This window comes from Cryobacterium sp. M25 (assembly GCF_002929635.1).
Classification (GTDB): Bacteria; Actinomycetota; Actinomycetes; order Actinomycetales; family Microbacteriaceae; genus Cryobacterium; species Cryobacterium sandaracinum.
The window spans coordinates 1-55,874 of record NZ_PJJU01000037.1 but is presented as its reverse complement, the minus strand read 5'-3'; the positions used below and the strand labels follow the sequence as shown (position 1 = coordinate 55,874).

44 protein-coding genes are annotated in these 55,874 nt (G+C 67.6%); 20 read left to right on the top strand and 24 right to left on the bottom strand.

Annotated features, from left to right (window positions below):
• Positions 1 to 510: 510 nt before the first annotated feature.
• Together CXY81_RS03555 and CXY81_RS03550 are read right to left on the bottom strand one after the other, a co-directional pair.
• Positions 511 to 2,190: an MFS transporter gene (locus tag CXY81_RS03555; RefSeq protein ID WP_233193962.1), complete on the bottom strand. Its 1,680-nt coding sequence runs from the start codon at positions 2,188 to 2,190 to the stop codon at positions 511 to 513.
• Positions 2,187 to 2,993, bottom strand: coding sequence for a tryptophan-rich sensory protein (locus CXY81_RS03550; protein WP_104193990.1), 807 nt, complete (start codon positions 2,991 to 2,993; stop codon positions 2,187 to 2,189). Before CXY81_RS03550 ends, CXY81_RS03555 begins: the two co-directional genes overlap by 4 nt.
• Positions 2,994 to 3,078: 85 nt before the next feature.
• Between CXY81_RS03550 and CXY81_RS03545 the strand changes: the two genes are divergently transcribed.
• On the top strand, positions 3,079 to 3,465 hold the full coding sequence (locus CXY81_RS03545) for a VOC family protein (RefSeq protein WP_104193989.1): 387 nt from the start codon (positions 3,079 to 3,081) through the stop codon (positions 3,463 to 3,465).
• A gap of 25 nt (positions 3,466 to 3,490) precedes the next feature.
• Here the strand turns inward: CXY81_RS03545 and CXY81_RS03540 are convergent, their stop codons facing one another.
• Positions 3,491 to 4,189 carry an HAD-IA family hydrolase gene (locus CXY81_RS03540; protein ID WP_104099248.1) on the bottom strand — a complete coding sequence of 233 codons (699 nt, stop codon included), beginning with the start codon at positions 4,187 to 4,189 and terminating at the stop codon, positions 3,491 to 3,493.
• A 68-nt stretch (positions 4,190 to 4,257) separates the two neighbouring features.
• Between CXY81_RS03540 and CXY81_RS03535 the strand changes: the two genes are divergently transcribed.
• Together CXY81_RS03535 and CXY81_RS03530 are read left to right on the top strand one after the other, a co-directional pair.
• Positions 4,258 to 6,426, top strand: a complete 2,169-nt coding sequence (locus tag CXY81_RS03535) for a S9 family peptidase (protein ID WP_104193988.1) — start codon at positions 4,258 to 4,260, stop codon at positions 6,424 to 6,426.
• Positions 6,427 to 6,518: 92 nt separating this feature from the next.
• A complete protein-coding gene (locus CXY81_RS03530; RefSeq protein WP_146067611.1) occupies positions 6,519 to 9,704 on the top strand; it encodes a DEAD/DEAH box helicase in 3,186 nt (1,061 codons plus the stop codon).
• Here CXY81_RS03530 and CXY81_RS03525 read toward each other — a convergent pair.
• Positions 9,701 to 10,225 carry a flavodoxin domain-containing protein gene (locus tag CXY81_RS03525; RefSeq protein ID WP_104193986.1) on the bottom strand — a complete coding sequence of 175 codons (525 nt, stop codon included), beginning with the start codon at positions 10,223 to 10,225 and terminating at the stop codon, positions 9,701 to 9,703. The two genes, CXY81_RS03530 and CXY81_RS03525, sit on opposite strands and share 4 nt — an antisense overlap.
• A 149-nt stretch (positions 10,226 to 10,374) precedes the next feature.
• Between CXY81_RS03525 and CXY81_RS03520 the strand changes: the two genes are divergently transcribed.
• Both CXY81_RS03520 and CXY81_RS03515 read left to right on the top strand, forming a co-directional pair.
• A complete protein-coding gene (locus CXY81_RS03520; protein ID WP_146067610.1) occupies positions 10,375 to 12,678 on the top strand; it encodes a bifunctional diguanylate cyclase/phosphodiesterase in 2,304 nt (767 codons plus the stop codon).
• Positions 12,639 to 14,984 carry a bifunctional diguanylate cyclase/phosphodiesterase gene (locus tag CXY81_RS03515; RefSeq protein ID WP_158251993.1) on the top strand — a complete coding sequence of 782 codons (2,346 nt, stop codon included), beginning with the start codon at positions 12,639 to 12,641 and terminating at the stop codon, positions 14,982 to 14,984. The genes CXY81_RS03520 and CXY81_RS03515 overlap by 40 nt, the downstream gene beginning before the upstream one ends.
• Before the next feature lie 538 nt (positions 14,985 to 15,522).
• On the opposite strand, the gene CXY81_RS03510 is transcribed toward CXY81_RS03515, so the two are convergent.
• Positions 15,523 to 15,831, bottom strand: a complete 309-nt coding sequence (locus tag CXY81_RS03510; RefSeq protein ID WP_104193983.1) for a hypothetical protein — start codon at positions 15,829 to 15,831, stop codon at positions 15,523 to 15,525.
• A gap of 140 nt (positions 15,832 to 15,971) precedes the next feature.
• Between CXY81_RS03510 and CXY81_RS03505 the strand changes: the two genes are divergently transcribed.
• Positions 15,972 to 18,815 carry a cation-translocating P-type ATPase gene (locus tag CXY81_RS03505; protein ID WP_104193982.1) on the top strand — a complete coding sequence of 948 codons (2,844 nt, stop codon included), beginning with the start codon at positions 15,972 to 15,974 and terminating at the stop codon, positions 18,813 to 18,815.
• A 63-nt stretch (positions 18,816 to 18,878) separates the two neighbouring features.
• The gene (locus CXY81_RS03500) at positions 18,879 to 19,379 is read left to right on the top strand and encodes a DUF6328 family protein (protein WP_104193981.1); all 501 of its coding nucleotides are present in this window, start codon (positions 18,879 to 18,881) and stop codon (positions 19,377 to 19,379) included.
• A gap of 80 nt (positions 19,380 to 19,459) precedes the next feature.
• On the opposite strand, the gene CXY81_RS03495 is transcribed toward CXY81_RS03500, so the two are convergent.
• The gene (locus CXY81_RS03495; protein WP_104193980.1) at positions 19,460 to 20,113 is read right to left on the bottom strand and encodes a thermonuclease family protein; all 654 of its coding nucleotides are present in this window, start codon (positions 20,111 to 20,113) and stop codon (positions 19,460 to 19,462) included.
• Between the two features lie 228 nt (positions 20,114 to 20,341).
• Positions 20,342 to 21,289 carry a DarT ssDNA thymidine ADP-ribosyltransferase family protein gene (locus CXY81_RS03490; protein WP_104193979.1) on the bottom strand — a complete coding sequence of 316 codons (948 nt, stop codon included), beginning with the start codon at positions 21,287 to 21,289 and terminating at the stop codon, positions 20,342 to 20,344.
• Between the two features lie 191 nt (positions 21,290 to 21,480).
• Here CXY81_RS03490 and CXY81_RS03485 point away from each other — a divergent pair, with 191 nt between their 5' ends.
• On the top strand, positions 21,481 to 23,763 hold the full coding sequence (locus CXY81_RS03485; protein WP_104169655.1) for an FdhF/YdeP family oxidoreductase: 2,283 nt from the start codon (positions 21,481 to 21,483) through the stop codon (positions 23,761 to 23,763).
• Positions 23,764 to 24,038: 275 nt separating this feature from the next.
• Here the strand turns inward: CXY81_RS03485 and CXY81_RS16850 are convergent, their stop codons facing one another.
• The gene (locus tag CXY81_RS16850) at positions 24,039 to 24,320 is read right to left on the bottom strand and encodes a TIGR00366 family protein (protein ID WP_233193961.1); all 282 of its coding nucleotides are present in this window, start codon (positions 24,318 to 24,320) and stop codon (positions 24,039 to 24,041) included.
• Between the two features lie 666 nt (positions 24,321 to 24,986).
• Here CXY81_RS16850 and CXY81_RS03475 point away from each other — a divergent pair.
• A complete protein-coding gene (locus tag CXY81_RS03475) occupies positions 24,987 to 26,081 on the top strand; it encodes an S-(hydroxymethyl)mycothiol dehydrogenase (RefSeq protein WP_104193978.1) in 1,095 nt (364 codons plus the stop codon).
• Positions 26,081 to 26,710 (top strand): MBL fold metallo-hydrolase, encoded by a 630-nt coding sequence (locus CXY81_RS03470; RefSeq protein WP_104169653.1) that lies wholly within the window; start codon positions 26,081 to 26,083, stop codon positions 26,708 to 26,710. Before CXY81_RS03475 ends, CXY81_RS03470 begins: the two co-directional genes overlap by 1 nt.
• A 486-nt stretch (positions 26,711 to 27,196) precedes the next feature.
• Here the strand turns inward: CXY81_RS03470 and CXY81_RS03465 are convergent, their stop codons facing one another.
• Positions 27,197 to 32,050 carry an NAD-glutamate dehydrogenase gene (locus CXY81_RS03465; protein ID WP_104193977.1) on the bottom strand — a complete coding sequence of 1,618 codons (4,854 nt, stop codon included), beginning with the start codon at positions 32,048 to 32,050 and terminating at the stop codon, positions 27,197 to 27,199.
• A gap of 176 nt (positions 32,051 to 32,226) precedes the next feature.
• Here CXY81_RS03465 and CXY81_RS03460 point away from each other — a divergent pair, with 176 nt between their 5' ends.
• From CXY81_RS03460 to CXY81_RS03455, 3 genes are all read left to right on the top strand, one after another.
• Positions 32,227 to 33,207 carry an NAD(P)H-quinone oxidoreductase gene (locus tag CXY81_RS03460; protein WP_104193976.1) on the top strand — a complete coding sequence of 327 codons (981 nt, stop codon included), beginning with the start codon at positions 32,227 to 32,229 and terminating at the stop codon, positions 33,205 to 33,207.
• Between the two features lie 61 nt (positions 33,208 to 33,268).
• A complete protein-coding gene (locus CXY81_RS17195) occupies positions 33,269 to 33,397 on the top strand; it encodes a hypothetical protein (RefSeq protein WP_255408677.1) in 129 nt (42 codons plus the stop codon).
• Positions 33,398 to 33,743: 346 nt separating this feature from the next.
• Positions 33,744 to 33,944 (top strand): hypothetical protein, encoded by a 201-nt coding sequence (locus tag CXY81_RS03455; RefSeq protein ID WP_104193975.1) that lies wholly within the window; start codon positions 33,744 to 33,746, stop codon positions 33,942 to 33,944.
• Between the two features lie 43 nt (positions 33,945 to 33,987).
• Here the strand turns inward: CXY81_RS03455 and CXY81_RS03450 are convergent, their stop codons facing one another.
• Positions 33,988 to 34,734: an endonuclease/exonuclease/phosphatase family protein gene (locus tag CXY81_RS03450; protein ID WP_104169649.1), complete on the bottom strand. Its 747-nt coding sequence runs from the start codon at positions 34,732 to 34,734 to the stop codon at positions 33,988 to 33,990.
• 118 nt (positions 34,735 to 34,852) lie between these two features.
• Here CXY81_RS03450 and CXY81_RS03445 point away from each other — a divergent pair, with 118 nt between their 5' ends.
• Together CXY81_RS03445 and heR are read left to right on the top strand one after the other, a co-directional pair.
• Positions 34,853 to 35,443, top strand: coding sequence for an MOSC domain-containing protein (locus CXY81_RS03445; RefSeq protein WP_233193960.1), 591 nt, complete (start codon positions 34,853 to 34,855; stop codon positions 35,441 to 35,443).
• A gap of 66 nt (positions 35,444 to 35,509) precedes the next feature.
• Positions 35,510 to 36,310, top strand: coding sequence for a heliorhodopsin HeR (gene heR, locus CXY81_RS03440; protein WP_104193974.1), 801 nt, complete (start codon positions 35,510 to 35,512; stop codon positions 36,308 to 36,310).
• Between the two features lie 173 nt (positions 36,311 to 36,483).
• Here heR and CXY81_RS03435 read toward each other — a convergent pair whose 3' ends face one another.
• On the bottom strand, positions 36,484 to 37,350 hold the full coding sequence (locus tag CXY81_RS03435; RefSeq protein ID WP_158251992.1) for an alpha/beta fold hydrolase: 867 nt from the start codon (positions 37,348 to 37,350) through the stop codon (positions 36,484 to 36,486).
• Positions 37,351 to 37,791: 441 nt separating this feature from the next.
• On the opposite strand from CXY81_RS03435, the gene CXY81_RS03430 reads away from it, so the two are divergent.
• On the top strand, positions 37,792 to 38,802 hold the full coding sequence (locus CXY81_RS03430) for a diacylglycerol kinase family protein (protein WP_104193972.1): 1,011 nt from the start codon (positions 37,792 to 37,794) through the stop codon (positions 38,800 to 38,802).
• A gap of 156 nt (positions 38,803 to 38,958) precedes the next feature.
• Here CXY81_RS03430 and CXY81_RS16585 read toward each other — a convergent pair whose 3' ends face one another.
• From CXY81_RS16585 to CXY81_RS03415, 3 genes are all read right to left on the bottom strand, one after another.
• Entirely contained in the window at positions 38,959 to 40,941 is a 1,983-nt protein-coding gene (locus tag CXY81_RS16585; protein ID WP_199182945.1) for a DUF2207 domain-containing protein, read from the bottom strand.
• A gap of 215 nt (positions 40,942 to 41,156) precedes the next feature.
• The gene (locus CXY81_RS03420; RefSeq protein ID WP_233193959.1) at positions 41,157 to 42,098 is read right to left on the bottom strand and encodes a hypothetical protein; all 942 of its coding nucleotides are present in this window, start codon (positions 42,096 to 42,098) and stop codon (positions 41,157 to 41,159) included.
• 353 nt (positions 42,099 to 42,451) lie between these two features.
• On the bottom strand, positions 42,452 to 42,682 hold the full coding sequence (locus CXY81_RS03415) for a hypothetical protein (protein WP_104169643.1): 231 nt from the start codon (positions 42,680 to 42,682) through the stop codon (positions 42,452 to 42,454).
• A gap of 291 nt (positions 42,683 to 42,973) precedes the next feature.
• Between CXY81_RS03415 and CXY81_RS03410 the strand changes: the two genes are divergently transcribed.
• The gene (locus CXY81_RS03410; RefSeq protein ID WP_104099292.1) at positions 42,974 to 44,359 is read left to right on the top strand and encodes an LLM class flavin-dependent oxidoreductase; all 1,386 of its coding nucleotides are present in this window, start codon (positions 42,974 to 42,976) and stop codon (positions 44,357 to 44,359) included.
• Between the two features lie 22 nt (positions 44,360 to 44,381).
• On the opposite strand, the gene CXY81_RS16295 is transcribed toward CXY81_RS03410, so the two are convergent.
• Positions 44,382 to 44,534: a hypothetical protein gene (locus CXY81_RS16295; protein WP_158251991.1), complete on the bottom strand. Its 153-nt coding sequence runs from the start codon at positions 44,532 to 44,534 to the stop codon at positions 44,382 to 44,384.
• 275 nt (positions 44,535 to 44,809) lie between these two features.
• Positions 44,810 to 45,223, bottom strand: coding sequence for a DUF2256 and DUF3253 domain-containing protein (locus CXY81_RS03405; RefSeq protein WP_104193970.1), 414 nt, complete (start codon positions 45,221 to 45,223; stop codon positions 44,810 to 44,812).
• A 303-nt stretch (positions 45,224 to 45,526) separates the two neighbouring features.
• Here CXY81_RS03405 and CXY81_RS16290 point away from each other — a divergent pair, with 303 nt between their 5' ends.
• Both CXY81_RS16290 and CXY81_RS03395 read left to right on the top strand, forming a co-directional pair.
• A complete protein-coding gene (locus CXY81_RS16290) occupies positions 45,527 to 46,354 on the top strand; it encodes an alpha/beta fold hydrolase (protein ID WP_158251990.1) in 828 nt (275 codons plus the stop codon).
• Positions 46,351 to 47,070, top strand: coding sequence for a triacylglycerol lipase (locus CXY81_RS03395; RefSeq protein ID WP_199182944.1), 720 nt, complete (start codon positions 46,351 to 46,353; stop codon positions 47,068 to 47,070). Before CXY81_RS16290 ends, CXY81_RS03395 begins: the two co-directional genes overlap by 4 nt.
• Before the next feature lie 111 nt (positions 47,071 to 47,181).
• On the opposite strand, the gene CXY81_RS03390 is transcribed toward CXY81_RS03395, so the two are convergent.
• The 4 genes from CXY81_RS03390 to CXY81_RS03375 all read right to left on the bottom strand — a co-directional run bounded on the left by CXY81_RS03390 (position 47,182) and on the right by CXY81_RS03375 (position 50,788).
• Entirely contained in the window at positions 47,182 to 48,792 is a 1,611-nt protein-coding gene (locus CXY81_RS03390) for an iron ABC transporter permease (protein ID WP_104193969.1), read from the bottom strand.
• A 34-nt stretch (positions 48,793 to 48,826) separates the two neighbouring features.
• A complete protein-coding gene (locus tag CXY81_RS16580) occupies positions 48,827 to 49,438 on the bottom strand; it encodes an ABC transporter ATP-binding protein (RefSeq protein WP_199182940.1) in 612 nt (203 codons plus the stop codon).
• A 48-nt stretch (positions 49,439 to 49,486) separates the two neighbouring features.
• Entirely contained in the window at positions 49,487 to 49,903 is a 417-nt protein-coding gene (locus tag CXY81_RS03380; RefSeq protein ID WP_146067607.1) for a hypothetical protein, read from the bottom strand.
• A gap of 90 nt (positions 49,904 to 49,993) precedes the next feature.
• The gene (locus tag CXY81_RS03375) at positions 49,994 to 50,788 is read right to left on the bottom strand and encodes a hypothetical protein (protein WP_146067606.1); all 795 of its coding nucleotides are present in this window, start codon (positions 50,786 to 50,788) and stop codon (positions 49,994 to 49,996) included.
• Positions 50,789 to 51,003: 215 nt separating this feature from the next.
• On the opposite strand from CXY81_RS03375, the gene CXY81_RS03370 reads away from it, so the two are divergent.
• Entirely contained in the window at positions 51,004 to 53,061 is a 2,058-nt protein-coding gene (locus tag CXY81_RS03370) for a nuclease-related domain-containing DEAD/DEAH box helicase (RefSeq protein ID WP_233193957.1), read from the top strand.
• A gap of 48 nt (positions 53,062 to 53,109) precedes the next feature.
• On the opposite strand, the gene CXY81_RS03365 is transcribed toward CXY81_RS03370, so the two are convergent.
• The 4 genes from CXY81_RS03365 to CXY81_RS03350 form a co-directional block, all read right to left on the bottom strand.
• Positions 53,110 to 53,454 (bottom strand): nucleotidyltransferase domain-containing protein, encoded by a 345-nt coding sequence (locus CXY81_RS03365; protein WP_255408676.1) that lies wholly within the window; start codon positions 53,452 to 53,454, stop codon positions 53,110 to 53,112.
• A 229-nt stretch (positions 53,455 to 53,683) separates the two neighbouring features.
• Positions 53,684 to 53,950, bottom strand: a complete 267-nt coding sequence (locus CXY81_RS03360) for a type II toxin-antitoxin system RelE/ParE family toxin (RefSeq protein ID WP_255408675.1) — start codon at positions 53,948 to 53,950, stop codon at positions 53,684 to 53,686.
• The gene (locus tag CXY81_RS03355; protein ID WP_104171445.1) at positions 53,947 to 54,168 is read right to left on the bottom strand and encodes a DUF6290 family protein; all 222 of its coding nucleotides are present in this window, start codon (positions 54,166 to 54,168) and stop codon (positions 53,947 to 53,949) included. Before CXY81_RS03355 ends, CXY81_RS03360 begins: the two co-directional genes overlap by 4 nt.
• A gap of 886 nt (positions 54,169 to 55,054) precedes the next feature.
• Positions 55,055 to 55,874, bottom strand: an 820-nt coding sequence (locus CXY81_RS03350) for an IS4 family transposase (RefSeq protein WP_104193965.1), incomplete at its 5' end; no start/stop codon positions are given.

Below are 55,874 nucleotides of genomic sequence, written 5' to 3'. Positions count from 1 at the left end.
GCCGCCCTGCGCCGCCCCGCGCCGCCCTGCGCCGCCCCGCGCCGCGCTGCGCCGCCCCGAACCAATTCGACGGAGATTTTGGGGAAAAAGCGGGTTTACGGGCTGTTTGGAATGGTTGTGGGCAAAATCTCCGTCGAATTCGTTCGGGCTGCGCGGTGGAGTACGGGGTGGCGGGTGGGGTGACGCACGGGTGACGCACGGGGTCGCGCACGGAGTCGCGGGTGGATGCAGAGCGCACCCGTGCGGCTGCAGATCCGGCGGGTGTTGTGGCCAACTCAGGAGATCCGTCCGGCCGGGACGGACATCCGCACCGGTTCCGCACTGGTCCGTGGGAGCCGGGCAATGCGGGCGACGGATGTCCTGAGTTGGCCACACGCGCAGGCTCGGCCGGGCCTGACCCGCGACGGGTGTCCTGCGTTGGCCACCCGCGCAGGCTCGGCCGGGCCTGACCCGCGGCGGAGCCCGGGATCCCCACACCCGCGAAACCCCCTGGCCGTCAGGTACACGCAGCTAGACGGGCTCCCCCGCGGTCTCGGCCGCCGGGATGCTCTGGCCGGGGACGGCATCCTCGCGGCGCGACTCCGCGTGTGGCGCGGTGCCGGACAGCCGCAGCGTCGCCAGGAAGCCGAGCACGAGGAACCCGGCTGCGGCGTACGCCGAGTAGCGGGTGCCGTCGCTGAACGCCTCGCGGGCGGCATCCGCCAGCTCGGGGCTCCGCTCTTCGAACGACGGGATCACCGAGCCCGCACTGTCGACGACCGCGTCGACGATCTGACTCCGGGTCTCGGCAGTCAGCCCGGGCACCTCGGCCAGCTTCGCATCGAGCGACGTACCGACCGCAGTGAACAGCACGGTGCCCAGCACCGCGATGCCGAGCGCCGAGCCGATCTGCCGGGCGGTGCTGGACGTGCCGGAGCCCTGGCCGCTCTGCGCCACCGGCACATCCTTGAGCACGACGCCGGTGAGCTGGGCGGTGGCCAGCCCCACGCCGATGCCGTAGACGAACAGGAACGGCACCACGACGAGCCAGGTGGACTCGGCCGTGATGACCAGGCCGAGGCCGGCGACGCCGATGATCTCGGCGACGATCCCGAACCGCACGATCGTCTCGGGTGAGATCTTGTTGCCGAACGCCCCGGACACCCCGCTGTCCACGAACGAACCCAGCGCGAGGGCGAGCAGCACGAATCCGGTCTGCAGGGCGTCGTAGCCGAGCACATTCTGCAGCCAGAGCGGCAGTGACAGGATGATGCCGAACTCACCGAGGGAGACGATCATGGCCGCGATGTTGCCGTTGCGGAACGACGGGATCGAGAACAGGGAGAAGGCGAGCAGGGTGGTCTTGCCGGCCCGCTGGCGGTAGAGCCCCCAGTAGATGAAGGCCACGCCGGACACGACGGTGATCAGGAACACGAATGGAATGATCGACAGCGAGTACGGCCAGGTCCAGTCTCCCGCAACCGGCGCTTTGTCGGTGAGCCACCAGCCGTAGGTGCGTCCCTCGATCAGCCCGAAGACGAGCGACGCGCTGGTGATCACCGAGAGCACGGCGCCGACGACGTCGATGCGGCGCGGCTCGCCGGCATCCTTCGATTCGAGCACGAAGACGAGTACGCCGATGACAATGACGATGCCCAGTGGCACGTTGATGCCGAATGCCCAGCGCCAGGAGAAGGAGGTGGTGAGCCAGCCGCCGAGCAGGGGGCCGACGGCCACCATGCCGCCGATGGTCGAGCCCCAGATCGCGAACGCGATGCCTCGGTCACGGCCGCGGAACGTGGCGTTGATGATCGAGAGCGTGGTGGGCAGCACCATCGCACCGCCGACGCCCTGGATCAGCCGACCCAGGATCAGGAGTTCGCCCGTCTGCGCGAGCGCCGCGAAGACGGATGATGTGGCGAAGACGATTACGCCGAGAATCAGGATGCGCCGTCGACCGAACCGGTCGGCAAGCGTTCCGAACACCAGCAGCAGGGCCGCGAAGACCAGGGTGTAGCTCTCCTGCACCCACTGCACCTGGGTCGAGGTGATCGCCAGGTCGTCGACGATCGAGGGGATGGCCACGTTGATGATTGTGGAATCGACGATGATCAGGGCGACGGCGACGCTGATGAAGACGAGACCGGCCCAGCGCCGGCGCGCCGAGGTGACGCCCGCCGGGGTGACGGGCAGGGTGGCCGGATCGCTCACGCGGTGACCGATCGGGACGTGGCGGACCTGGAGGTGCGCACGCGCACGGTGATGGTGACGATCAGGATGGCGGCCACGGCGACGATCGCCGCGATCGCCGTGGGAGTGGAGAGCAGGGTGCCGGCCAGCCGGGCCACGGCCACCCAGGCCAGGCCCCAGCACAGAGACGCGGCCGGGGCGAGACGGCCGTGACCGTAGATCGCGAGGAACACGCCGACCAGCCCGGCGACGGCGATGACCAGCACCGCCCACAGGTCCGCGCTGAGGCCGAAGCCTTCGAAGCCGGAGGCGACGAGCACCGCGGTGACGTTGGCGGCGGTGGCGATGGCCACCCAGCCGAGGTACAGGCCCACGGTACCGTCGGCGACGATCGTCTCAATCAGGTTTTTGGGCCGGGTGCGGAGCGTGAGCTGGAACGCCCGGATCAGCACGACCAGCAGAAGCACGATCACGGGCACACTGAGCCAGAGCAGGTCGAACTGGATGCTCAGGATCCAGGCGGCGTTCAGCACGAGCGACGCGGCGATCGGGTAGCCCAGGGCGCGTTGGCGGTCATCCGATTTCTGCGCCGGCAGGAGCTGCCACAGGGCGTAGGCGATGAGGCCGAGGTAGATCGCGGTCCAGATGCCGAAGGCCGGCCCGTCGGGGGCGATCGGGGTGGCGTCGGCGGCGAGCGCACCGCCTGACGCGTTCTGGATCGGGGTTCCGCCGACGGCGCCGGACCCGATGAACGATCCGACGACGGCCAGGATCGCGCTCGCCAGCACCACCGTTTGACGCAGTGGATCGCTGCTCTTATTCATCTCGGTCTCCCAACAATCAGCCAGCTTAATAGTCGACGGTTTCATCCTGACCTCTTCCGCCCCCTGGAGTATGCAAAACTGCCGCATGCGCATCAACGGGGTGCACCACATCGCCATTATCGCCAGCGACTACGACGTGTCCAAGGCCTTCTACCTCGACGTTCTCGGCTGCACGCTCGAAGCGGAATACTTCCGGGCCGCGCGCCGGTCGTGGATGGGCAAGCTTGCCCTGAACGGCCACTACCTGATCGAACTGTTCTCTTTTCCCGACACCCCGCCCCGGAAGAGCGGCCCGGAAGCGCTCGGACTGCGCCACCTCGCGTTCGAGGTCGACGACGTACCGGCCGCGCGCGACGAGCTGATCGGCAAGCACGTCGAGGTTGAGGAACTGAGGGTGGACCCGAACACCGACAAAGCGATGTTCTTCTTCCGCGACCCCGACGGGCTGCCGCTGGAAATCTACGAGCGCTGAGTCCGGACGCTATTGCTCCGGGCTGCTACTGCTCGGTCACCAGGTGGAAGACCACTCCGTCATCCTGCACGGACACGCGCAGGCGGTCGAGACCGGAGACCACCAGGTCGGCCTCCAGGTCGGCGGCCCGATGGGTGCCGACGACGCCGATCGTGGCGCAGCCGGCGGCGCGGGCGGCGGCAAGGCCGGCTGGGGCATCCTCGACCACGACGCAGCGGGCCGGGTCGACGCCGAGGCGTTCGGCCGCCAGCAGGAACGGCTCGGGGAACGGCTTGCCGCGGCTGGTGTCGTCGATGGTCACCACCGTGAGCGGTGCGGGGAAGCCGGCGGCGTCCAGGCGCACCAGGCACAGCTGCCGGGCACAGGACGTGACGATCGCCCGGCGGGCCTCGGGGATGCTCGCCATGAGTTCCGCCGCGCCGGCCAAAATCCTGACGCCATCCGTGTCGGCCAGTTCGAACTCGGTCAGCCGGGTGACGGATGTCTCGACCAGCTCCTCCGCCACCAGGGTCGCGATCATCTGACGCGCCGGCACCCCGTGCTCGGGGCCGGTGAACGACGGGCCGAGGCCGACCTCGGCACCCCAGCGCAGCCAGGACCGGGTGACCGCCTGAGTGGAGTCGACCAGGGTGCCGTCCATGTCGAAGAGCACCGCCTGGAAGACCTGCCCCTGCAGGGCCTCCTCCCGGGAGGTTTCGAGCGGGGCGATTCCGGGCTGCGTCATTGTGGTTCCATTCGTCTCTGGGCTGGTACCCCTCAAGTCTGCGCCCTCACGGAACTACGCTATGACTCATGACCACTCCTCCCCGCGCGGTGCAGAAGCCGCAGCAGCGCAGTTTCCATGACGACGTGTTCACCGACAACTACGAGTGGCTGCGCGACAAGGACAGCCCCGAGGTGATCGCGCACCTCGAAGCCGAGAACACCTTCACGGATGCCCGCACCGCCCACCTGGCGCTGCTGCAGGAGCAGGTCTTCGAGGAGATCAGGGGCCGCACCCAGGAGACCGACCTCAGCGTTCCGGTGCGACAGGGCCACTGGTGGTACTACACCCGCACGGTGGAGGGGAAGGAATACGGCATCCACTGCCGTGCGCCGATCTCCGCGCCGGACGACTGGACCCCGCCGGTGCTTCCCGAGCAGATCCCCGAACAGACCAGCGGGCAGGCGAGCGGGACCGCCGGTCTCCCGGGCGAGCAGATCGTGCTCGACGACAACGCCGAGGCGGCCGGCCATGAATTCTACTCGCTCGGCAGCACCGACGTGAGCGGCGACGAGAACCGGCTGCTCTACGCCGTCGACACCGAGGGCGACGAGCGGTACACCCTGCGCGTGCGCGACATCGCGACCGGCGAGAACCTCGCGGACGAGATCCCGAACACCGGCGAGGGGGCACTGTTCGACCCGAGCGGCCGCTACATCTTCTATACGACCGTGGACGACGCCTGGCGGCCCGACACCGTGTGGCGACACGAGGTGGGAACCGCGGCCGCCGCCGACGTGTCGGTCTTCCACGAACCCGACGAGCGCTTCTGGGTGGGCATCGGCCTCACCCGCAGCCGCAGGTTCCTGCTGATCGAGGCCGGCTCGAGCGTGACCACCGAGACCCGGCTGCTCGACGCCGCCGACCCGACCGGCGAGTTCGCCCTGGTCTGGCCGCGGCTGGACGGCGTCGAGTACGACGTGGAGCACGCCGTGCTGGGCGGCGAGGACCGCCTGCTGATCGTGCACAACCACCACGCGGTCAACTTCGAGCTGGTCAGTGTCTCCGTCGCCGACCCGCGGGGTGAGAAACGGATTCTACTGCCCCACGATACGGCCGTGCGCCTCGAGAGCGTCGACGCATTCCGCGACTTCGTGGTGGCCGAATACCGGCGGGACGGACTCACCCGCGTTGCCGTGAGCGCCGAGGCAGCCGACGAGGAACTCGATTTCGTCGAGCTCGGCTTCGAGGAACCGCTGTATTCCGTGGGCACGTCGGCCAATCCCGAGTGGGACACGCCGACCATCCGTCTCGGTTACACCAGCTTCGTCACGCCGTCGACGGTCTACGACCACGTGGTCGCCACCGGCGAGCGCCGGCTGCGGAAGCAGCAGCCCGTGCTCGGCCGCTACGACCCGACCCTGTTCGAGCAGCGCCGCGAGTGGGCTACCGCCGCCGACGGCACGCGCATCCCGATCTCCCTCGTCTACCGGCGTGACCTCGTCGCTCCGGGAACTCCCGCCCCGACCCTGCTCTACGGCTACGGCTCCTACGAGATCAGCATCGACCCGTCGTTCAGCATCGCCCGGCTCAGCCTGCTCGACCGCGGCATGATCTTCGCGATCGCCCACGTGCGCGGCGGCGGCGAGCTGGGTCGACTCTGGTACGAGAACGGCAAGAAGCTGCACAAGCGCAACAGCTTCACGGACTTCATCGACAGCGCCCGGCACCTGATCGACCAGGGCTACACCAGTCCCGACCGGCTCGTCGCCGAGGGCCGCAGCGCCGGCGGCCTGCTGATGGGCGCCGTGGCGAACCTGGCCCCGGAACTGTTCGCGGGCATCCTCGCCGGGGTGCCGTTCGTGGACGCGCTGACGTCGATCCTGGACCCGTCGCTGCCGCTGACCGTGATCGAGTGGGACGAGTGGGGCGACCCGCTGCACGACCCTGAGGTGTACGCCTATATGCGCGGCTACTCCCCCGTGGAGAACGTGCGCGACACGCACTACCCGCGGATACTCGCCGTGACCAGTCTCAACGACACCCGAGTGCTCTACGTCGAGCCGGCCAAGTGGGTGGCCCGGCTGCGCGAGGTGGGAGCGGATGTTCTGCTGAAGACCGAGATGTCGGCCGGCCATGGTGGGGTGTCCGGCCGGTACAGCCGGTGGCGTGAGACGGCGTTCGACTTCGCCTGGATCATCGATGCCGCCAGGGCGCATCCGTCGAGGGAAGCGGCGGTCACCGCGGTAGTTGTGTGAGCCTCAGCAGTTTTCCGGCAAATTCTCCGTCGAATTGGTTCAACCGCGGTCACTGCGCTCCGACCGCGCTGCCCACATGAGAGCATGGAGCCATGTCTGACGCCGGGTCTCCCCCGGCGCGGGCGGACTGGAAGCGGATCGCGGGACCCGTGCCCGGCGAACCGGGTGGGACCACCGATCCGCCCGTTCCGATGGGTCTCCAATTCGAGCTGCGCGAGCAGACGCCCCGCACGGACGACCGCTGGCGTGGTGCGACGGCCCGGCCGGTCACGAACGTGCGCCCCGGGCAGGGCGAGATCCGGCTCGGGGTGCGCCCGGTCATCCGAAGCGCCCGTGGCAACTGGGTACGCACGGACGTGGCGTGGAACCAACTGGGCTTCCACCGCTCCCGCCTCAACCTCAACCGCGAGCACCACCGCTGGCTGAGCCAGATCCTGGCCCTGCACCGGGCCGTGCGCGGCGTCTACACCAGCCAGGAGACGGACTGGATCTACCTCGATGACTTCGTCAGCCCGCTGCTCTGGACCCTCTTCGACGAGGCCGAGACCCTGGGGCTGCGTCTCGTGGGCAGCACGAAGGGTGCCACGGTCAGCGTGGGCCGCGCGGCCCACGTGAGCCTCGACGCAAGCCGGAACGCCGCCGGCGCGTTCAGCAGCACAGGCGCCGCCGGCGCGTTCAGCAGCACAGGCGCCGCCGGCACCCAGGGTCTGCTCCTGACCACCCGGCTCCTGTTTGACGGCACCCCGCATCCCCCCGAGCGTTCCGGGGCGATCGGCGGCCACGGGATCTACGGCTATGCCCTCGGGCCGCGCCCGGTATTCACCCTGGCCCCGACCGTCGACGGTCCGCTCACCGCCGAGCAGCGCCGGCTGCTCGGTGCGCCCGGCACGGTTCTCGTGCCTGCCGACGAGACGGCCGAGTTCCTGAGCGACTTCTATCCGGCGCTGCGGCGCACCCTGCCGGTGATCAGCACGGATGGCTCCGTGCGCTTCCCCCAGGCCGACCCACCTCTGCTCGTGCTCACCGCCTGGTTCCGGCCGAGGCAGGCGCTGGAGCTGGCCTGGCATTGGGAGTACCGCGAGGGTTCCCTGCTGAAGAAGCTGCCCATGCTGTCGTCCACGTTCACATCCACATCCACGCCCACGCCTCCCTCGAACGGAAGCCGCGACGAGCCCTCCGAACGGGTCATCCACGAGCGGGCCAGGCGTCTCCTCGAGGAGGCCGGCCACCCCGACGCAGGCCCGGCCGCGACATCCCTCACCCTGCGCGGCATCGATGCGGCCGAGGTGGCCGAACGTGCGCTCCCGCGGCTGGAGACGCTGCCCGGCGTGCGCGTGGACATCCGCGGCACCCGGCCCGACTACCGCGAACTGACCGAGACTCCTGAGCTCACAATCAGCACGGTCGAGACGGACCAGCGGGACTGGTTCGACCTGGGCGTGATCGTCACGATCAATGGTCGGAGCGTGCCGTTCGGCCCGCTGTTTAAAGCTTTGGCGAAGGGGCAGGCGAAGCTCCTGCTGGTCGACAACAGCTACCTGTCGCTGCGGCAGCCGGCTTTCGAGCGCCTGCACGAACTGATCACCGAGGCCCGCGCCCTGCAGGAATGGGACACCGGCCTGCGCATCAGCCGCTACCAGGCTGCCCTCTGGAGCGACTTCGAGGACCTCGCCGACGACACCGAGCAGGCCGTGGCGTGGCGGGCGGCCGTGTCCGGGCTGATCGGCTTGTCCAAGGGCGCCGACAACGCCGACAACGCCGAGCACGCCGAGCACGCCCCGCCCACCCCGCTGCCGGCCGCCGTGCACGCCACCCTGCGCCCATACCAGGCGCAGGGCTTCACCTGGCTGACCTTCCTCTGGCAGCACCAGCTGGGCGGAATCCTCGCCGACGACATGGGCCTCGGCAAGACCCTGCAGACGCTCGCACTCCTGGCGCACGCGACTGCGCAGCCGGCCGGGCACGCCCACCCAGCCGGGCACGCCCACCCGGCCGGGCACGCCCACCCGGCCGACCCGGCCCAGCGGCGGCCGTTCCTGGTCGTCGCCCCGACATCCGTCGTCGCCACCTGGCGCTCCGAGGCCGCCCGCTTCACGCCCGGCCTCGACGTTCGGGTGATCACAGCCACCGAGGCGGCCGGCGGCATCCCGCTGACGGATGCCGCGGCCGGCGCCGACGTCGTCCTCACCTCCTACACGCTGTTCCGTCTCGACTTCGAGGCCTACCAGGCGCACGGCTGGGCCGGGCTGATCCTGGACGAGGCACAATTCGTGAAGAATCGTGCCACCCGGGTGCACCTGTGCGCCCGCGACCTGACGACGCCGTTCAAGCTCGCGCTCACGGGCACGCCGATGGAGAACAGCCTGCTCGAGCTGCATGCCCTGTTCGCGATCGTGGCACCGGGCCTGTTCCCCTCCCTTCGGCGGTTCACGGAGGAGTATGTGCGCCCGATCGACCGCGGCGACACCCCCGAGGTGCTCACGCGGCTGCGCCGGCGCATCCGCCCACTGTTGCTGCGTCGCACCAAGGCGGTCGTCGCCCCCGAGCTGCCGCCCAAACAGGAGCAGGTGCTTGAGATCGAGCTGAACCCCCGGCACCGCGCGCTCTACGACACGTTCCTGCAGCGGGAACGGCAGAAGCTGTTCGGCCTGATCGACGACCTCGACAAAAACCGGTTCATCGTGTTCCGCTCGCTGACCCTGCTGCGGCTGCTCAGCCTGGACCCGTCCCTGGTCGACGAGAAGTACGCCGGAGTGTCGTCCAGCAAACTCGACGCCCTCTTCGAACAGCTGGACGACGTCGTCGCCGAAGGTCACCGCGCGCTCGTCTTCAGCCAGTTCACGTCGTTCCTGAAGAAGGCGGCCGCGCGGCTCGAGGCCCGGGGCATCCCCTACTGCTACCTCGACGGGTCCACCCTGCGCCGCTCCGAGGTGATCGACCGGTTCAAGAGCGGCAGTGAGCCGGTGTTCCTGATCAGTCTGAAGGCCGGCGGGTTCGGCCTCACCCTGACCGAGGCGGACTACGTCTTCCTGCTCGACCCGTGGTGGAACCCGGCCACCGAGACGCAGGCCATCGACCGCGCCCACCGCATCGGCCAGACGAAGAACGTGATGGTCTACCGAATGGTCGCCACCGGCACCATCGAGGAGAAGGTCATGGCCCTGCAGAAACACAAGGCCGAGCTCTTCGACCAGGTGCTGGGCGACGCCCCAGCGGATGCGCCGGGGTTCAGTGGGAACCTCACGGCCGACGACATCCGCAGCCTGCTGGAGAGTTAGACGGACAGCTCCCGGGCGATCTCCGCCGCCCATTCGTCGATCGCGACCCAGTTGCGGAAGTCGCCCTCGGGCAGCAGCTCGCGCCCACTCGGGATGCGCCGCACAAGTTTGTCCCGGCGGCCGAGCACGGTCGGGTCGAGCGCACCGAAGAACACCCGCATTCCGCGCGGCTGGAGCGACTGGCCGAACTCCTCGAACTGCTTCGGCTCACTCTCCTTGAGCAGATCCCGCCCCTGGGCGTCCTTCCCCGCGGTGCCGAGCGGCCCGCTGCTGAACAGCCACACCGGATGCGCCGTGATCAGTTCCTGGTGGCGCCGCACGAACTCAGTCGCGTCCTTGCGCCACGACCCCATGTAGGCGGAACTGCCGATCACGAAGGCGTCGTACTCGTCCACCTGGTCAACGGATGCGACCGGCCGGGCCACGGCATCCTGCCCGGCCTCCCGCAGTTTGCGGGCGATGCGCTCGGCGATTCCCTCGGTGGCTCCGTACTTGCTCGAAAACCCCACCAGTGTCGTCATGATTGCCTCCAGCTCGTCGGTCGTTCACTCAATCGTAGGGCGGTGCGCCGCCGCGCCCCGTCCACGATTCCCCACCCCCAATCGAGCGGGTCGGTTGGTTCTCCGTCTCCCGCCGCTGCTAATCTGAGTTTAGATAACGTGGGGGTTCCGTGCAGTTGGATTCAGGGGCGCCCTACGGCCGCCTAGTTCGAGGTTTCTTTGCCAGGAGCGCCTCCTGGCCCGCCTGGCTGATGGCCGTGTTCCTGGGCAGCTACGTCATCGGCCTGCTGATGCCTGACGACGGATTCCACCTCTTCGTCGACGGCTGGCTGGCGTCCCTCCTGAAGTTGTCCATGGTCGTCGTGTGCTGGGCCGCCGTGATGCGCAAGCGCTCACGGAGCCGAGTGCGGATCGCGGCCAGCGGTCTGGCGCGATTCCGGCATCCCGAACTCCTGCTCACGGCCGCGGCGGTCACCATCATCGCGATCGTCGATTCCTATTCCCTGTGGATGCTGATCTGGGGCGCCGAGATGTTCCCCCGCGTGAGCGAGGTCGGCTACTTCCTGTTCTTCGCCCTCATGCTGGCCGTGCTGGTCATCATGGTGCGCCGCCAGCTGCGCGGCATGGTCTGGTCGGTGGTGCTGGACAGCGCCATCGGTGCACTCGGCGCGGCCTCGGTGCTGGCCGTGCTGCTCGGCCCGATGGCGAACTCAGTCGACGCGGCCGGGGCGAACAAGGCCATCGCCGCCGCCGTCGCCTACCCACTGTTCGACCTGCTGCTGGTTGCCGTCGTCGTCGCACTCACCACCTCGCAGGGCCCGGTTGCCGGCCGCCGCTGGATCCTCCTCATCTTCGGCCTGCTGATGTTCACGTCCACCGGTCTCGTCTTCGCGATGCTCGAAACCAGCTACGTTCTCGGCACTCCTCTGGACGCCGGCTGGGCCGTGGGTCTGGCCCTGATCGCGGTGTGGGCGGATGCCTCGTCGCGGCCCGATCTGGTTCGGAACAACTCCTCCAACGGCGTGGCGGCCCTGGCGCTGCCGGCGGTGTCGACCGCGGCCGGCCTGGGTGTGCTGCTCCTCGCCAGCCAGACGCCGGTTCCCCACATCGCGATCGGGCTGGCGGCGGCGACCCTGGCCCTCGCAGCCATTCCCCTGGTCTCCCGGCAGGTGGCCCTGCGTCGCCAGTCCAAGACCGACGAGCTGACCGGTCTGCCGAACCGGCGTGCACTGTACGCCGAGGTCTCGTCGAGACTGGCCGACGACAGGAGCCGGAACCGGGCGCTGCTGCTGCTGGACCTGGACCGCTTCAAAGAGGTCAACGACAGCCTCGGGCATGACGCCGGCGACCGGTTGCTCGTGCAGGTCGGCCGTCGTCTGCTGGAAGGACTGCGGTCCGGTGACCTGCTCGCGCGGTTGGGCGGCGACGAGTTCGCCATCCTGCTCGAGCACACCGACCAGGTGGAGGCCGAGGCGGTGGCCAACAAACTCCGGGCCACCCTGGCCCAGCCGTTCACCCTGGAAGGCATTTCCCTGCAGACCAGCGCGAGCATCGGAATCGCGCTCTACCCCGACCAGGGCGATGACCTGACCGCACTGCTGCGCAAGGCCGACATGGCGATGTACAAGGCGAAGGCGACCCACAGCGGCCACCACGTCTACCGCAGCGCGGACAACCGCCACGGTGACGCCCGGCTGCGCACCCTGCAGGAGTTGCGCCTCGCCCTGACCGAGGACCAGCTGGTTCTGCACTACCAGCCGAAGATCTGTCTGAAGACCGGGTTCGTCTCCGGCGTCGAGGCCCTCGTGCGCTGGAACCACCCCGAGCGCGGTCTGCTGTTTCCCGACCAGTTCCTGACCCTGGTCGAAGAGGCCGGTCTCATGCACGCGCTGACCCAGGAGGTTCTGCGGAAGGCGTTGGACCAGTCCGTGCTCTGGTCGGCCCAGGCCCGTACTCTGACGGTTGCGGTGAACCTGTCCGCCAGCTCACTGATCGACGCCGATCTGCCCGAACGGGTGGGCACCATGCTGTCGGCCCGCGGTCTTCTGCCCACCGCGCTGATGCTCGAGATCACCGAGGACTTCCTGATGGCCGACCGCGACCGAGCCCGGGACATCCTGACCCGGTTGCGCGCCAGTGGTATCCGGATCTCCGTCGACGACTTCGGCACCGGTTACAGTTCGCTCGCCTATCTTCGTGACCTGCCCATCGACGAGCTCAAGCTGGACCAGTCCTTCATCTTCCCGATGGCCGACGACGCCCGGGCCGCCGCGCTGGTGGCCTCCACGATCGACCTCGCGCACGGCCTCGGCCTGAAAATGGTCGCCGAGGGCGTGGAGAACAGCGTCGCCTACGACGAGTTGGTGCGCTACGGATGCGACTTCGCCCAGGGATACTTCATGTCACGCCCCATCTCCGCCGCGGCACTCGACGAGTGGCTGACCGCAAGGCAGAGCGCGGCGGCCCTGCCATGACCGGCGGCACCCGTGAGCGGTTCCGCTTCGGCGCGCTGACGCTCATGCTGGTACTGGTCATCGCCTACACCCTCGGCCTGGCCCTGAAGGGCGACGACTTCAGCCCCCTGGTCGACGGCTGGCTCGCCATGCTCTCGGTGTGGGCACCCGTGCTCGTGGGCTGCGCCGCCGTCTACCGGGTCGGGCGCGGGCAGATCGAGGTGGGCCTCGCCACCGCCGCTCTGACCATGAACGCCCTGGCGGACACCTACTACCTCGTCAGCGCGGATGCCGACGGTGCGTCACCGTTTCCCTCGCCGGCCGACATCGGCTATCTGCTGTTCTACCTGCTCCTGCTCTGGGCGCTGGCGGTGCTCGTGAACCGGCAACTGCGCGGATCGGCCTGGTCCGTCTTCCTGGACACCGCCGTGGGTTCCCTGGGTGCCGCCGCAGTGCTGGCCGTCATCCTCAGCCCCGTCTTCGATTCCGCCGCCGCGGACCCGCTCAGCCTCGGTGCCGTCATCGCGGCCGCCTATCCGGCGCTCGACCTGCTGGTGGTGGCGGCGCTCGCCGGGATCGTGGCGTCGCACGGCTTGGATGCCGGGAAGCGCTGGATGCTCCTCGTCGCCGGCCTGGTGGTCTTCGCCGGCGCCGACACCGTCTTCGCACTGCAGGGTGACCTGTACACGGTGGGCACCCCGCTCGACGCGACCTGGAACATCGGGGTCGTACTGATTGCGCTCTGGGTGGACAGCACCTCCCTCCCGCGCCCGGTTCGGGATCGCAGGGCCGCGGCCACGGCCACAACCGTGTCCGCTCTGGCCGTGCCGATGGTGTCGACGATCGCCGGACTCGGGGTTCTGATCCTCGCCAGCCAGGTCACGGTGTCAAACCTCGCCGTGGCCTTGGCCGGGGCAACCATGGCGCTGGCGGTGGTGCCGCTGGTCGGCCGGCAACGGGTTCTGAACCTACTGGCGCGAACGGACGACCTCACCGGTCTGCGCAACCGCCGCGCATTCAATGCGGACGTGCCCACCCGCCTGGCAGCGGTCGAGGGCCGGACGAGTGCCCTGCTGCTGCTGGACCTTAACCGGTTCAAGGAGGTCAACGACAGCCTCGGTCATGACGTGGGTGACCGGCTGCTGATCCAGGTCGGCATCCGTTTGAACCGGCAGCTGCGTGCCGGAGACCTCCTGGCCCGCCTCGGCGGCGACGAGTTCGCGATCCTGCTCACGGACTCCGCGCGGGAGGATGCCCTGACGGTGGCCGTCAAACTGCGTGCCGCGCTGGCCGAGCCGTTCATTCTGGACGGCATCACGCTGCAGACCAGCGCCAGTGTCGGAATCTCCCTCTATCCCGACCAGGGCAAAGACCTGACGGCGCTGCTCCGCAAGGCCGACATGGCCATGTACGAGGCGAAAACGAGCCGCGGTGGCCACCACGTATACGACAGCGACGACGACAGCCACGGCGAGACCCGGCTGCGCACCCTGGCCGAACTGCGCCTCGCTCTCACCGATGAGCAGCTGGTGCTGCACTATCAGCCCAAGGTCGACCTCGGCAGCGGGGCGGTGCGGGACGTCGAGGCCCTTGTGCGCTGGAACCACCCCGAGCGCGGCCTGCTGCTGCCCGATCAGTTCGTGCCGATCATCGAGGAGGCCGGGCTGATGCACACCCTGACGCAGGCCGTGCTGCGGCAGGCGCAGGACCAGGCCGTGCTCTGGCAGGCGCAGGGGCATCCGCTGACCATCGCCGTGAACCTGTCGGCCAGCTCACTGGTCGACACGGAACTGCCGGACCGGATCGGTGCCATGATCGCCGCCCGCGGTCTGCCCTCGTCGATCCTGGCCCTGGAGATCACCGAGGAATTCCTGCTCAATGACCGGGGCCGGGCCCGAGGCATCCTCACCCGGCTACGAGAGCAGGGCATCCGCATCTCCGTCGACGACTTCGGCACCGGCTACAGTTCGCTCGCCTACCTGCGCGATCTGCCCATCGACGAGCTCAAGCTCGACCGATCCTTCGTCTTCCCGATGGCCGGCGATGCCCGAGCCGCGACCCTGGTTTCCTCGACGATTGCGCTGGCCCACAGTCTGGGGCTGCGCATAGTGGCCGAGGGTGTGGACAGCGGCGGCGCCTACGACCAGCTGGTCGGCTTCGGCTGCGACTTCGCGCAGGGCGTCCACCTGTCGCAGCCGGTTTCCGCCGCCGAGCTGGACACCTGGCTCGCCGACCGACGAGTCGCAGATACCGCGTCGGCGCACGCGCGTGAGCTCGCACCCGCCGTGCCGCCCGGTGACCTTGTCGCGGAGCCGGCCGAGGTGTAGACCCCCCCTGCAAAGCGCGCCCTGTTCCCGTGGGGAGACCACCGGGACGCGGATTGGGGATCATCATGACGCGGCGACGTTCACCACTGGGACGGATGCTAGTGGTCCCTCTTCTCCTGATTACCACCCTGGCTGCGACGGCGTGTGCTCCCTGGGACCCCGATTTCGGCGGTGGCGCCTCGCCATCGGCCACGGGTTCGGCCACAGGTTCGGCCACCGGTTCCGCACCGGCCTCGCCTGCGCCGACGCCGATTTCCGGGGGGGGGGCTTCCCCCGGCACCGCGCCGCCGGAAGTCCTCGGTTACGGCGCGATCACCCGCTACGCTCCGGCGGGAGATTTCGAGGGCTACGTCACCTAAGGGATAGGCGTCGGACGACCGATGGACACCGTGTCGCAGACACCCGTGCGCGTCTACGAGGTCGAGAAGATCGAGCAGGGTCAGCATCTCTATGTGGTGGCCATCCAGATCGACTCCACCCTCTGGCGCTGAGCCGCCAATCCCCCGAAACAAGGACGGCAATCAAGCCTGCGCCCTGATTACGGGTTCGCCCGCTTGCTGGGGAGTGCGATCAGGGTCTGGTCCGGATTGACTTCGACTGGTGGTCGAAGCCAGTAGTCCGTTTCGGTTCGGATGATGCTCCATTGCTGGTTGTGCAGGAGCAGGTGGTGTGGGTGGCAGAGCAGCACTCCGTCGACAAGGTCGGTGTAGCCGTTGTCGTTCAGCCAGTCGTTGATGTGGTGGGCTTCGCTCCAGGCGGGATCTGTCGCAGTCGACCCAGCAGCATCCGCCGTCGCGAACCCCCATTGTGGAAGGTACGCCGGGACGGACGGGATGTCGAAAGGCACCGAAAGGCACCGAAAGGCACCGACGGGCACCGAAAGGCACCGACGGGCACCGACGCAGCGCCGGCCGCGGCCCGGTTCTACACTGGGTGGAGCCGCGGGCCAGACCGACCCGGCACTCCCGGAAACGAGGAACCCACCCGATGGACGCGTCTGCTCAATCGGAGAAATCAGCTCAATCGGAAATATCGGACCCGATCGACCGTCTCGCAGTCGATCCCGCCGTTACCGATGCCGCCGAGATCGCCCGCCGGCTCGAGACCGACGCCGCCCGGGGCCTCACCGGCGCCGAAGCCGCGCGTCGCCTCGCGGCCGAGGGCCCGAACAAGCTGCGCAGCGTGCGCCCGGTGCCGTTCTGGCGCCGGATCCTGGCCCAGTTCAACGACCCTCTGATCTACCTGCTGCTGGTCGCCACCGCGGTGTCGCTCGGCGCCTGGCTGATCGAGGGGGCACCCGGCCTGCCCGTGGACGCCATCGTGATCGCCGTGATCTTAGTGCTCAACGCCGTGCTCGGCCTGGTGCAGGAGGCGCGCGCCGACAACGCCGTGGCCGCCCTGTCCACCATGACAGCGGCATCCTCGACCGTCATGCGCGACGGCCTGCTCGCCACCGTGCCCAGCACCGAGCTGGTGCGCGGCGACCTGCTGGTTCTGGGTGAGGGCGACAGCGTGGGGGCGGATGCCCGCCTCACCGAGGCGAGTTCGCTGCGGATCGCGGAGGCCTCCCTCACCGGCGAAAGCGAGGCCGTCACCAAGAACCCGCGCACCCTTCCCGCCGCGGCCGCCCTCGGCGATCGCCTGAACATGGTCTTCAAGGGCACCGCCGTCAGCCAGGGCGTCGGCCGCTGCATCGTCACCGGAACCGGCATGAACACCGAGGTCGGCGCCATCGCCACGATGCTTGACCGCACCGAGGCGCACCCCACCCCGCTGCAAACCGAGATCGGCCACATCGGCAAGCTGCTCAGCGTCGTCGTGATCGCGATCGCCACGGTCGTGATGCTCACCATCGTGCTCGTGCAGGGCGTGTCCACGCCCGCCGACTTCGTGACCGTGTTCCTGCTCGGGGTATCCCTCGCGGTCGCAGCCGTTCCCGAGGGGCTGCCGGCAATCCTGTCGGTGATCCTCTCCATCGGGATACAACGGATGGCGCGGCAGAACGCCGTTGTCAAGAACCTGAAATCCGTGGAGACCCTGGGCTCCGCATCCGTGATCTGCTGCGATAAGACCGGCACGCTAACCCGCAACGAGATGACGATCCAGCAGTTGCTGACCGCCTCCGGCCGGGTGGACGTGACCGGGGTGGGCTACCGCCCCGAGGGCGAACTGCGCCAGGGCGACGAACCGCTCACAGACCCGGCACTCCGCTTTGAGGCCCAGCTGGTGCTGGGCGTCGGTTCCCTCGCCGGCAACGCCCAGCTGACCGAGCACGACGGCGAGTGGGAGATCCAGGGTGACCCCACGGAGGCCGCGTTCCTGGTGGCCGCGGCCAAACTCGAGGGCACCACCGGGCACATGGCCCGGTTCGAACGTCGGGGTGAGATGCCCTTCACCTCGGAACGCAAGATGATGTCCACCCTGCACCAGGAGACCGGCGACGACAGCCTGCGCATCTTCAGCAAGGGCGCGCCCGACGTGCTCCTCGAGCGCTGCGCCTACGTGCAAGTCGGCGAGACGGTCGTACCTCTGACCGCCGAGCAGCGGCCACGGATGCTTGCCGACATCCAGGCGCTCTCGGCCCAGGCCTTCCGCACCCTGGGTGTCGCCTACCGAGTCGCCGACGAGAACACGGCGCCGCTGGACGAGGCCGACGAGCAGGACCTGATCTACGCCGGGGTGGTCGGCATCATCGACCCGCCCCGCGCCGAGGTGACGTCAGCCGTCCAGGAAGCCCACCGGGCGGGCGTGCGCGTGATCATGATCACGGGCGATCACCCCGCCACGGCCGCGCGGATCGCGAGCGACCTGGGGATCGTCGAACCGGGGTCGACGACGCTGGCGGGAGCAGACCTCGACCACCTCGACGAGCCGGGGCTACGGGAGGCGGTGCGCGGCACATCCGTGTTCGCCCGCGTCTCCCCGCGGCACAAGCTGCGGATCGTCGACGCCCTGCAGGCCAACGGCGACATCGTGGCGATGACCGGCGACGGCGTCAACGACGCCCCGGCCCTGAAGTCCGCCGACATCGGCGTGGCCATGGGCATCACGGGCACCGAGGTGACCAAGGAGGCCGCGAAGATGATCCTGGTCGACGACAACTTCGCCACCATCGTCGCCGCGGTGCGGGCCGGCCGGGTCGTCCTCGACAACATCAAGAAGTTCCTGCGGTACCTGCTGTCCTCGAACATGGGCGAGGTGCTCACCGTGTTCCTCGGCGTGCTCCTCGCCGGGGTGCTGGGCCTGACCGGCGCCGGCAGCGAGACCGTGGTGCTGCCCCTGCTGGTCACCCAGATCCTCTGGATCAACCTGATCACCGACTCCGGCCCGGCCCTGGCGATGGGCGTCGACCCGGAGATCGACGACGTGATGGCCCGCCCCCCGCGCGGGATCACCGACCGTATGATCGACCTGCGCATGTGGGTGGGCATCATGTCGACCGGCCTGGTGATGGCGGTGGTCACCCTCGCCACGATCGACCTGTTCCTGCCCGGCGGGCTGCTGCCGGCGCTGGAACCCGGCACGGACGGCCTCACCGTGGCCCGCACCGCGGGGTTCACCACCCTGGTCTTCGCCCAGCTGTTCAACACACTCAACGCGCGCTCCGAGCTGACCACCGCGTTCCATCGGCTGTTCGTGAACCCATGGCTGTGGGGGGCGATCCTGCTCGCGATCCTGTTGCAGGTGGCCGTGGTCGAACTCCCGCTCCTGCAGACCGCGTTCGGCACCACCTCGATGGACCCTCTGCACTGGGCCGTCTGCGTGGGCATGGCATCCGTCGTGCTGTGGGTCGAGGAACTGCGCAAGTGGATCCTGAGGGTGCGCGCCTGACCTCTCCCGTTCCGTGCTGGACGCGTGCGATCTCGTTTCCGCAAAGCGCATTACGATCGGGGCATGAGCCTGTCAGGACCACCGGAACCCACGGCGACGGAGTCGGCATCCGCGCCCCGCCGCAACGAAACGGATGTCCAGCGCCTCGACCGCAATTGGCTTTCGCTGTTGCAGGAGCTCAGAGTCACCCAGACGGGCACCCAGATCGTGGGTGGTTTTCTGCTCGCCCTCGCCTTCCAACCGCGGTTCACCGAACTCGACCTGTACCAACTGACCGTGTATCTGATTCTTGTCGGCACGGCCACCACCACCACCGTTCTGGCGCTCGGGCCGGTCAGCCTTCACCGGCTGCTCTTCGGGAAGCATGCGATGAAGCAGATCGTGCGGGTCGCCGACGTGCTCGTGCGGGCCACACTGGTCGGTGTCGCCGTGATCCTCGCCGGCACCACCCTGCTGGTCTTCGACGTGGTGCTGGGCCGAACGGCCGGTCAGGTGGCCGGGGCCGCGGTACTACTGGTCATCGTGGCGGTCTGGCTGGTCCTGCCGCGCCGGGCGAAGCGCTGAGGACGACTGGCGGGGGACGACTGGCGGCGGACGACTGGCGGGGGACGACGCGGGGATATCGGTGGGACGGCTCCGCCGCATCAGCAGGCGCCCGACTGGCCCGCGCCTCCCGTCGTTGCGGCGTCCTCGGCCGTACGCAGCAGCGGGTAGTGCGCGTCGTTCGGCGGGATCATCAGCGACTCGGCGACGCCGCCGGCGACGAGCTCGTAGTTGACGAATCGCCCGTCCCCGGTCCAGAGATAGAACAGGCTACAGCCGTATCGGTCAGTCGGGTCCTGGTCGGCGGTGACCCAGGTGCGGCTGCCATCGGGGAGGAGTGCCCGCAACTGCTCCGCGGCCTGATCGCCGAAGCATTCGGCGCTGTCCCCCACCTCCGGCGTATCGATTCCGAGCAGTCGTACCTTGACGGCATCCGTCGTCGCCACCAGGGCGTTCGGCTGGTCCGTTCGCAGAAAGAGCGTGTCGCCATCATGCACATGCTCCACGGTCATCGGGACGGCTCCGCTCGGTCGTGCGGGGATGCCGCCGACCGCTGTCTCGACGGTGCCGTCCGCGGCGGTCGCCACCGGGCCGGTGCTCTCGCCGGAGCTCTGGCCGGAGCCTTGGCTCACCGAGCTCAGCATGCTCTCGAACTCGGTCGCCAGGAATTCTGACTGCTGGACCCAGGCGAAGCCGAGTACTCCGAGAACGAGAACACCGATCGGCACGCGCGAGCGGCCCTGTCGTCTACCCATTCCCCGAGACTAGGGCAGAGCCAGGCAGGCACACGCCACCCGCCGTGTCTGACGAGTCCGAGGCCCGGGAGCACCTCCGTCCCGAACGAATTCGACGGAGATTTTGCCGGAATCGGCCCCGAAAACTCCGAAAAAGCTGTTTTTCACGAGAATCTCCGTCGAATTGGTTCGACGCCGGACAGGGCAGGCCGGGCACGTGGCGAGAGGGCGCTCCGGACGTCTGACCGGCTAGGGCGCTGCGGTTTCCTCCACGGCGTGGAACCACGGCGGGTACACGACGACCTTGGGCTTGTGCGCCTCGGCGGCGAAAATGCTGCGCACCGCGTCGCGCACCTTGTCGTTGGCGACGCCGACGAGCGTGACCAACTCGAACGGGAACGACTCGGTGACGAGCAGTTCCGCCTCCCGGATCTTCTGTGATTCCTGATCGGCGCGCAGCGAACGCAGCATGCGGTCGGCAGTCTCGGGAGCAGAGCCGAACCTGGTCAGGGCCCCCGCGGCATCCCCGTTGGTCACCGCGACGCTCGCTGCGACGGTTTCCTCGGCGCCGGCCTGGGCGTCGAGGAGCTTCTTGACCGTGCTGACCAGAATGACGAAGTCGTACGTCGGGGAGCGGTGCGCCTCCGGCGACAGGCGCGGGTCGTTGGATTCGGTGAGGAGGCTGTCCCACAGGCGCGCATTGGGCGAGAGGAAGAACGGCACGTAGCAGGCGACGCTCGCGCTGTCGTCTCCGGCGACGAGCGCGGCACGCCGGGCCGCGCGCTGAGGTGCCGACGACAGGTCGACGACCGGCCGGGCGGTCCAGGCGTCGCTCGCGTCGGCAAGCAGGCGCCCGCTGTTCAGGATGCCGGCGAGGTTGCGGATGTGGGTGACGTGGTAGATCCGCTGCTCACCGACGTTGTCGTGGGAGGATTTCGTGCTCCTGACGGGCTTCAGAGTGCTGGCGGCCTTGGCGGTGGCCGCCTTCGCGGTAGCGGTCTTCGCGCTCAGGGTGGGGTTGGGTCCGCCCAGGGTGACGGTGCGCGGTGACGGCGAACTGCGAAGCGACGGTGCGCGGCCCGTCGACTTGCTCCGGCTGGCGCGGGTGGCCACGCCGGGCACGATTTCGGGAGCGGCCTTCGGGAAGCAGCTGGCGCAGAGGCCGCCCTCGAGTCCATGGATGCATTCGTCGCTCAAGCTAGAAAAACCTTTCGTGTGCGTGGCCCCCACACTCTTCAAGTCCGATGCTTGAAGACCACATATCAACGGTACGGTCATTTCTGACCTCGTGGTGACCGATGGCGGGATCCGTTCGGCCCATTTCGGCCTGAGGGTGGGTGAGTCGCACATGCCTTGTCGCTCCCGGCGAAGGGTGCTACTACCGACGTATGAGCAGCGTTGACGATATCGACGAGGACAAGATCGAGGTCGGCAAGCCCAGGGAATGGGCGGCGGGGGTGCCAGGCGTCACCCATGCAATGGGGCCGGCCTTCCGGCAGATGGGTGTACCCCGCAGCCTGAAGGCACTGACTGCGATGAACCAGCGGGACGGCTTCGACTGCATGAGCTGCGCCTGGCCGGATCCCGATCGGCGCAAGACGTTCGAGTTCTGCGAGAACGGCGCCAAGGCGGTGACCTGGGAGGCAACGCCGATCACGATCCCGGCCGAATTCTGGGCCGAGAACCCGATCAGAGAGCTGCTCACGAAGTCGGAGTACTGGCTCGGCATGCAAGGCCGCCTCGTGCAGCCGGTGCACAAGCCGGCCGGGTCCGAGCACTACCGGCCGATCACCTGGGACGACGCGTTCAAGCTGATCGGGGACACCCTCCGCGGACTGGACTCGCCCGACCAGGCGACGTTTTATACGAGCGGTCGCACCTCCAACGAGGCGGCCTTCCTCTACCAGCTGTTCGTGCGCGCGCTCGGCACGAACAACCTGCCGGACTGCTCGAACATGTGCCACGAGTCGACCAGCCACGCGATGGCGGAGACCGTCGGGATCGGCAAAAGCACCGTCACCTACGCCGACTTCGCCCGTGCGGACCTGATCATCATCATGGGGCAGAACCCGGGCAGCAACCATCCGCGGATGCTCACGGCGCTGGAAGAGGCGAAGGAGGCGGGCGCCGCCATCGTCGCCATCAACCCGCTCTTGGAGGCCGGGCTGATGCGCTACAAGAACCCGCAGAAGGTGCGGGGCGTCGTCGGGGCCGGAACCGTGATGGCCGACCAGTACCTGCAGATCCGGCTCGGCGGCGACATGGCCCTCATGCAGGCCCTCTCCCGACGGGTGCTCGACGCCGAGGCCGCCCGGCCCGGAACCGTGCTCGACCATGCGTTCCTGCGCGAGAACTGTGTCGGGCTGGAGGAGTTGCGCGAGCACCTCGCCCACCAGGATGACGGTGCGGTCCTGGCGGCCACGGGGTTGCGCGCGGCCGAGATCGACGAGCTGGCCGACCGGTATCTGCGGGCGGACCGGGTCATCATCACCTGGGCGATGGGCATCACCCAGCACAAGAAGGCCGTTCCGACAATCCGGGAGATCATCAATCTGCTCCTGCTGCGCGGCAACATCGGCAAGCCCGGCGCGGGGGCGTCCCCGATCCGCGGGCACAGCAATGTGCAGGGCGACCGCACCATGGGCATCTGGGAGAAGATGCCACCGGCGTTCCTGGACGCCCTGGAACGAGAATTCGGGTTCGACCCGCCCCGCGTGGACGGCCTGGACAGCGTCGACTCCATTCGCGCCATGCGCGACGGCCTGGTCACGGTCTGGATCGCCCTGGGCGGCAACCTGGTCGGCGCGATCTCCGACACCGTCGTCGCCGAGGCCGCAATCCAGAAGACGGTGCTGAGCGTGCAGATCTCCACCAAACTGAACCGGTCCCACGCTGTGGTCGGCGACCAGGCGCTCATCCTGCCGACCCTGGGCCGCACCGAGATCGACCTGCAGGCCACCGGCGCGCAGTTCGTGTCGGTTGAGGACACGGTCTCCGCGGTGCACTCGTCCACCGGCCTGCTCCCACCGGTGTCGGATCAGCTGCTCTCCGAGGTGGCCATCGTGTCGCGCCTCGCCCGGGCCGCCCTCGACGGCACCGCCTCGATCGACTGGGCCGGTTTCGAGAGCGACTACGACAGCATCCGTGACCACATCTCGCACGTCATTCCGGGCTTCGCCGACTTCAACCAGCGCATCCGCCAGCAGGAAGGTTTCTCCCTCCCCCATGCGCCGCGCGACCTGCGCACGTTCCCGACCCCCAGCGGCAAGGCCCTGCTTACGGTCAACGAACTCGAGCCCCTCGAACGGCCGCCGGGGCGTCTGCTCCTGCAGACGCTGCGCTCGCACGACCAGTTCAACACCACGATCTACAGCCCCAACGACCGCTACCGGGGCATCAAGAACGGCCGCCAGGTCATCTTCGTCAACCCGGAGGATGTCGCGGAGCTGGGTTTGATCAGCGGCATGCTCGTCGATGTGCACAGCGAGTTCAGCGACAACGTCGACCGGGTGCTGCGGCGGTTCCGGCTCGTCGCCTACCCGAGCGCCCGCGGCTGCGCCGCCGCCTACTTCCCCGAGGCCAACGTGCTGGTGCCCTTGGATTCCACCGCGGAGGGCAGCAACACCCCCGTCTCCAAGGCGGTGCTGGTGCGGCTGGAACCCTCGCGCTGACCAGATACACGCCCTGGCCAGAACGAAAGCGGGGCGCCCGATCCGCTGCGGCCCGGCGGCGGAGGGCCGCACGTCGAAATCGAAGATTGCCGTGGGATGTACACGATAGAGCAGGAGTTTCGGGCTGGTCGTCGAGGCTCACCTCGAGTCCCGCAACGAGGCGGATGTCGACGCGAGGCGGATGGCGACGCGAGGCGGATGGCGACGCCGCGGGGCGCGGACAGGTGCGTGACGCTCACGGTGAGCGCCATCATCACCGTGCGCAGCACGAGCGACTACCAGGTGAAGATCGTGGCACCGAAGTCGAGCACGCCGCTGACCTTGAGCAGCTCCGGCGGCAGGGAGGCGGCCGTGGCCTGCAGCAGAGCCGCGGACGACGACAGCCCGAGCGCCCACACCGCGCCGAGCCCCCTGAAGGCCGCGGCGCCGAGGACCCGGTAGTCCACGCGCAGGTCGCCCCTGCGGGCGATCGTCCGGGCCAGGAGCCCGGCGAAGACCAGGCTGAGCCCCCCGTTGAGAAACGACACCGACATTGACAGCAGGACCACGAAGCTCACGGCTGTCGCGGCGCACGTCGGCACCGTCGCCAGCCGGCCGATGGTGGTGCGTGCTTGCCTGAACGCAGACCGGGTCCGCAACCCGGCCGACGCAATGTGCCCCGAGCGGGGGTGTCAAACCACCGATCCGGTGCCGGAGCGAGTGCTGCCGCGCCGAGCGCATCCGTTGTCGTACTTGAAAGTTCGTAGTCAGAATTGTCAATTGTCCTAGACATCCGGGTCGCGGTCTGCCTACACTCAAAACTCGCGAATGCCTTTCTCTGGGCTGGGGAACTCGTTTTCAGAATCGAAACTGAACTCCGAATGAACGACGATAACGTGCTCCCCACACCGACCTGCGCTTTCTGCTACGACCCGATGGCGCCGGTCGGCGGCGGCTGGTGGTGCGATCACTGCCAGGAATTCGCGTAACCGGTCGCGCCTCGGCCGGTCGCGTTCTCGGCCGGTCGCGCTCTCGGCCGGTCGCGTGGCTCCGCGCGCGGCATCCGCACCCTGAACCCCTAACGAATTCGACGGAGATTTTGCCTCTACGAGCCTGTTTCGGGCCGAAACGGGTTCTCTCTGGCAAAATCTCCGTCGAATTGGTTGGATAGGGCAGGGCAGGAGGTTGGGTAGTGTGGTTGGGTTCCACCACCGCCTGTCCGGGCACCAACCCAGAGGAGTCCCATGTCGATCACCGTTAAAGGCGTCATCGCTCGATCGAAGGGCGCGCCGGTGGAGCTTGTCGACATCGTCATCCCCGACCCTGCACCCGGTGAGGTCGTCGTCGACATCGAGACCTGCGGCGTCTGCCACACCGACGTGCACTACCGTGAGGGCGGCATCAACGACGAGTTCCCATTCCTGCTCGGCCACGAGGCCGCCGGCCGGGTCAGCGTCGTCGGCGAGGGTGTCACCCACGTCGCCGTGGGCGACTTCGTCGTGCTGAACTGGCGCGCCGTCTGCGGCGACTGCCGCGCCTGCAAGCGCGCCGAGCCCTGGTACTGTTTCAACACCTTCAACGCCACCCAGAAAATGACCCTCACCGACGGCACCGAGCTCAGCCCCGCCCTCGGCATCGGCGCCTTCGCCGAAAAGACTCTTGTGCACGAGAAACAGTGCACCAGGGTCAACCCTGCCGCCGACCCCGCGGTCGTCGGACTGCTCGGCTGCGTCATCATGGCCGGCATCGGGGCCGCCATGAACACGGGCAACGTGACCAGGGGCGACTCGGTCGCCGTGATCGGATGTGGCGGCGTGGGCAACGCGGCGGTCGTCGGGGCCCGGCTCGCCGGGGCATCCGTCATCATCGCGATCGACCGCGACGCGAAGAAGCTCGCGACCGCCCAGACGCTGGGCGCCACCCACACCATCGACTCAGCCGGCCTCGACGAGGACGGCGTGGTCGCGGCCGTGCAGGCACTGACCGGCGGGTTCGGCGCGGATGTCGTGATCGACGCCGTCGGGCGTCCCGAAACCTGGCGGCAGGCGTTCTACGCCCGCGACCTGGCTGGCACCGTCGTGCTGGTGGGCGTGCCGACCCCCGAGATGATGCTGGAGATCCCGCTGCTCGACGTGTTCGGCCGGGGCGGTGCTCTGAAGTCGTCCTGGTACGGCGACTGCCTGCCGGAGCGCGACTTCCCGATGCTCACCGACCTCTACCTGCAGGGCCGCCTGCCGCTGGACGGGTTCGTCAGTGAACGAATCGGAATCGGGCATATCGAGGAGGCCTTCGCGAAGATGGCCCGCGGCGACGTGCTGCGCTCCGTGGTCGTGCTCTGATGACGGCGCGGATCGAACACCTCGTCACCTCGGGCAGCTTCAGCCTCGACGGCGGCACCTGGGACGTGGACAACAACGTCTGGATCGTCGGCGACGACGACGAGTGCGTTGTGGTCGACGCGGCCCACGACGTCGACGCCATCCTCGCCGCGGTCGGCGACCGCAAGCTGGTGGGCATCCTCTGCACGCACGCGCACGACGACCACATCGGTGCCGTCGCCGGGGTGCAGGCCGCGCACACCGCGCCGACCTACCTCCACCCCGACGACATGATGCTGTGGGACCGGGTCTACCCGGATGCCCCGCCGAGCCGTCCGCTCGAGAACGGCCAGCGCATCCGGGTGGCCGGTATTGAACTCGAGGTGCTGCACACGCCGGGGCACTCCCCCGGCGCCGTCTGCTTCTATGCGCCCGCGCTCGGCACGGTCTTTAGCGGCGACACTTTGTTCCAAGGCGGACCCGGCGCGACCGGCCGGTCGTTCAGCGACTTCCCCACGATCCTCGCCTCGATCAAAGGCAAGCTGCTGATGCTCCCGGCGAGCACCGTCGTGCTCACCGGCCATGGCGAGTCGACGACAATCGGCGCCGAGGCCGGGCACCTGGATGAATGGATCGCCCGCGGCCACTAGAGCGTGACCCCGGAAGACTGCCCCGGAAATCCGTCGAGCGGCGCCGCCGATGTGGTCAGAATCCGTTTTTGGCAGCACGGACTGTGGCTAACTCAGGAGATCCCCACGCGCCGGCGACGCCCACCGCGTGATTCCGCGGCACATGTGCGGCCAAGAGGCATTGCGTTGTCAGATCTCCTGAGTCAGCCACACTGCGGCGGAGGCTGGTTCGGGACACCGGCTGCCCGCGGGCGACCCTGACCGGGCTCAGGCATCCGTCGGTTCGGGCCATCCACTGTGGCTAATTCAGGAGATCCCCGTGCCCGGCCGGCACCCGCCTCGTGATTCCGCGGCCGATGCCGGCCCATACTCATCAGGCTCGCCATTCTCCTGAGTTAGCCCCAAACGGCCGGTGGCAGCAGGCAGTAATAGTGGGCGAGCAGCGCGCCAGCAGCGCGCGAGCAGCGCGTGAGCAGCGCGCAGCGACGGATGTCCGCAGCCGGCAGGTCAGCGGCGCACGATCGAGCGCAGCAGCCGCACAACCACGGACAGGGACGCCATGTCGTCCTGACCGAGGGCGTTGACCTCCTCGAACACGCTGCGAGCCCGTCCCAACTGTTCCGCGTTGAGCGCCTCCCAGGCGAGCAGTCGGGCGTCGGCGTGGCCGGCATGCGTTTCCTTCAGCACCGCCCGCGTCATATCGGCGACCGTCGAGTACAGGTCGTCGCGGAGGGCGGCGCGGGCCAGGGCCTGCCAGCGGTCCTTGCGCGGCAGCACGGTGATGCGCTCCAGCAGGTTGTCCACCCGGAACCGGTCGTAGACCGTGTAGTAGACGCCGGCGACGTCGGCCAGAGGCTCATCGACCTGGGCGGAGATCTGCGCCACGTCCAGCAGGGCGAAGGCCTCGAAGAGTTCGGCCCACCGGCGACCGAGGTTCTCCGGTACGCCCCACTCCTGGGCGGTCTCCAGCAGGGACTGCACGCGTTTGAGGTCGCCGCCCTTGAGGTAATCCTCCAGGTGGGCGCGCATCAGGTCCATTTGCGGTTTGTACTGGGCCACCACCTCGCCCACCGGTCGCGACGCCCCCTGGTTGACCTGCCAGCGCACGGCCCGGTCGAGCAGGCGACGGATGTCCAGGTGGATCGACGTCCAGTGCTTGGTCGGGAACGACGACGGCAGGGCGTTGACCTCGGCCACGAGCACGTCGATTTCGAAGATCTCCCGCAGCGCGACGAAGGCTTTCGCGACCGTGGCCTGGTTCGCCGAGGTCTCCTCCATAGCCCGGAACGCGAAGGTCACGCCGCCGAGGTTGATCATGTCGTTCGCGACGACGGTGGCGATGATCTCGCGGCGCAGCGGATGCGTGTCGAGCTCGGCGTCGAAGCGCTCGGACAGCTGCACCGGAAAGTACCGGCGCAGGGTTCGGCCGAACCAGGGGTCGTCGGGCAGGTCACTGTCCCGCAGCGTGGTCGCCAGATCGATCTTGGCGTAGGCCGCCAGCACGGACAGCTCGGGTGAGGTCAGGCCCTGGCCCGTTTCAAGGCGCTCCCGCAGCGTCGCCGTGGTGGGCAGCGCCTCCAACTCGCGCTTGAGGTCGCCCGAGGCCTCCTGCCAGTCCATCAGCCGTTCGTAGCTGGGGCTCCAGGTGGTCACCTTCGCCCGGTCGTTGAGCAGCAGGATGTTCTGGTCGACGTTGTCTTCCAGCACCAGCCGCGCCACCTCGTCGGACATGGAGGCGAGGAACTCCGACCGCTCCGACTCGGCCAGCTTGCCGGCGGCCACCATCCGGTCGACGAAGATCTTGATGTTGACCTCGTGGTCGGAGCAGTCCACCCCGGCGGAGTTGTCGATCGCGTCGGTGTTCAGGATCACGCCGGTGAGGGCCGCCTCGATGCGCCCGAGCTGGGTCATCCCGAGGTTGCCGCCCTCGCCGACGACCTTGACCCGCAGATCCCGGCCGTCGACCCGGATGGCGTCGTTCGCTTTGTCGCCGACCTGCGCGGCCGTCTCGCTGCTGGCCTTCACATAGGTGCCGATGCCGCCGTTATAGAGCAGGTCGGCCGGGGCGGTCAGGATGGCGCGGAGCAGTTCCGGCGGGCTCAGCCGCACCGTCCCGTCCGGCAGCCCGAGTGCGGCGCGCACCTCGGCGGAGATCGTCACCACCTTGGCCTGGCGCGGGAAGACCCCGCCGCCGGCACTGATCAGGCTGGTGTCGTAGTCCGCCCACGACGACCGCGGCAGGGCGAAGAGGCGCGCTCGTTCCTGGAAGGAGCGCGCGGCATCCGGATTCGGGTCCAGGAAAATGTGCCGGTGGTCGAAGGCCGCCAGCAGACGGATGTGCTCCGAGAGCAGCATGCCGTTGCCGAAGACGTCGCCGGACATGTCGCCCACGCCGACGACCGTGAAGTCCTCGGCCTGCGTGTCGACGCCCAGTTCGCTGAAGTGGCGCTTGACCGACTCCCATGCGCCGCGGGCGGTGATGCCCATGGCCTTGTGGTCGTAGCCGATCGAGCCGCCGGAGGCGAACGCGTCGCCCATCCAGAAACCGTATTCGGCGGCGACGCCGTTGGCGATGTCAGAGAAGGTGGCCGTGCCTTTGTCGGCCGCGACGACCAGGTAGGAATCGTCGTCGTCGTGGCGCACCACCCGGGCGGGCGGCACGAGCTGCTCCCCCTCCGCCGTGGTCACCAGGTTATCGGTGAGGTCGAGCAGCCCCCGGATGAAGGTCTTGTAGCTCCCGATGCCCTCGGCCATCCAGGCCGCGCGGTCCAGCGCCGGATCGGGCAGCTGCTTGGCGAAGAACCCGCCCTTGGCGCCGGACGGCACGATCACCGCGTTCTTGACCGTCTGCGCCTTGACCAGGCCGAGCACCTCCGTGCGGAAGTCCTCCCGCCGGTCCGACCAGCGCAGCCCGCCGCGGGCCACCTTGCCGAAGCGGAGGTGTACGCCCTCCACCCGCGGGGAGTACACCCAGATCTCGTACTTCGGTCGCGGGAACGGCAACAGCTCGATCGTGGTCGGGTCGAGCTTGATGCTCAGGTAGGGCTTGTCCTGGAAGAAGTTCGTGCGCAGCGACGACTCGATCAGGTTGATCAGGGTGCGCAGCACCCGGTCGGCGTCGAGCGTGGTGACCGCTTCCATGGCCGCCGTCAGCTCATCCTTGACCTGCAGGCTGCGACGGATGCGCTCCGGCTCGGCCAATTCCGGATCGAACCGGGCCTCGAAGAGCGCCACCAGCCCTCGGGTGACGGCCGGATTGGCCAGCAGGGTATCGGCGATGAAGCCGTAGGAGTTGGTGTTTCCGGCCTGGCGCAGGTACTTGGCGTAGCTGCGCAGGATGACGACCCGGTGCCAGGGCATGCTTTCCCGCAGCACCAGTCGGTCGAGGCCGTCCGATTCGATGGCCCCGCTGACGGCGGCGCCGAAGGAGTCGGCCAGGAGTGCGCCGGTCGCGACCGGGTCCACGCCCTCGGGGTAGCTCAAGCCCAGGTCGTAGAGGTAGAACGCGCGGCCGTCGGCGGTCTCGATCTCGAAGGGCACCTCGTCGAGCACCTCGATGCCGAGGTTCTGCAGGAACGGCAAGATCTGGCTCAGGCTCTTGGGCTCCATCATGTAGAGCTTGATCCGGGCATCCTCCGCCGTGACGCCGCGTCCCGCGGTGCTTCCGTCGTCGGCGTCGATGACCGTGTCACCGGCGCCCGTGCCGGTCGGAAGATACACGTTCAGCGCCGGCCGGATCGGCCCGGTCCCGGCGGCCGCCGCCGCGGCGCCGGCCTCGAATCGCCCGATGTCCTGCACGGCCTCCTCGAGCTCGTAATCCACCCGGTAGCTGGCTGGGAACGCCTCCGACCAGAGTTCGGAGAGGCGCTCCGCCTCGTCCAGCGGGTGGCTCTCGCGCAGTTTCTCGCCGATCCCCTCGGGCCAGGACCGCACCGCCATCACCAGCCGGTGCTCCAGCGCGACGGCGTCGACGACGCCGACCGTGTCGTTCTTCTGCAACCGGATGCGGAAGAACAGCCGGGCCAGCGCGGACTCGGTCATCCGGGCCTCGAAGTCGACGGACTCGGCGTGGAAGGTGTCCCGCAGCTCCTTCTCGATCCGCAGCCGCACGGCCGTGGTGTACCGGTCGCGGGGGAAGTAGACCAGCGCGGTCATGAACCGGCCGTAGACATCCGGGCGGAGGAAAAGCCGGGTGCGCCGCCGCTCCTGCAGACGCTGGATGGCCAGCGTGGTGGTGAACAGGGTGGGCACGTCGATCTGGAACAGCTCGTCGCGGGGGTAGGTTTCCAGGATGCCGAGCAGCTCCTTGCCGCTGTGCGACCCTGGCGGGAACCCGGCTTGGTCCATCACAGCGTCGACCTTTTCGCGCAGGATCGGCACGTCCCGCACCGAGCTCGTATACGCCGTGGCGGCGAACAGGCCGATGAAGCGCTGCTCCCCCCGCACGTTGCCGTCCGCATCGAAACTCTTGATCCCGATGTAATCGAAGTACGCCGGGCGGTGCACGCTGGAACGCGAGTTCGCCTTGGTGATCACCAGGGCGCTGCGCTCGCGCGCCTTGAGCCGGCCGGCATCCGTCAGGTGCTGAATCTGGTGCCCATCTTCGGTGGAGCGCAGCAGCCCCAGGCCGCTGCGGTCACGGATGCTCAGCACGTCCTCTCCGTCGACGGTCTCCAGGTCGTACTCCCGGTAGCCGAGGAAGGTGAAGTTGTCGCGGTCGAGCCAGCGCAGCAATTCCTGCGCCTGCTTGATCTCCTGGATGCCCTCGGCGTGGGCGACGTCGCCGAGCGCGTCGGCGATCTCCACGGCCTTCGTTCGCATGGCCTGCCAGTCTTCGTTGGCGGCGCGAACGTCGCCGAGGACCGTGGCCAGCCCGGCGACCAGAGCAGCCCGCGCCTCGTCGTTGGCGGTTTCGATCTCGATCGCGATCCACGACTCGACCTGGGTGACGGTCTCGTCGACGTCACCGGGCCGAGCGCCGTCGCCGCCGTGCACGCGGGTGACGCCGAGAAGCTCGTTGGTGTTCCGGTCGCGGGTCACGACGAGGAGCGGGTGCACTTCGAGGTGGATGGCCGAGTGCTGGCGCACCAGCTCGGCGGTCACCGAGTCAACCAGGAAAGGCATGTCGTCGGTGACGATGTAGACGATGCTGCGGCCGGCTTCGTTCCGGATCTCGATGTTCGGGGTGCTGGGGGTGCGGCTCTGGGCGACCTGCCAATGGTGGACGGCCCGCTCGCGGAGGGTTCCCACATCGGAGTTCTGCCGGTCTTCCCCGGCCAGGTGCTCGTAGTAGTCGCCCAGGAAAGCGTCGAGTGTGCTGCCTGCCGGTGATTTCCCGGTGCGGGTGGACTCAGACGTCATTGAAATAAGCCTCCATCAGAAAATCTCCGCGTCATTGCGGATCACGTGCGTACGACCCAAGGCATGCAACAGCCACGCCCCTGTCTACCATCGTAGATTCCGTGGCCGGGTTCCACAGACCGAACCACCGCGCAGTCGTGGATCCGTCGCAAAGTGCACGCGCGTAGGCTGACCCGATGCGCGCGATCATCGTAGACACCCCCGGCGGCCCCGATGCCCTCACCCTCACGACGGTGAGCGACCTGCCCGTCGGGGCCTGCGACATCCGGATTCGGGTCGCCGCGGCCGGCGTGAACCGGGCGGATGTCGCGCAGCGGCTGGGCAGCTACCCGTCGCCGGCCGGAGCGCCGCAGTGGCCCGGGCTGGAGGTGTCCGGAGTCGTCAGTGAAGTCGGCGCCGAGGCAAAGCGGTTCGCGGTCGGCGACCGGGTGTGCGCCCTGCTGGCCGGCGGCGGCTACGCCACCGAGGCCGTGGTGCACGAGGACCTGGCCCTGCCCGTGCCCGAATCCGTGGACCTCGTCGAGGCCGCGGGCCTGCCGGAGGCGCTGGCCACCGTGTGGTCGAACGTGTTCCTGAGTGCGGGGCTGGCCGCCGGGGAGACGCTGCTCGTGCACGGCGGCGCCAGCGGCATCGGCACCACCGCGATCCAGCTGGGCGTGCTCGCCGGCGCGCGGGTGGCCGCGACGGCCGGCTCAGCCGAGAAGCTGGCGGTGTGCCGCAGCCTGGGCGCGGAGATCCTGATCAACTATCGCGAGCAGGATTTCCCCACCGAAATCCAGGCCGCCACAGAGGGGCGCGGCGCCGACGTGATCCTCGACATCATCGGTGGCTCCTACGCGGCCCGCAACGTGGCGGCACTGGCGGTCGACGGCCGGATCATGGTGATCGCCAACCAGAGCGGCGAGAACGCCGACTTCAATCCGTTCCATCTGATGCAGAAGCGCGGCCGGTACTGGGGTACCACCCTCCGCTCCCGCCCGTTCGAGGAGAAAGCGGCCATCATGCAGGCCCTCAGGACGGATGTCTGGCCCTGGCTCGAATCCGGCCGCTTTCGCCCGGTGATCGACAGCATTTTCCCGTTCGAGAAGGCCGCCGAGGCACACCGGCGGCTGGAGGCATCCGTTCACGTGGGCAAGATTCTGCTGGTCGGTGATTGAGCCCGTCGGGACTCGGGACTGAAACATGCGCTGGAAAAACATTCTGAAGAGGGGACAAGTTTTGAACAGCATCAGTCTGTTCGTGCCGATCCTGCCCGGCAAGCTCGACGCCTGGAAGCAGTTCACCAGGGAGTCGAACGCGCGCATGGGCGAGCACACGGAGTCGCGCCGGCGGGCCGGCATCACCTGAGAAACTGGCACACCAAGAGCCGGCGGCAGGCCACGGCCAGTTCCGACACCGAGTGAGGATGCCGCCGTGGATCCAGAGCTGCTCCACGTTGGTCGGCTTCCACTCTGTCGGCGACCTCCGGCGACACGAGGTCGGCCAGCCATCCGTCCCGAACGAATTCGACGCCGAACCCGGCGCTCGCCCGTGCTGAACAGCGTCCGCGCGGTGCAGTCAGCTCTGCCAATCCGGGAGCGATGCAACCAACCGATTCGGACTCACTCGTCCTGGGCAGGCGAGGCACGGTAAGCGCCCCGCGGGCCTGCTACCGTAAACGCTGTCGAATCCCCACCCGATTGGAACCACCCGCATGAAGAACTGGTCCTTCACCACCTGCGCCGTCGCCGGGTTCAGTTTCAGTGCCTTCGGGGTGGCCCTGATCATTCTCAACGCCGTGACGGCCAACGCGTTCCTCATCGTCCTGCTCTGGATGGCGGGCGTGGCCCTCCTGATCGGCGGATCCCTGTCGGTGCGTGCCCACCTGCTCTGGACGCGCGGCGACACCCAGTAGACGAGGCCCCGCCCTCGACGCTCAGTAGTCGAGGCCCCGCCCCTTAGATCGCGAATTCGCCGCCCGGAGCGCGCTCCGTCTCGGCGAGGCTGGCCGGCACATTCGTGGCGTTCACCGACTCGTCGCTGTAGGTGGAGGTGACCAGGATGGGCAGGTGGTCGGAGGTGCCGAGGGGCAGCGTCTCGACACTGTCGATGGACAGCCCGATGGAGGTTGCCAGGTCGAAATGCCCGCGGAAGAACTTGTAGCGCGTGTACGTTCGGGTGTCGCTCAGGGTGAGGTCGTAGCCGGACTGAGTTATGTGGTCGCCGAGGCGCCCCTTGAAGATCGGGTAGTTGTAGTCGCCCACCATCAGGGTCGGCAGGCCCGGCCCGAGCACGTGCAGTTCTTCGTGCGCGGTGCGGATCTGGTTGCGCCGCAGGGAGTTGAGCGCGGTGAGCGGCGCGGCGTGGAACGAAGCGACGACGATTTCGCGGTGGGCGACGAGGTCGGTCAGTCGGGTGCCGATCAGGCGCTCATGCGCGGGGGTCAGCACGCGGTCGTGCAGTGACTTCTTGAGCGCGAAGGTCTGGGTGCGCTCGTTGGTGAACCGGTCCATGCGATAGTAGATCGCCAGGCCGAGTCGGTTGCGCACAGTGGAGTCGGCGAGGTGCAGGAGACCGATCTCCTCGGGGAGCTCGAGGGTGTCGCATTCCTGCAGACACAGGACGTCGGGATCGTAGTTCTCGGCCAGGGCGATGAGCTCACCACTGGCACGATTCTTGCGGAGGTTATAGCTGATGACTTTCACGACTGACCTTTTTCGACTCGACTTGACTCGCTGAACACCCACCTAGCCTACGTTTGCGACGCCGAAATGCTATAACGGCTGGGTGAATTCTCGGCGGCCCTCATGCGAGACTCGGGGCATGATGCAGGATGCGACGGCCACAGTGGCGGCAACGGTGACGGCCACAGTGACGGCAACGGTGCAGTCGGTCAGCCGAGACGAACGGCACGCGTTCAGCAAGCCGACGGTCCCGGACATCCGTTTGATCGCGGGATTCGGGGTGGAGGGCGACGCTCACGCCGGAGCCACGACGCAGCACCGCTACCTGATCGTGAAGGATCCGACCAGGGCAAACCTCACCCAGGTGCACTTCATGCCCGCCGAGCTCTTCGACGAGCTGCGGGGGGCCGGCTTCGAGGTCTCCCCCGGCGAGCTGGGCGAGAACATCACAACCCGCGGGCTGGATCTGTCCGGCCTTCCGCGGGGTGCCCGGCTGCGGCTCGGCAGCGACGCGGTCGTGGAGATCACCGGGATGCGCAACCCCTGCTCACTGATCAACGGGTACCAGAAGGGGCTGATGAAGACGCTGATCGACACGGATGATGCCGGTCAGGTGATCCGCAAGGCGGGGATCATGGGAATCGTCGTCACCGGGGGAAGCGTCGCTCCCGGGGACCCGATTCGGGTGCGGCTGCCGGCCGGGGAACACCTGCCGCTCGGCGTGGTCTGACGCTTGGGTAACGGCAGTCGGCGACCCTGCTAGTCTCGGCCTCACCTGACCTGTGGAGGAGTCCCGATGGCACGCAAGAACTACACCCCCGATCAGAAAATTTCCCGCCTCCGCGTCTACAACATCGTGGCCGGCTCACTGCACCTCGTGCAGGCCCTGGGCTTCGCATACGTGCTCACCCTGCTCAGCACCCAGGTCACCTTTGCCGTCACCGCCGACTATCTGTCGGGTCCTCCCGGCGTGCCGCTGCCGCCCGAGCGGGTGACCCTGTTCGACGTCAACGTGGGCATCGGCGTCGTCTCCTTCCTGGCGCTCTCGGCCTTCTTCCATTTCCTGATCTCGTCGCCGAAATTCTTCCCTCGCTACGCGGCGGGGCTCAAAGCCAACCGAAACTACTTCCGCTGGGTCGAATATTCCCTGAGCTCCTCGATCATGATCTGGCTGATCGCCCAGATCACCGGCATCACCGACATCGCGGCCCTGTTCTCGATCTTCGCCGCCAACGCCGCCATGATCATGTTCGGGGCACTGCAGGAGAAGTACGAGACACCCGGCAACGCCAAGTTCCTGCCCTTCATCTTCGGGTCGATGGTGGGCGTGGTGCCGTGGGTCGTCATCCTGATCTACTTCATCGCCCCCGGCTCGAACACCGAGGCCGCACCGCCGGCCTTCGTTTATGGCATCATCATTTCCCTCTTCCTGTTCTTCAACACGTTCGCCGTCAACCAGGTGCTGCAGTACCGTCAGGTCGGCGGCTGGCGCGACTACCTCCGCGGCGAGCGCGCCTACATCACGTTGAGCCTGGTCGCCAAGACCGCGCTGGCCTGGCAGGTGTTCTCTGGCGCGATCATCCCGGCACTCACCTAGGGCAATCGTCTAGCCGACCAGCTCGGGCCTGAGCTGGTGCCGGGCACGGCAGAAGCACCACCCCCGTGCTTCGAAGCTGGTCCGCAGCGCCGCCGTAATCGTCCCGGGCAAAGCCAGGGACAGCTGTCGTCTCACCGACCTTCCGGGTCAACAACGACCCCGCGAGGCGACGGCTACAGCGTCGACGGACGAGTGCCCGCAGAGCGCGCACTCGGGGAGTGGTCACCCGTAGCGCGGCCGCCCGCGTCGGAGCCGTCGAGGAACTCGAGGATGTCCGGCAGGAGGCGTGGGTCTGAGATCGCGGCCATGTGCCCCTTGCCGGGGAAGAGGATGAGGCGGGCGTTGGGGATGCGCGCCACCGTCTCGCGGAACAGCTCGGGCGTGTAGAAACCGTCCCGGTCACCACCGATCAGCAGGGTGGGCGCTTCGATCTCGCCGAGCCGGTCGCGCAGGTTGAAGCCGTCTTCGGCGCGAATGGTGGTGATCAGGTCGGGGCTGGCCTTGCCGAACGTGCGGGGTCCGAGCATCCAGCCCATGCCGGCTGCCAGCCGACTCGGGGGCTTGTGGCTGAGGACACTGAACATCTTCCGGCCGGCCTGCCGCGGGCGCCCGGCAAGAACCTCTTCAGCGACCCGGCGCTGCACCTTCTTGCCGTTTTGCCCCAGGGTGTAGGCCGCGCAGACCACGACGAGACGCTGCACCACATCGGGATGGTCGGCGGCGAGTTGCAGGGCGATGCTCCCGCCGGTCGACGTGCCGATCACGTCGATGGGCCCCGGAAACTCCAGGCGCAGAGCGTCGGCGTAGTCCCGGGCGATGTCGGCCATGCTGGCGTTCGGGTCGAGGCCCGGGCGCGGGGTCAGCCTGAGCACGCGGTGCCGGGCCGCCACCGGAGCCAGCATCCGGGTCACGAGCATGCGCTCGACGCCGACCGTCGGTTGAAAGTTCTGGGTGAGGCCCGGGATGTCCACCAGCGGCGAGCCCGTGCCGAACCTCAAATAGGGCATCCCTCCGAGGAGGGTGCCCGTTCGCCGAGCCATGGTGCGCGCATCGGTGACATTCTGTGTTTGTGTCGCGGGGGGCATTGAATTGACCCTTTCGTTTCATTGACGGTTCCGGATGCCGTCAGCCGGCTCCGCGGAAAGCGGTGCGGCAGCGAGCGGTGCAGCAGCGATCGGCCCGGCAGCAACCGGCTCTGGCGTGGCCGGCTGCGCAGAACCGTTGGTGACAGTACCCGCGCCGCGGGACCCCCGAAAGCGTCCCGGCAGATTCGGCCAAGGTTCAGGAGAGTCTTCCCACCCTGAAGCGAACGAGAGGAACGTGATTTTCGAGCGAAGTGGTGCCAGCATAAGGAGTGGGTCTGCGCCTGGGAAGGGGCGCCCGACTGCGGGGTCGCGTGACAAATGGGCAGCGGCATCCGTCTAGATGAGTGAGAACCCATTTACGGAAGGCACCAGCTTCCACCATCGAACGGACCCCACATGACGAGCACCGATCTGCACCACGACGACCTGACCGATGACGTGAGCGCACCCCGGCTCGCCGCGGTCGTCTACAACCCCATAAAGGTTGACGTCGACGTTCTTCGGGACGCCGTCGAGGCCCAGCAATCGGCCGCCGGCTGGCCGGAGACGCTGTGGTTCGAGACGTCAGCTGAGGACCCGGGGCAGGGACCGGCCCGGAAGGCGATCGAAGCCGGGGCCACCATGATCATCGTGGCCGGCGGCGACGGCACCGTGCGCGCCGTCGCGGAAGCCGTGCACGGCACGGAGTGCGCACTGGCGCTGCTGCCGTCGGGCACCGGCAACCTGCTCGCCCGCAACCTGCAGCTGCCCCTCGCCGACACCGGGCTGGCCCTGCAAGCCGCGTTCGCCGGCCAGGACAAGGTGATCGACGTGTGCCTGATCGACATCGAGCGGGCCGACCGGTCGGTCGACCGGCACGCCTACCTGGTGATGGCCGGGCTCGGCCTCGATGCCAAGATGCTCGCGAACACCGACGACGACCTCAAGGCGAAGGCCGGCTGGCTGGCCTACGTGAAAGCCATGATCGCCGTCGGCAAGGACGACAGCGATCTACGGTTCCGGTACCGGCTCAACGCGAAGCCCGAGCAGGCGATGCGCGCGCACACCATCATGGTCGGCAACTGCGGGTCGCTTCCGGCCAGCATCGAGCTGATTCCCGACGCCGCCCTCGACGACGGACTCTTCGACGTGGTCGTACTGAAGCCGGAGGGCTTCGGCGGCTGGCTGCAAATTCTGTCGAAGGTGCTGTGGGAGAACGGCGTGCTCAGCCGAACGGCATTGGGCCGCAAACTGCGCACCAATGATGTCGACGCGCTCAACTACGCCACCGGCACGAAGCTCGTGCTGCGGCTCAACCGTCCGGAAGAGATCGAACTCGACGGCGACGGGTTCGGCACCGCCGTGGCCTTCAAGACCTGGGTGGATGCCGGTAGCCTCACCCTGCGCGTGCCGAGCGACGCCGCGTAGGCGGCGCGGGGCATCCGTCGCCCCTCTCCCGTTCCACTCTGCTTGACGCGCGGGAGGTGCGCCGCTCTGCGGATAGCATGCCACCAGCGAAGCGGCGCGGCACCCGCGCCGGCACGACGGGCCACGGATGCGTGACGGCTGCACACCCGGCAGCCGTCAACGGCCGCCGCCACCGCCTCCGCCACCGCCACCGCCGGAGAACCCGCCGCCGCCGGAGCCGCCGGAGAAACTTCCTCCGCCGCCGGAGTATCCGCCGCCGCTGCTGGAGCTGACGGGAACCGTGGCAGAGGTGAGGACCGAGGCGACCCAACCGTTCATGGCGACGCCGAAGCCGCTCGCGGTGAAGCCTCCCTGCGACACGATCCAGCCCGGCGCCGGCGCCCCGTGCTCGTAGAGCACGACGAGCTCCTTCGCCCAGTCCCGTTCGACACCCCAGAGCACCGCGAAGGGGAGCAGCTCCTCATAGAGCTTGACCAGTTCGACGGTGTCGGGTGTTCCGGCGGCATCCGTCACCGGGCTCGGCAGCGCCCCCGATGCGACACCCGGCAGGGCAGGCATCGTGACCCGCAGCGCGCCGACCGGGCCCTGCAGCATGCGGAAACGCTCCTCCTCGGCGAGCTCTAGATAGACCTTCAGTCCCTTGAGGTAGTCGCGCTGATCGGCCCCGGAATCGGTGAGCTGCACCGTGCCCTGGGCGAGGTAGAGGGCCAGGTAGAGGAACAGCGCTGCGATGACGGCGACCGTCATCACCTCGCCGAACTTCGGGGAGCCGTCGATCAGCGCCACCGCACCGAGGACGGCCAGGGCCGGCAGCAGCACGACGGCCATTCCGATGGCGATCCACCTGCCGCCGCGGCCGGCCACCTTGGCCCGCCAGCCGCGCTGGATGACCGACGCTGTCGCGGCGGGGAGGAACGCGCTCAGTTTGGCGGCGAGCGTGCTGTCGGCGACCCCCAGTTCCCGCGTCGCTCCGATCGTCAGGCGGGGGAACAGCGTCTCCAGCAGCTTTCGCTCCTGAGCGTCCACGCCTTCCACAGTCAGCAGCTGCAGCGTGTAGTCGCCGCCGCCTGCGCTGACCGGATAGTCGAGGATGCGCACCGTGCCGCGCACCGCCAGGCTCACGAGCTGCGCGGCGATAGCCGTCTTCGACCGATTCGCAAGGTCCCCCGCCTCCAGCAGGTTGTAACCCTTCGGCACGCTGTACTGGGCGATGATGGTGCCTCGGCCGCGCGCGTTGCGCTGGCCGAGTCGGCGACGGATGAAGGCGAGCACGACCCCGAGGAAGCCGACAGCCGCCACCAGGAACAGCAGCCCGGTCGCCGGTTCTCCCCCGCCGTTGTCCGAATCGCTCGCACTGTAGCTGGCCGAGGCCGGCACCGACACGAAGGTGCCGGGTGCAAAGCCGATGGCCACGGTCAGGTTCTGCCGCGGACCGAGACCCTGCACGGACGAGGTGAACAGCTGGCCCGTGGATCCGGGCACTGCGGCATCCGTCGTCTGGCTGATCTCGCACCGGGCGCCATCGTCCTGGGCCCCGGAATAGCAGGCGGTGTCGCCGGTGAGGAACTCGGCGACGCTCGGGTCGACGTGCACGCGCGCGGTGACGGAGCCGAACGACTGGTCGAACCCGGTACCGTTGGTGTCCCAGTAGAGCTCGTCGTCGTCGGTGTCGGCGAACGCGCGCACCACGTTCTGCTGCGTGTAGGTGATCGTGTAGGTCTGCTGGCCGCGCACGAACTCATCGGTGCCGAGCGGCACCTCGGTGACGGAGCCCTGGTCATAGGTCTCGAAGTAGACGGGGGCTCCGGTGGCGTCGGTGACCGATTCGACGGTGGTGTTCAGCGGCACCCCGTTGTAGTCGTTGGGGAGGAGGCGCACCATGCCTCGGTTCTGGTCGAAGTTCGGGAACTGCGCCACGAACGTCTCGACCGTGCGCAGGGTGGAGTGCCCGGCGTCGTCACGGGAGAGGTAGTAGTCGGCCTCGAAGGAGGTGAATGTGAAGTCACCGGTGTCTGCCGACGCGGCCAGGGGCATTTCGACGGCCGGCATCCCGAGCGCGAGCGCCGCCGAGACCGCGAGCGCGGCGATGACCTGCACGAATCGACGTAACGGATGTCTGGCCGGTGCGATCCCGTGCATGTTGCCGCTCCCTGTTTCTGCCGGAGCCGGGAGTCTCGATGCGGCGTCGACCGCGCCGAGCCGTGCTGTCCCCACAACATCCGCCCTTCGAAGGCTAGTGCAGCACGGGTCCCTTCGGTGCATGCGAACCGACAGCTGAGAGCCCGGCAACGAGAAAACCGGTCGGCCCCTTCACGAGGGGACGACCGGCCTTGGTGCTGCGGGTAGTCAGGGCATCAGTACCAGTTGTTGGCCTGCGAGTGAGACCAGGCGGCGCACGGGGTGCCGTAGGAGGAGGCCTTGATGTAGCCGAGGCCCCATGCGATCTGCGTGGTCGCGTTGGTGGCCCAGTCGCTGCCGGCCGTCGCCATCTTGTTGCCGGGCAACGCCTGCGGGATGCCGGTGGCACCGCCGTTGGAGTTCACGGCGTCGTACTTCCACTCCGATTCCTTCTGCCACAGCTGGTTCAGGCAGGAGAACTGGTCGGCGCCCCAGCCGTACTGGGACGCGGCCATGGCCTGAGCCGTGGCGCGCGCGCCGGCAGGAGTGTTGCCGGAGGCCAGCGACTGGGCACGGGAGGACGCGGCGGCGGCCTGCGCGGCGGCCTGCGCTTCTGCCTCGGCTGCGGCCTGGGCTGCGGCCGCGGCGGCAGCCTCGGAGGCAGCCTCGGCGGCGACGCGGTCGGCTTCGATCGACGCCGCGGTGACGGCGGCGGTCTCGGCCTTGGTCTGGGCGGTCAGCGAGGTGACCTCGTCGAGAGGGAGGATCTCGTAGCTGGCGAGCGAGCTGGCGACCGCGGCGAGGCTGGAGGCATCCACCTTGTCCTGGGTGGCGGCGATGACCTGATTGGCCTCGTTCAGGGTGATGGAGGCCGAGTTGTCGCCGTGCGCCTTGGCGACCGCGCTGTAGGCGCCGAGCTGTTCACGGTGCAGGCCCGTGCTGTCGGCGAGTGCGGTTGTGGCCGAGACGCGGTCCTGGGTGGCGGAGGCGGACTGACCGGCGAAGCCGGCGCCGACTGCGAGGCCGGTGATGGCGAGCACACTGCCGGCGATGAGCGCGATGCGGTACGGGCGGTTGATCTTGGTGGGGCCGGTGGTGCTGTTGCTGCTGGGAATGCTGTTGCTTCGCTTATTTTGGGCAGCGAATCGGATGCGGATTTCTTCGGGTGTTTCGGGCATGTTTGTGCGCTTGACTTCCGTGTTACGCAAGCTCGCACGCGTGCGCGCGCCGGCTCACTGAGCATCGGGCCTGCGCTTTCGGGGGACGGCGCAGACGAAACTTATACTCTGTCTCATGTTTCTGAACAAACGCTCAGTATTCTGTGAAAGTCATGGGTAGCAGGGGATTGACACGAGATTCGGCAGGCCGTGCACCTCGATCAGGCGTGCCGCAGCGGGGGAGCCGCGTCAGCAGAGCCGACGGGCACTGTACGCTGCTCTGCCGCGGCCGCCGGGCGGCGAATGAAGAACGCCGCGGGGATCGCGAACAGCGAGATCACGGCGCCGCACAGGAAGGCGGCTGGAGCCCGTGATCAGCAGACGGGTGGGCCCGGAGCGGTCGGCAGCCAGCCCGCAACCGGGCCGATGCCGCCGGATTCCGCATTCAGGTTGCTGAGGCCGTAGACGAGCTTGCCGAAGCCGGGCGCCGAGAGGATGACCAAGACCACGTCGATCGGCGTCTTGCGCGAAGTGGTGACGTTCTTCAGCCCCAAGCCGCCCACGACGAGCGCGCTGAGGGCGATCGGGAGCACGAGGTTGAACATTTAGCGCCAGCCGAGCACGCTGAGAATGGCGCCCGAACTGCTGGAGCCGATGCAAGGGCGACCGAGAAGACGATGGTCAACAGCAGCGCGAATATGGTCGTCGTGCCGGTGGCCCGCACGACCCAGGCGGCCAGCAGCGTCGGCGGCAGTGTGGCGGTCTCGCGCGCGGCGAGGGATTCAAACCGCGCCGCTCCGGGCGGATCTGCGAGAGTCAGCCCGTCGCTCCCCGTGTGTTACGCCAAATGGCGAGTGCTGTGGCGCCGTCAACGACCGCGCCGCAGGATGGGTGGCATGCCCAGACAAATTCGCTTCAACGCTTTTGACATGAATTGCGTCGCGCACCAGTCCTCAGGAATGTGGCGGCATCCGCTTGACCAGTCCTGGCGATACAAGGACCTCTCCTATTGGACCGACCTGGCCAGGCTGCTCGAGCGAGGCACTTTCGATGGCATTTTCATCGCCGATGTGCTCGGTACGTACGACGTCTATGGGGGTTCGAACGAAGCAGCGATCCGGCACGGGGCCCAGGTTCCCGTGAACGACCCGATTCTGCTCGTCTCCGCCATGGCGGCGGTGACCGAGAACCTCGGGTTCGGCGTGACCGCGGGTACAGCGTACGAGCATCCGTACCCGTTCGCACGAAGGATGTCGACGCTCGACCATTTGACGAAGGGTCGCGTCGGCTGGAACGTCGTCACCGGTTATCTGCCGAGCGCCGCCCGCAACATGGGGCATGAAGACCAGTTGGAGCATGACGACCGCTACGACGTCGCCGACGAGTATCTCGAGGTGCTGTACAAGTTGTGGGAGGGCTCGTGGGAAGACGATGCCGTCATCCGCGACCGGGAGACCGGGGTGTTCACCGATCCGAGCAAGGTGCATGAGATCGGGCATTACGGCAAGAACTTCACCGTGCCGGGGATCCACCTGTCCGAGCCGTCGTTGCAGCGCACGCCGGTGATCTATCAGGCCGGGGCATCGCCGCGCGGTATCGCCTTCGCCGCCGGCAACGCCGAGGCGATCTTCGTGGCCGCTTCGACCAAGTCCGGCCTCACCGCGACCGTGAGCAAGATCCGGGATGCGCTCGAGCAGGCCGGTCGAGACCGGTACTCCGCGAAGATCTACACGCTGCTGACAATCATCACCGACGAGACCAGCGAGAAGGCGCACGCAAAACATCAGGACTACCTCTCCTACGCGAGCGAAGAAGGCGCCCTGGTGTTCATGTCGGGCTGGATGGGCATCGATCTCTCGCGGTATGACCTCGACGAGCCGATCGGCAACGTGAAGAGCAACGCGATCCAGTCGGCGGTGGCAAATTTTCAGGCGGCGAATGATGACGGCTCCGAGTGGACCGTGCGTGACATCGCGAAGCTCGGCGCAATCGGCGGCCTGGGGCCGTTCATCGTCGGCTCACCGGAAGAGGTTGCCGATCACCTGCAGGAGTGGGTCGCCGATACCGATGTTGACGGGTTCAACCTCGCGTACGCGATCACGCCCGGAACGTTCGAAGACGTGGTCGAGTTCGTGATTCCCGAGCTGCGTCGTCGCGGGGCCTACCCGGAGGAGTACGTCGAGGGCACTCTACGCAACAAGTTGCACGGGCGCGGCGACCGTCTGCCCGAGGAGCACCACGGAGCCGATTATCGACTCGGGGTGAACCAATCCGTTAGGTGACGAGCGGCGACCGCCGCTCGCCCTATGCAATCCCCGACTGCACCAGCAGCCGGGGGAAATCCGTGCGGCGGCGCCCGGCCAGTTTGAGCACCTGCTCACGCTCGCGCCGCAGCACGACCGACGGCCGCGCGGTGGCGGCGGCCAGAATGCGGGGAAGGGTCTCGGGCCACGGCACTCGGCGAGCGCGGGTGCTGCGCCGCTGCGCTGGTGGCGTGCCACGCGCGCAGCGGCGCAGCACCCGCGCGTGGCCACTACCGGTCCCGAGACTCACAGGCAACCGGACAATTCACCTTCAGTCGCGGCGAACAGGTCAGTTGCCGCTGCCGACCCTCATCGCATAACTCCTGCAATCCGGTGAGACTTCCCGCACGATCCGCGTGATTACGCGGGTGGACAAATCGGCAGGCAGAATTTGCAGGAGTTATGCTCGCTCCGCGCGGGTCACCGCGCCTATGCCCGCACCCGCCGCAACCGGATCGGACCCTTCGCCGTCGACGGATCGACCACGGCCCCGCCCTGCGTGATCTGCAGGTCACCGCGGGCGACCATGCGGCGTGCGGCGCGTCGGGCCGGCTCCATGAGGTCGTTCCAGCCGTCACCGCCGACCACTTTCGCCGCCTCGGACGGGCAGATCGTGGCATCCGTCGCCCGCGCACTGAGCAGTGTCGCGATGGCCTCTTCCAGCTTGAGGTCGGTCGCCGTGACCCCATGTGCGCGGCACGCGCTCGAGCAGTACTTCACCGACTCCCAGTTGTCGGCCCACTTCATGCGCCACTCGATGCGCCGCCCACACGAGGCGCACGTCTTGTCCGCCCGGTCACGGGCGGGGTCAGAATCGGCGGGCTTTCGTTGACGGTGGGCCATGCCTTCTATCCTGCGGGATGGCGCGGGTCGCCGAGAGCCGCCGAGAGTCGCCGTTTGCGCCGAGCGTCGCCGTTCCAGCGGCGATTCTCGGCAGAATCGGCGACTCTCGGGGCTGCAGGGCGCCGGGCAGGCCGCCGGGCAGGCCGCCAGGCAGGGCGCGCCCGACCGATCGGCGCCGCGGGCGTGACGAATTCGGCCCGCATCCGTCTTATCAGTGACGGATGTCTCAGCCCCCGTGAGCGCCCAGGCCACCCGACACTGCCGGAGGCTAGGATTTTTGCACCTGAACCCGAAGGAAACCCCGTGACGAGCACCGACCGAGCGCGTGTCGAACGACGGCGCGCAGCCGCTGTTCCTGCCCGTAGCCGCAGCATCGAGGTGGATGGGCATCAATTCACCGTGCACTCCCTGAAGAGCACCTCGCCTTCGCCGGACGCGCCGACCTACCTGCTGGTCCACGGCATCGGGGCGTCGCACCGCTACTACCGCCGGGTGCAGAGGAGCCTGGCCGCCACCGGGCACACCCATTCGCTCGATCTGCCCGGATTCGGCGGCACCCGCCGGCCCGTTCGGCCGCTCGCTGTCGAAGAATACGGCGCCCTGCTCGGCCGGCTACTTGATCGACTCGAGGTGCCGCGGGCGGTCCTGGTCGGCCATTCGATGGGCGCCCAATTCGTCACCGAGGTGGCCCGGCAACGCCCCGATGCCGTCTCCCACCTGGTTCTGATCGGCCCTGTCACCGATCCCCGCCGGTCGACAGCCGTGCAACAGGCGCTGGGTCTGACCCGGGATGTGGCCAAGGAGTCGCCGTCGGGCAATCTGATCGTGTTCCGTGACTACCTCGAGTGCGGCCCGCGCTGGTTCTCCACCGAGCTCGTCCCCATGCTCGGCTACCGCACCGACCTGGCCCTTGGCGAGGTGCGCTCCCCCATTCTCGTGATCCGAGGCACCAATGACCCCGTCTCGGGCAGCACCTGGTGTGCATCGCTGGCCGCCGCCGCGCCGGACGGGCATGTGTTCGAGGTCGCGGGGCACCGCCACCTGGTGCACCACAGTGCCGCCGTGCAAACCGCCGCCATCATCGAGGGGCACGCCCTGCGGCTTCCGTCGGTCGCGCACCCGGCACAATGATTCGCCGTCTCCTGAACCCCCGTCTGCTGAGTCGCCATCTGCGCGAGGCCTGGTGGTGGCTGCTCGACTATGTCTATGCGGCGACCGGCCAGACCCGTGCGTTCCTCTCCCGCGCCCGGACCACGGACTTCCGCTCCGGTACCAAAGCCCCGATCGTGATCATCCCCGGGGTGTATGAATCCTGGCAGTTCATGCGACCGTTGATTGAGATACTGCACGGCCACGGGCATCCGGTGCACGTGGTGGCGAAGCTCGGCCGCAACCGGCGTTCTCTGGCGGATGCCGCCGCGACCGTGGCCGCCTACCTCGAGCGGGAGAACCTGACCGGCGTCGTCATCGTGGCGCACAGCAAGGGCGGCCTGATCGGCAAACTGCTCATGACGACGGATGACCCGGGCCGCCGGGTGAGCGGAATGACCGCGATCAGTGCTCCCTTCGGCGGTTCCCGCTATGCGCGCTACTGGGTCGTGCCGAGCATCCGTGCCTTCGCTCCCGCCAACGTGGCCCTGCACGACCTCGGTCTGGACCACCGGGTCAACGACCGCATCACGTCTATCTACGGGGTGTTCGACCCGCATGTCCCCGAGGGCAGTGAACTCGTCGGCGCCCGCAACATCCAGCTCAGGGTCGGCGGGCACTTCCGCATCCTCGGCGACCCGGCGGCCGTGCGGGCCGTGCTCGACGCGGTGACGGATGCCGCGGAGTCGGCAGTCTGACTCCGGGTCGCAGATCGACCTTCGGTTAGCGCGGGGAAGGCGCTTGCCCTGCTGCACTCGGAGCCTGACTGCTCGGGCTGATGTTCAAGCGCAGGCAGGACTCCGCCCCGATTACTCCGCCGCGACAGTGCGCGCGCGGCGCGTATGGCGCTTCGTCGACGAGCCTCCTCGCCCGTAGACCAGGTACATGGTGAACCCCATGATGATCATGAGCAGCACGGTGTAGACGAACGTGATCGACATGGAGTCGAGGTTGTTCTCCCCCTCCGTGCTGGCCTTGATCGCAACACCGAGGGGTTGGTAGAGCGGGTGATACAGGAACACCGCGGCGTCATAGTCGTCGAGCAGGCTGTTGAAGTTGAGTGCCGTGATCGCAGCCGCGGTCGGGAGAACCAGCGGAACCAGAACCATGCGAAGGGTGAACATCGACCCGGCACCGAGGATGCGGGCGGCATCCTCGAGCGACTCCGGCACCGACGCGAAAGCCGCCTTGAGCAACCGCAGGGTGAGCGGGATCTTCACGATCACGTAGGCGATCAACAGGAGACTCGTCGTTCCTGTGAGCACCTGGCCGCCGACCATAAGGTTTGGGCGGTCGAACGTCATGACGAGGGCGAGGGCGATGAGAATCGTCGGCAGGATCCAGGGGATGTGCAGCAGGTACTCCAGCGTGGCGGTCAACGGGTTGCGGTGTTTCTGCAGCAACCGTGAGACGAACAGCATCCCGCCAACCACGATCACCGACGCCAGCGCGCTGTAGACGACGCTGACCACGAAGGGTCGGAGCACCGCGGGTGTGCCGAAGACCGTGGCGTAGTTGTCGAGCGTGAACGAATCCCAGCTGATGCTCCCCGTGACGATGGCACTCGAGTGCACGAAGGAAAACAGCACGATCAGCAGCACCGGCATCGCGTAGACGACGAAGAGAGCGTAGGCGGCCACGTGCACGGCAGCGTTCGCCACTGGGTTCGGGATTCTCTGCTTCTGCAGCGGGGTCGCCACCTTCGCCACCGAGAAGTACACCCCCGACTTTTCGACCCGGTTCATCATTGCCAGCAGCACGATGGTCGCCAGGCCGAGGATCACGGCGAGCAGCGCGGCGAGGTCACGCGACCCGGTGCTCTTGGAGAAGGTGAGGATCATCGGGGCGATCGTTTGGAAATCGGTGCCGCCCAACACGAGCGGCGCTGTCAGTGCGCCGAGACCGGTCAGGAAGGTGAGTACTGTCACGGCGAAGATCATCGGGCGCAGGGCGGGCAACACGATTCGCCAGAGGATGCCCATGGTCGACGCGCCCATATTGCGCGCCGCCTCGATGGTCTGGTAGTCGATCTTCGCCAGCGACGATCCCAGGGAAAGCATATGGTTCGTCGTCGTGGCCAGCGTCATCACGACGACGACCGCGAAGTAGCCGGAGAACCAGTTCGGGTCGATCTCCGGAAACCAGTTGCGCACGGCGTTGGTGACGAATCCGTAGCGGCCGTAGATGAAGTTGTAGCCGGCGGCGAGCACGATGCCCCCGTAGATGAGGGTGGTGGCGTAGCCGAGCCACAGCATCCGTGCGCCCCGGATCTTGAAATAGTCGGTGACGAGAACGATGAAGATGCCGACGACATTCACCGTGACGGCCAGCGTGGCGGCCAGCGCGAAGCTGCGCCGCAGAACCCGGTTCGAGCGCAGATCCGCCGCCCTCGGGCACCAGTGCACGAATGCTGCTGCCATGACTGTCGATTGTGTAGGTGCTGTGCGAGCCGTGTTAGGAACGGCCGGCGACGACGCCGTCGAGCCGGATCGCATCCGTGTTGCCCGGGGGCGCCTGCAACGACACCTTCTCCAGGCGCAGGTACGACGTTTTCGCTGGTGCGAGACCGGTGCCGCCGCGCTGGCGCAGCTGGTGCACGACGTCGCCCGAGAGCTTGTTCATCGCACCGACGAAGGTGCACACGAACTCGGTGCCGAAGCGGTTGCAGATCTCCTCCGGGGTGCCTACCTGCTCGACAACGCCGTGGTTGAACACGGCGATCCGGTCGCTCATGGTGAGGGCTTCTTCCTGATCGTGCGTGACGTACACCGTGGTGATGCCGAGTTCCCGCTGCAGGTTTTTCAGCTGTTCGCGCAGCTGCACGCGCAGCTTGGCGTCGAGATTGGAGAGGGGCTCGTCGAGCAGCAGGATGCGCGGCTTGAGCACGAGGGCCCGGGCGATGGCGACCCGCTGCTGCTGGCCACCGGAGAGTTCGGACACGTTCTTCGCGAGCTGCTCCTCGGTGAGCTCGACCTGCGCGGCGATCTCGTCGACGAGTAGCGCCGTTTCGGCCTTCCTGGTCTTTCGCACCCGCAGGCCGAACGCGATGTTCTCCCACACGCTCATGCTGGGGAACAGCCCCTGGTCGACGTTCAGCCGACCAAGCGCGTCTGGTCAGCAGAGGGTCTCGTCGAACGCCACTATTGCCGCGGCCAGGGAGGCCGATTGGTAATCCTCGATCAATGCAGACGCCGTCGTATCCCGCAGGTTTGTCACTTCAGCCGTGGGATTCGTGATGGCGGAGGTAAGTTGCAATAGCTGCTTGAGATCGGCCTGAGTCCTCGGTGTTCCGGAGCCAGACATCGCCAGGGCAAGATTGCAGGCGGCTCGCACGTCGCTGTCACCATAGGCCTCGATCTGCTCGAGCCAACGGGCGGCATTCTTCTCCGCGGCAGCAGAACCGCCTCCTACGATGAGTTCGGTCTCGTTTGCAGATCGGCCGAGAATGCGACCCAGATCATCCAGGCTGCTCGTGCCACTCCGAGCGCAACTGGCGCCCGTGAGGAGAAACCCAGCAAGTACGAGCGCCAAGAACGTCCGGGCTGAGGCGTGTGGCCCCCTGGCCGATGGTAAGCGGATGCTGTCATGTGTCATGTCGATCCCACCCCATTCAAATGCGATTCAAGCTCCTGGTTTCTCCGGCGGCGCCGGTGCTCGCTCTGTGGCCAGGCCGTCCGAAACGGGTCCGGAACCCGGCTCTACGACGCTGGCTCCCGCTCCGGCAATTGGCTCCCGTGTCGTCTGCATTTCCCGCTCTAGTTCGATCTTCGAACGAGTCAGCTCGGCGTTTGTCTGAAGGTCTTGTACGGCTTGAACCCCCGAGGTAGCGGCCCGTTGCCCGAAGTAGAAGCCGACGATTGCGATGACGACCGTCGACAGTGTGGCGAAGATCGTCTCGGCGAAGTCAGTGCTTGCGCCAGAAGCCGGCGCCAGCACCACATCGTAGGTGCGCCCGGTCCCGTCGGCGGCGCCAGCCTCGGCAACATTGACGCTGATGACGCGTTCAGAGGGAAAGCCCGCGAGTGTGCTTTCCGAAACTCCGGTGGATTCCGCGCCCCGCGATTCGCGCGAGCTGAGCTGGCTGAACAGGTAGATCGACGAAAACGCGAAGAGGAGCAGAAGCAAGAGCGCAATCACCGCGCTGATGCTGCCGTTCGGAAGATTGAGCGCACCACGGTTCGCCGTGCCATCCATAACTCGGGAAATCCAGGCCACCAGCGTGAGCAGGACGAGGAGCGCTGATAGTCCGAGGAGGATCCAGACGGTGAGCGCGATCTCGGCCGGTACACCCACAGGCTGCTGAGCAAGCACTGTGATCAGAACCGTCAGAGCGGCCAGGACAACAGTGAGCACACCGCCCGTGACGTAGAGGGCGGTGTTGCTCGGTTCGCTTGCGCCCACTTTCGGCATCGTCACAGCTCCCATCCGAATCGTTGCACGCAACATACACCTGGGACTCAGGTAGCGCTCATCTGAACGTGGCCCGGCGCACTGAGTAACGGGCGGTCTCCGCCGTGCGCGCCTGATCCGCGCCTGCGCGCCAATGGCTGCCGATAAGCTCAGCGAGTATCTAGGCTCTGGGGGGACTGATGTCAGCAGGCGGATCGGCATGGACTGAGGCGACGCGCCAATTGGCACTCTCGGAGGCCCATGCGCTTGCCGCTGATTCCTCACGGGCCAAGGCCGCCAACTACTTCGCTGCTGCAGACAGCGAAAAGCGCATTGCCCACGTTCTCGCTCCCCTCGCCGCGGCTGGCTACCACTTCCTGCCCGATCGTCAGTGGCCCGGCAGCCGTCGCGCTCAGGTCGACATGGTCGTCGTCGGGCCGGGCGGCCTGTTCATCGTGGACACCAAGGCTTGGAAAGACCCGATCATCGCGGCGGGCCGGGTATTCCGCGGGCAAGCCGACGTCACCGACGAGTTCAACGGCCTGGCCGACCTCGCGTGGAAGACGGAGGCGGCTCTGGCCGAGATCGGCCTGGCCCCGGGCGAGGTGAGACCCGTGGTCGTCTTCGCCGGGCACACGGGCGTCAACGCATCGGTCGGCGGGGTCGAGATTGTCGGCGAAGGCGACATTGTGCGCCACATCGCCCGCCGCGGCCAGCGTCTCACCGCGTCTGCCGTCGAGCAGGTGTTGGCCGCCGCGATCAAGCACTTCCCCTTGATCGGCGCGCCGGCCCCGGTCGATGTGACCCTGCCCGAACCGATCATCGGCCCGGAACCGGCCCTCGATCTTGACCATCTGCCGAGCGAGAGCGACATCGAGGCCGCGATTCTCGAGGGACTCCTGGCACCTCCGATCGAGGAGTGGATGACGTTCCTGCATCCGGACCAGGCCAAGTTGGTGCGCCGCAGTTTCAACGGGCCCTCTCGCATCCGTGGGGCTGCCGGCACCGGCAAGACCGTCGTAGGGCTGCACCGTGCCGCGTACCTGGCACGGTCGCAGGCGAACGCCCGCGTGCTCGTGACCACGTACGTGCGCACGCTGCCCGACGTGCTGAGCAACCTGCTCGGCCGCATGGCACCGGATGTCGCTGGTCGCGTGGAGTTCAGCGGCGTGCACCAATTCGCCCTCAAGGTGCTCGACGAGCGCGGCATCGACGTGCGCGTCAACAGCAAGCTGGCCGATCAGTCATTCGACGAGGCCTGGAAGCAGACCTGCGGCCCGCTCACGACAATCGACACGAACTCCCGTTACTGGCGGGAGGAACTCGACCACGTGATCAAGGGCCGCGGTCTCACCACCTTCGACGAGTACGCCGACTGTGCCCGCGTCGGGCGGCGCCGCCGCCTCACCCTCGACCAGCGCCGCTCAGTCTGGGCGCTCTATCAGCGCTACGAATCGCTTCTGCGCATTCGCGAGGTGCACGACTTCGCCGACCTGATCCTGCTCGCCGAAGCTGCTCTGCGCGCCAAACCGATGGTTGGGTACACCGCCGTCATCGTCGACGAGGCTCAGGACCTGTCGTGCGCCATGATCCGCATGCTTGCCTCCGTGGTGGACGGTGACGGCGCGGATGCCTTCACCCTGATCGGAGACGGCCAACAGACCATCTACCCCGGCGGTTACACGCTCGCCGAGGCCGGTCTCTCCGTCACCGGCCGGGGTGTGATCATGGACGTGAACTACCGCAACACTGCCGAGATCCTTGCCCTGGCGGCCCGAGTCGTCGACGGAGGCAGCTACGTCGACATCGAAGGCACCGCAGCCAGCACCGCCGCGATCACCTCGCCGAGGCACGGCGAACGTCCCCTCTTCGCCCGGGCGCGCACCCGAACCGAGCACGACGGGAGACTGGTGCAGCACATCCGCCGGGCCACGCAGAGCGTGAGTGTGGGCTGGGGTGACGTGGGTGTGCTCTGCTTCACCACCTGGCAGGTGCGTGACGCGGTGATGCTGCTGCGCACCGCGGGGATCCCCGTGGTCGAACTCACCGATTACGACGGTGGCCGAACGGATGCCGTGAAGGTCGGCACGATCAAGCGTGCCAAGGGGCTGGAGTTCAAGCAGGTGCTGCTGCCCTGGATCACCGAACGCCTGATGTTCCCGGGCGTCACTGGAGCGGGGTGGACCGATTCGCAGATCGAACGCGACGAGCGCGACCGCCGCGAACTGTTCGTGGGTATCACCCGAGCTCGCGACGAAGTGTGGGTCGGCTGCATCGCGGCGCAGGGATCGTCTGCGTGACCTACCCAATCCCCAGCTGCACCGGCAGCCGCGGAAAGTGATCACGCGTTACTCATACACGTCCCGACGATGGCCGACGGTGACCACGACCACCACGAGGATGTCGTTGCGAATGGTGTAGATGATCCGGTAGTCACCCACCCGCACCCGATAGCCGAGCACGAGCCCGGCCGCATCGAGAAGGGAAGCGTCGGGGGCGAAGGTGACGAGAAGGTCGATGTCGCTGCCGGCGGCATCCGTGCCCTGGGCGATGCTGCCGAAGACTCGCACGGCGCCGGCACCGCGGTGGCCGGCCAGTTCGAGCACGCGGCGCCGCTCGCGCGCCAGCACGAGAGACGGCCGCTCAACGGCGGCAGCCAGGATGCGAGCGAGGGTTTCCGGCCGCAGCTGCACCCGAACACCTCGTAGGCGAAGCGGTTGGGCTGCGGAACTCCGGCACGAAGGGCCAGCTGGCTCTGCGAGAGATTGGCCCGTGCACGAGCCTCAAGAATCCGGGTGGACGCACTCATGCCGAGACTATAGCTGGAGGCCGTGCGAACGAGTTGATCGCAGACACGCCCCGCGCTTTTTTGAATCACCGCAGACAAATTTGATGCAATCCCGAACCCCGCCCACGGTTGGTTCAGTATGCGTTTTTGCGGTGGTCGACGTTCACGGCCAGGATGACCAGAGTGTCGTCCATGATCTGAACGAGGACGCGGTAGTCCCCTACTCGGTATCGCCACACGCCGGAGTGGTTTGCGGTCAGACCCTTCCCGCGTTGGCGAGGATCGTCGAGACGTTCGACGTCCTCGAGGTATAACAGGACTCGTCGCTGCACAGCGCGGTCCAGCTTCCTGAATTGGCAATCGAACTGCTCGGTGGTCTCAACGCGCCACCGGGCGATCACAGCTCAGACTCGGCTTTCAGCGCCGAGAGCGGCCGGGAGCGGCGGCCTGCGGCTTCAAAAGCGTTCAGCGATTCGTCGGCCGCAAAAGCGTCCTCCAGATCGGTCAGATGCTCGCGGAGGGCAGCTCGAACGTAGAAGCTCTTCGAACGCCCCGTGCGTCTGGACAGCTCCTCCAGCCGCTCCTCTTCCTCGGGGGTGAGACGGATTGAGATCGTCACACTGCCACCTTCCAAAGTAAGACATGTTTACGCAAAGGATACGCCCGTCTCGACGGTTCAGCACGTGTGATTGTCCGCGATGGTGCGTGGTTACAATGGCGTTGCCGCGTTACGTACGTCAGGCGCCGTCCATCGTCATCGCCCCCGGCGTTGCCCTGGCGCACTCTGACCGTCGCCCGCAGTTCTCACGGGAGGCCTGAGCGGAGTTAGTGGCTCGGCGACGAACAGCTCGGTGGTGTGCCTGCGGTTTTCAGTTTCCAATAGCGAAAGCATGGCCTAGCCGATTGCGCATTTGTCAACTTTTCACCGACATCGATGCCAACGGATCGGCCAAAGGGCTGGCTTCAGGCCCCTGGACGGTCGCGTGCCGGCTCGCCACGCGCCTAACCCGTAAGCGAAAGAACTTCCGGCCGCGGCTTTTGCTTTTCATTCCACAAATCGAACGCAGTCTGCAATCCCAGCCAGAGCTCCGCGCACGTTCCCACAAGCAAGCTCGGGTGCGGAGGGTTGTGCATTGTGGTCATCTTGGTTCAATCCTTCCCGATCAATTTGGTTCAGTGGTAGTCGACGTAGTCGAGAAAAGCGAGTTGTCATTGCAAGTTTGCAGCGTGATCCGGGCGGATGCCCGCCTTGCTTCCCGACGCAGAGAACCGCGCTTAGGCTTGGAGCATGTCTACCCCCTTAGCCTCAATACCGTTCAGTTAAGTGTTTGAGTGGTGATTTCTGGCTCGTGGAGGGGTTGTGGCCAGTGCGTGTGGTGGAAGCGTTTGGCGGGCCACTTCGAGACTTGCGTTTGATGACGCGAGGGTGTGATCGCCGTCGTCGCGCGGGGTTCAGGCGCCGGACGAGGGCGAGGATGGCATGGCGCCAGACCGCTTTGGCGTGGTCAGGCTGCGGAGGGGGAAAAAGCGCCCTGAGCGACAGAGCGGCGGGCGATGCGGAGTGCGGCAACGAAAGAGACCCGGTCGGGGTCACGGCGAGCGTGTTGGGCGGCCTCAACCATGAGCGTGCGGATCGCGTAGTGGCAACAGAGGTGCCCCCAAATTTCCTGCTTGACCAGGTCGGGGGATTTAGATCGCATCACCATGCGCGGCCCGCGTTGGTGAGTTTTCAACTCATCAAACACGGACTCAATCTCCCACCGTTCGGAATACACGGTCGCGAGTTCTTCCGCTGAGGCCTCGGCCGGATCAAGGATCGTGGTCAGCAGCCGGTAGGCGTCAGGGTTGTCGCGTCCATCGTCGATCGTGTAGTCCACGACCCGCACGGTCAACGGTGGTGTCGATTGCCGCCCAGGGCCAGAGGTCGGGATGATCGTCGCCAGCCAAGAGCCGTCAGCGAGGGTCTCCAGATGCCTCGGACGAAGGTTCGTCTCGACCCGCCAAAGCAGGTCAGCGCCCGTCGCTGCCGCCTGAGCCCACAACCGGAAGCCGTAGAAGCCCCGGTCGGCCAGGACCAGCATGCCCGGCGTGAAACGGCCTGCGAGCTCACGGGAGAGTTCAATCTCCGACATCGTGCACGGTCCCATCACCGCGTCCAGAACGGCATGCGTTCCGCACTCCGCCAACGCCACCAGGCGCGCCTGCGGGAAAGCAGATTGCTCCCCCCGGCTGACCGGCGGCCGACCAAAGAACTCCGCATTCACCACGCTGTCCGCCAGATCCAAGATTGTGCCGTCGATGGACATCAAACGCCGCCCCGCCAAC

What these genes read in the sequence shown, in the direction of transcription:
- CXY81_RS03550 (WP_104193990.1), bottom strand. Translation starts at nt 2,993, where the DNA reads ATGAATAAGAGCAGCGATCCACTGCGTCAAACGGTGGTGCTGGCGAGC.
- CXY81_RS03545 (WP_104193989.1), top strand. Translation starts at nt 3,079, where the DNA reads ATGCGCATCAACGGGGTGCACCACATCGCCATTATCGCCAGCGACTAC.
- CXY81_RS03540 (WP_104099248.1), bottom strand. Translation starts at nt 4,189, where the DNA reads ATGACGCAGCCCGGAATCGCCCCGCTCGAAACCTCCCGGGAGGAGGCC.
- CXY81_RS03535 (WP_104193988.1), top strand. Translation starts at nt 4,258, where the DNA reads ATGACCACTCCTCCCCGCGCGGTGCAGAAGCCGCAGCAGCGCAGTTTC.
- CXY81_RS03530 (WP_146067611.1), top strand. Translation starts at nt 6,519, where the DNA reads ATGTCTGACGCCGGGTCTCCCCCGGCGCGGGCGGACTGGAAGCGGATC.
- CXY81_RS03525 (WP_104193986.1), bottom strand. Translation starts at nt 10,225, where the DNA reads ATGACGACACTGGTGGGGTTTTCGAGCAAGTACGGAGCCACCGAGGGA.
- CXY81_RS03505 (WP_104193982.1), top strand. Translation starts at nt 15,972, where the DNA reads ATGGACGCGTCTGCTCAATCGGAGAAATCAGCTCAATCGGAAATATCG.
- CXY81_RS03500 (WP_104193981.1), top strand. Translation starts at nt 18,879, where the DNA reads ATGAGCCTGTCAGGACCACCGGAACCCACGGCGACGGAGTCGGCATCC.
- CXY81_RS03495 (WP_104193980.1), bottom strand. Translation starts at nt 20,113, where the DNA reads ATGGGTAGACGACAGGGCCGCTCGCGCGTGCCGATCGGTGTTCTCGTT.
- CXY81_RS03485 (WP_104169655.1), top strand. Translation starts at nt 21,481, where the DNA reads ATGAGCAGCGTTGACGATATCGACGAGGACAAGATCGAGGTCGGCAAG.
- CXY81_RS03475 (WP_104193978.1), top strand. Translation starts at nt 24,987, where the DNA reads ATGTCGATCACCGTTAAAGGCGTCATCGCTCGATCGAAGGGCGCGCCG.
- CXY81_RS03470 (WP_104169653.1), top strand. Translation starts at nt 26,081, where the DNA reads ATGACGGCGCGGATCGAACACCTCGTCACCTCGGGCAGCTTCAGCCTC.
- CXY81_RS03465 (WP_104193977.1), bottom strand. Translation starts at nt 32,050, where the DNA reads ATGACGTCTGAGTCCACCCGCACCGGGAAATCACCGGCAGGCAGCACA.
- CXY81_RS03460 (WP_104193976.1), top strand. Translation starts at nt 32,227, where the DNA reads ATGCGCGCGATCATCGTAGACACCCCCGGCGGCCCCGATGCCCTCACC.
- CXY81_RS03455 (WP_104193975.1), top strand. Translation starts at nt 33,744, where the DNA reads ATGAAGAACTGGTCCTTCACCACCTGCGCCGTCGCCGGGTTCAGTTTC.
- CXY81_RS03445 (WP_233193960.1), top strand. Translation starts at nt 34,853, where the DNA reads ATGATGCAGGATGCGACGGCCACAGTGGCGGCAACGGTGACGGCCACA.
- heR (WP_104193974.1), top strand. Translation starts at nt 35,510, where the DNA reads ATGGCACGCAAGAACTACACCCCCGATCAGAAAATTTCCCGCCTCCGC.
- CXY81_RS03435 (WP_158251992.1), bottom strand. Translation starts at nt 37,350, where the DNA reads ATGGCTCGGCGAACGGGCACCCTCCTCGGAGGGATGCCCTATTTGAGG.
- CXY81_RS03430 (WP_104193972.1), top strand. Translation starts at nt 37,792, where the DNA reads ATGACGAGCACCGATCTGCACCACGACGACCTGACCGATGACGTGAGC.
- CXY81_RS16585 (WP_199182945.1), bottom strand. Translation starts at nt 40,941, where the DNA reads ATGCACGGGATCGCACCGGCCAGACATCCGTTACGTCGATTCGTGCAG.
- CXY81_RS03420 (WP_233193959.1), bottom strand. Translation starts at nt 42,098, where the DNA reads ATGCCCGAAACACCCGAAGAAATCCGCATCCGATTCGCTGCCCAAAAT.
- CXY81_RS03415 (WP_104169643.1), bottom strand. Translation starts at nt 42,682, where the DNA reads ATGTTCAACCTCGTGCTCCCGATCGCCCTCAGCGCGCTCGTCGTGGGC.
- CXY81_RS03410 (WP_104099292.1), top strand. Translation starts at nt 42,974, where the DNA reads ATGCCCAGACAAATTCGCTTCAACGCTTTTGACATGAATTGCGTCGCG.
- CXY81_RS03405 (WP_104193970.1), bottom strand. Translation starts at nt 45,223, where the DNA reads ATGGCCCACCGTCAACGAAAGCCCGCCGATTCTGACCCCGCCCGTGAC.
- CXY81_RS03395 (WP_199182944.1), top strand. Translation starts at nt 46,351, where the DNA reads ATGATTCGCCGTCTCCTGAACCCCCGTCTGCTGAGTCGCCATCTGCGC.
- CXY81_RS03390 (WP_104193969.1), bottom strand. Translation starts at nt 48,792, where the DNA reads ATGGCAGCAGCATTCGTGCACTGGTGCCCGAGGGCGGCGGATCTGCGC.
- CXY81_RS16580 (WP_199182940.1), bottom strand. Translation starts at nt 49,438, where the DNA reads ATGAGCGTGTGGGAGAACATCGCGTTCGGCCTGCGGGTGCGAAAGACC.